The organism is Mesorhizobium monacense, from assembly GCF_056781675.1.
The window spans coordinates 2,039,479-2,094,979 of sequence record NZ_CM165567.1; the positions used below are offsets into that span (position 1 = coordinate 2,039,479).

Here is a 55,501-nt window from a genome sequence, read left to right on the forward strand (position 1 = left end):
GCGGCAATCGCCTTGGCCTTGCCTTTCACTTCCACCGTCACGGTGTCGAAGCGGCTGGCGCCAAGCACAGAAACGCCTGAGGCCTTGAGGCCGGCAGCCAGGCGGCTGGCGAGCTCATGAATGCGTCCGGCAATCGCCTGCAGGCCGGCGGGGCCGTGCCAGACGGCATAGGCCGTCGCCATATTGGCGAGCAGCGCCTGCGCGGTGCAGATGTTGGAGGTGGCCTTGTCGCGGCGGATGTGCTGCTCGCGCGTCTGTAAGGCGAGCCGGTAGCCGGGGCGGCCCTTGCTGTCGGTGGACTGGCCGACGAGGCGGCCCGGCATCAGGCGGGTTAGTTTGTCGGAGACGGCGCAGTAGGCAGCGTGCGGGCCGCCAAAGCCCATCGGCACGCCAAAACGCTGCATCGGACCGACGGCGATGTCGGCGCCAAGCTTCGCCGGCGCGTCGGTCAGCGTCAGGCCGAGCGGGTCGGCGATGAAGATGACCAGCGCACCAAGGGCGCGGGCCTTTTCGATTGCTGCCTTGTGGTCGCCGTAGACGCCAAACGTATCCGGCCAGGAAACGAGCAGCGCGGCGGTGTTGTCGTCGATCGTCTCGCCATCGACCTCGGTGCCAAGCGGCTCGGCGCGGGTGCGCACGACGTCCAGCGTCTGCGAATGCGGCGTGCCGGCGAGCGCCACCTTGGTGCGCTTGTCGCGATGGTGGCGCAGCGCAATGCCGACCGCCTCGGCCACGGCGGTGGCCTCGTCGAGCAGCGAGGCCGACGCCACCGGCAGGCCGGTCAGTTCGGCGACGAGGGTCTGGAAATTGAACAGCATTTCCAGCCGGCCCTGGCTGATCTCGGCCTGGTAGGGCGTGTAGGCCGTGTACCAGGCCGGGTTCTCGAACAAATTGCGCTGGATGACCGGCGGCACGTGGACGCCGTGATAGCCGGCGCCGATGAAGCTCTTCAGCACCGTGTTCTTTGCCATGGTCGCCGACAATTCGGCCAGCGCTTCAGCTTCGCTGGCCGGCGCGGGCAGGGTCAGCGGCAAGTCGAGGCGGATCGATCTCGGCACGGCCTGACTGATCAGCGTCTCGACCGAGGGCACGCCGATCGTGGCGAGCATCGCTCGGACATCGTTGAGGCCGGGACCGATATGGCGGGCCGCGAAGGGGGTGGGTGCTGCGCTCATTGTCTTGATCCTGCCGTCAGCCGATATGGGCCTTGTAGCCCGCCTCATCCAGAAGGCCTTCGAGCTGGCTTTCATTGGCGAGCCTCATCTTCCACAGCCAGCCGTCGCCGGTCGCAGCCGAGTTAACCAGGGACGGGTCCGACGACAACGTACTGTTGGCGTCGGTGATTTCGCCGTCGACTGGCGCGTAAACGTCCGAGGCCGCCTTGACGGACTCGACCACAACCGCCGTATCGCCCTTGCTCAGTTTCTTGCCGATTTCGGGCAGTTCGACGAAAACGAGATCGCCGAGCTGCTCCTGCGCGTAGTCGGTGATGCCGACCGTGGCGATGCCGCTTTCGACGCGGAGCCATTCGTGGTCTTCGGTGAAATAGGTCTTTGCCATCGGGACTTATCCTTTGCGGTAGCGATGAGGTGTGAAGGGCAGGGGATTGATATCGATCGGGATTTTCGTCCCGCGCACATCGGCGAAAAGTTTTGTGCCGGGCTTGGCCAGCGCAGTCTGGACATAGCCCATGGCAACCGGGTGGCCGGCGGAGGGGCCGAAGCCGCCCGAGGTGACGTGGCCGGCCGGATTGCTGTCGGCGTCGAACAGGGCCGCTCCCGCACGCACCGGCTGGCGGCCTTCCGGCTTCAGGCCGACGCGTTTTTGCGCCGCGCCGCGCTCAACGCTTGCGCGCAGCGCGTCGGCGCCGACGAACGAGCCCGAGGCGCGGATATCCTTGGGGATCGCCCACATCAGCCCGGCGCTGGCTGGATCGATCTCGGGCGTGATGTCCTGGCCGTGCAGGCAGAGCCCGGCTTCTAGCCGCAGGCTGTCGCGGGCGGCAAGGCCGATCCAAAGCACACGCTCGTCTTCGAGCAATTTCGCGACCAGATCCCGCGCGTCCGCTTCCGGCAGGCCGATCTCGAAACCGTCTTCGCCGGTATAGCCGGAGCGGCTCATGAACCAGTTTTGCCTGGGTTCGATGCCGTGCATGAACAGCAGCGAGCCGGTCTCGATGCCGGCGCGGGCAAGGGCCGCCCAGGCCTCGAGGCCCTGGATGGCCAGGAAGACGCGGTCGAGGGCGTCGACCTTTGCGTCGAAATCCTCGGCCAATGCCCGCAGGTGCTTCTCGTCGGTGGTGGCGTTGCCGGCATTGGCAACGACCATGAAACGCTCGTCGCTGAGCCGCGTGATGATGAGGTCGTCGATGATGCCGGCGGCCTCATTGAGGAAGAAGGTGTATTTGGACTGGGAGATCTCGATCGCCCCGGCGTCGAGCGGGCAGGCGCGGTTGAGAAGTGCCGCGGCACCGGGACCGCTGACCTCGAACAGCTTCATGTGCGAGATGTCGAACAGGCCGGCATGCTCGCGCGTGTGAAGGTGCTCCTTCATCACGCCGGCCGGATAGGTGAGCGGCATCGACCAGCCGGCGAAGGCGCCAAAGCGTGCTCCGGCAGCCGCGTGCAGGTCTTCGAGGGGTAGGTGCCTGGTGTCTTCGCCCGTCATGTCTTCTCCAGAGTCGCACGCAATCGGCCGCTGATGGCGACCAGTCCGTGCCCCTCTGTCTGAAGCCTGAGAGACTCGCGCCCCGTAACTCTGTCGGCAGCGCTTACACCTTCGGCGCGGGGGCAAGCCCCGACTTTCCAGAGTGTCTTTCCCGTCTACGGTTCTTTTGCCTGAGAGATTTCGGGCGATTTCCCCTTCGGCGGCAGCTCTCGCTGCTCTCTCCCGCAAACAGGTAGGACTCAGACCTTGAGCCCTCGACTCGTCATCCATAGCCCGTGAACGACACCTTGTCACCTGCCAGCGACATCTAAAGCGCGTCGCGTTGAAACGGATTCAGGCGATGCGCTTTAGATCTTTGATTTGATGCATGTCGTTCTCCCAAAACCGCGGCACACTTTTGGGCGACATGCATTGGCTGACAAGTCTTCGCTAACCACGCCGTTTGCCGGATTCTCAAGACACTGCTGATAAGCTCGTCGACATGGTGGCTTGCGACCGGCGGCAGCCGGCGCGGAGGGGACAAGAAAATGGGCGAACTGATCATGAGCGCGCCGGTGGCTGGACTGACCTCGAAGAACCGCATCACGGCCGAGGACGTGACGATGCTGCGCCGCGAGGTGTTCGGCGACGGCGTGGTGAGCCGCGGCGAGGCCGAAGCGCTGTTCGCGCTCGACGCGACGGCTCGCGACAAGTGCCAGGAATGGCCTGAATTCTTCGTCGAGGCGATCACCGACTACATCGTCCACCAGGAAAAGCCGGCGGGCTACATTTCCGAGAGCAATGCCGATTGGCTGGTGCAAACAATCTCGCGTGACGGCATGGTCGACAGCCGCACCGAGCTCGAGCTCCTAGTGCATGTGCTGGAAAAGGCGAAATCGTCGCCGAGCCGGCTTTCCGCCTACGCGCTGGAGCAGGTCGCCCATGCAGTGATCGACGGCAAGGGGCCCCTGATGCTCGGCGGCCATCTGGTGCCCGGCCTGATCGCCAAGGCCGAGGTCGATCTGTTGCGCCGCATCCTCTATGCCTATGGCGGCGACGGCAACATCGCCGTCACCCGCGCCGAGGCCGAGGTGCTGTTCAAGATCAACGAGCGGACCGCGGCGGCCAGCAACGACCCATCCTGGAACGATCTGTTTATCAAGGCGATCGCCAATTTCGTCATGTGCTCGGCCGGTTACGAGGCGCCGACGCGCGAAGTGGCGCTGCGCCGCGACGCCTTCTTCGATCAGGCCGATCCTGAAATCGGCGGCTTCTTCGGCCGCATGGTGGCGGGCGGGCTCGCCAGCATCATGGAAGCCTATCGCTCGCCCGATGATATCGAGGCCGACTGGGAAGCGAAGAACCGGGCAGCGGAAGCGCTGGCCCGCCGCGCCGAGACGATCGACGCTGGCGAGGCGAAGTGGCTGGCCGAGCGCATCGGCGCCAACCGGCCGTTGCTCGATAACGAGCGCGCGCTGCTGACGCTGATCAAGCATGCCTCGCCGGAAATCCATCCGGCGTTGAAGCCGCTGCTCGACAAGGTCGCCTAGGGTCGAGCGATATTCATGTGATGCCGGCTTGCAAGTGGCGGTTTCCTGCGCTCCCGGTGCGTACTTTAGGTACGCTTCGCTCCGGTTCTCGGAATCCGCCCAGGCTGGTCGCTTCGCGCTCGCCTTCGACTCTGGCTCAGCCTGGCCTCAATCTCGACGGCCCTGTATGGTCCATTCACTAGATTCCAGCGTACCAGTCGTAGCCATTGTCTTCCCAATAGCCGCCGCGGCCGCCGCCGATGCTGGCGAAGCTGTCGACCAGTTCGATCTTGTAGAGATACTTCGGCATCTTGTAGCCGAGCTGCCGCTCGACTCGCACGCGCAGCGGCGCACCGTTCTCGACCGGCAATGGCTTGCCGTTCAGACCATAGGCCAGGATCGTCTGCGGATGGCGGGCATCGATCAGGTCGATCGTGCCGTAATATTTGATGTCGCCGGCAAGACTCCGGTCGATCGTGTCCAGGCAATGGAACATGACGTAGCGCGCCTGCGGCTTGACCACCGCCTGGTCGAGAACCAGCGACAGCGGCGTGCCGGTCCATTTGGCGATGCAGCTCCAGCCCTCGACACAGTCGTGGCGGGTGATCTGGGTGCGGCTCGGCATGTTCTGAAGCTGCTCGCGGGTCAGCGAGAGCGGCTTCTCGACGAGGCCTGAGACTTCCAGCCGCCAGTCGGCGAAGTTGTTGGCGAGCAGGCCCTTGTATGTGTCGTCGTCGGGCGCGGTGACGCCGTTCGGCCGTTGCGGCTGGCGGATGTCGGCCTCGGTGAATTCCTGGGCCAGCGCGTCGCGGCCGGCGAGCCAGCGTTGCGCGCGATATGTCAGGCCGTTGGCGCCTTCCATGAAGCTGCGCAGGCCGTCGCCGACGCCAAGCCCACTGTCAAAGGCATCGCAGCCCGATAGCATGATGCCGGAAACGCCAAGGCTGGCCGAGGTCAGGAATTTTCGGCGGCTGATCTCGAACTTTGCCATGTCAGGCGCTCCTCTCGGGCGTGTTGTCGCCATGCGCCGGCGGGTCGGTGCGGTACCAGCCGGTGATGATCGAGCGCAATTCGTTGATCGGGCCGGCGGCAAGGATCATCACCATATGGATGACGAAGAAGCCGACGAGCAGCACCATGACCGCGAAATGGATGGTGCGCGCCGTCTGCCGGCCGCCGAGCAGATCGTTGAGGAACGGCAGCACCGAATTCATGCTCGGCGACATGGCAAGGCCGGTGATGATCATCAGCGGCAGCAGCACGAACAGCACGCCGCCATAGGCCATCTTCTGCAGCGTGTTGTATTCGCGGGTGTGGTGGAACTTCAGTTTGGCGTGGTCGACGATGTCACGCGGCAACCGCTTGAGGTCGTCGATGCGCGGCGCGAGATCGCGGCGCAGATGGCCGTTGATCAGGCTGGCGACGAGCCACACGAGCAAGGTGGTGCTCAAAATCCAGGCGAAGAAGAAATGCACGACGCGGGCGGTGCCGAGATCATAATAGGACGGAATGGTCGCCCAGGACGGGAAGCCGCGCGCCGTTTCCTGGCCGGCCGGTCCTGACCAACCGAGCACACCGGTGGTGTCGAAACGCTTGCCGAAGATCTCGGTGTAGCCGCGCGTTCCGGCATTGGTGTTTTCGGCGCCAATGGCGAAGACGGTGTTGTTGTAATCGAACCCGGACTCCTTGCCGATATAGAGCTGGGGGCGGGCGTTGAAGATCTGTAGGCCGGAGAGCAGCATGAAGAACAGCGAGATCGCCCACAGCCAGTGGGTCAGTCGCGTCCAGCGCGATTGGCGATAGATCAGCGTCGCATCCTTCGGCGCGGCATCCACCTCGGCGGTTGGTTGGCTCCTGGCAACGGTATCCATCGTCTTTTGTACTCCCGGCCGCACGTCCCGTCGCGGCCTCTCAGCTGTTCGTTCTCCTCCCAATACGTCGCCAGCCCAAGCGATGTTTCACACGATCACGTTTTTATTACGGGCTGCCGAGGCTGACTGCGAGGTTGACCGCGGCAGCGACGATGACCGTGTTGAAGAAGAACGCCAGGATCGAATGGACAAGCACCACGCGGCGCATATGCGAGGTCGTGATGCCGGTGTCGGCGGTCTGCGCCGTCATGCCGATGACCGTTGCGAAATAGAGGAAATCCCAGCCTTCCGGCCGTTTGCCGCCGGGGAACTCGAGGCCGCCGACCGGTATCTTCTTCTTGGTGGTGGCGTCGATCTCGTCGCCGTCCATCCAGTAGACATGAGCGTAGTGGAGCGCCGCCATGGCATGGATGGCAAACCAGCCGAGCGGAATGGACATCATTGCGAAGACGAGCTCCAACGGGTGCGCGCTGTCCTTCTGGTTGATGAGCTGAAAAAGCGAGCCGATGGCGATGCCGACGACGAACAGCGTGACGGCAAAGATCACCAGCACCGGCAGGTCGGTGGCGCGCGCGTTCTTGCTGAGATAGTGGCCGGTAAGCCGTGGCATAAGGGCGAGCACGAGAACGACGTAAGTGGCAAAGAACGCGTTGGCGCCGATCGAATAGGGGAGCGGCGCATTGAGCAGCCGTGCAACGACGAGTGCGACGACACCGATGACAGCGGACACGGCGAACTGCTTGTGCCGGGGCATCGGCAACTTGGCGGATGTGTCGTCAACCATGGCCCAGCCTCTGAAGGGCGCCTGAAGTCAATCCGGTGTGGCGGATTTGAGCGCCCGCCGCAAGATGCGGTCGAGCTCGCCGAGAAACCGCGAACGGTCCTGCGGCATGAAGCCGGCATTGTAGCCCTTGCTTTCGCCGGTCTCGCGCAGATGCTGTTTCAAATCGCGCATCGCCACCGCCATGCCGATCGTTTCCGGCGTGAACGGCCGCCCGGTCGGGCCGAGCACATGGGCGCCGAGCGTCACCGCGCGGGCGGCGAGCGGGATGTCGGCGGTTACGACGACATCGTTGGGCTTGGCATTGTCGACGATCCAATCATCTGCGGCATCGGCGCCCTTGGAGACGACGACGTTGCGGACCATCGGGTCGCGCGACGGGCGCAAGCCGCCATTGGAGACGAAGGTGACGACGATGCCGTGGCGCTCCGCGACCTTTTCAACCTCGGCTTTCACCGGACAGGCATCGGCATCGACGAGGATGGCAGGTGCAGGCATTGTCTCTCCAAACGAGCATGGGGCCGGAGACATGCCCGGCCCCATGTCTGAAATCGAACGAATGTCAGGCCGGCAGCGCGCCCGACTTCTTCGCGGTCCAGGTGGCGATATAGTCCATCAGGCCTGGATTGAGGCAGTCATAGGGCTCGATGCCGATTGACTTCAACTGTGCGCGGATGCCGTCCATGCGGCTCGGATCGACACCGGATTCGATGATCGAGGAGACGAAGGCTGTGAAGCCCGGCGGCGACCAGCCGTCCTCCTCGAAGCGCTCGGGATGGATGAAGGAAAGCCCCTTGAACGGATGATCGCGTTCGACCGGGCCGTGCATGTGGACGCCGCAGCCGGTGCAGGCATGGCGCTGGATCAGCGCGCTCGGATCGACCACTTTCAACTTGTCGCCGTTCTCGACGACGGTGACGTCGCCAGTGCCAGCCACGGCAACAACCGAGAAGATCGCGCCATCAGGCTTCCAGCACTTGGTGCAGCCGCAGGCGTGGTTGTGGGCGATCTGGCCCTTGACCTTCACCTTCACCGGCTTGCTGGTGCAGGCACAAACCAGCGTACCGCCGGCAAAGCTTGCGCTTTCCCTGGGCAGGCCATTGTCGATTTTCGGATGCAGTTTTTCCGGCATTTTATTCCTCCCTTGTTGAACCCTGTGCAACGTCAGTCGCTGGCCCTTCGGTCGGCGGCTTTTCTTCTCTCAGTAAATCACCACGCTCCTGATCGACTTGCCCTCATGCATGAGGTCAAAGCCCTTGTTGATGTCTTCGAGCTTCAGCGTGTGGGTGATCATCGGATCGATCTGGATCTTGCCGTCCATGTACCAGTCGACGATCTTCGGCACATCGGTGCGGCCGCGCGCGCCGCCGAAGGCGGTGCCCATCCAGGTGCGCCCGGTGACCAACTGGAACGGCCTGGTCGAGATCTCCTGGCCGGCGCCGGCAACACCGATGACGACCGACTTGCCCCAGCCGCGATGCGAGGCTTCCAGCGCCTGGCGCATCACCTTGGTGCTGCCGGTGCAGTCGAATGTGTAGTCGGCGCCACCGATCTGGTCCGCACCGCGCTTGGTCATGTTGACCAGATGAGGAACGACGTCGCCGTCGATCTCCTTCGGATTGACGAAATGCGTCATGCCGAATTTCTCGCCCCAGGGCTTCTTGTCGTTGTTCAGATCGACGCCGATGATCATGTCGGCGCCGGCAAGCTTCAGGCCCTGGATGACATTCAGGCCGATGCCGCCGAGACCGAAGACGACGGCGGTGGCGCCCTGCTCGACCTTGGCGGTGTTGATCACAGCCCCGATGCCGGTGGTGACGCCGCAGCCGATGTAGCAGATCTTGTCGAAGGGGGCGTCGGGATTGACCTTGGCCAGCGCGATCTCGGGCAGCACGGTGAAGTTCGAGAAGGTCGAGCAGCCCATATAGTGGAAGATCTTGTCCTTGCCGATCGAGAAGCGCGACGAGCCATCGGGCATCAAGCCCTGGCCCTGCGTGGCGCGGATCGCGGTGCACAGATTGGTCTTGCGCGACAGGCAGGACGGGCACTGGCGGCATTCGGGCGTATAGAGCGGGATGACATGGTCGCCCTTCTTGACCGAGGTGACGCCCTTGCCGACATCGACGACGATACCGGCGCCTTCATGGCCGAGGATTGCCGGAAACAGGCCTTCCGGATCGGCGCCCGACAGCGTGAATTCATCGGTGTGGCAGATGCCGGTCGCCTTGATCTCGACCAGCACCTCGCCATCGCGCGGGCCTTCGAGGTCGACCTCCATGATCTCCAGCGGCTTTCCGGCGGCAACAGCGACAGCGGCGCGCGTTTTCATCAGGCAGTTCCTCCCAAGGCAATCGATAAGGTTTTCCGGTTTTGCCAGGACGATGAGCCTGCCCAGCGTATGCCCGCGTGCCCGTCCCAGCTGAACTCACGATCCACCTTATAGGGTTCGGCGGTGCCGGCCAACTTCCCCTTGCGACGTTTTTCGGCGCACCGGCCAGAAGGCGCTGGGTGGACCGCCGGGGCACTTGAGACATGGCCGGAGAGTCCATAGAACTGGTTCCTCCGGAGGACATGAATTCAGTATGTTCAAGAAGATCCTGATCGCCAATCGCGGCGAGATCGCCTGCCGTGTCATCAAGACGGCGCGCAAGATGGGCATCGCCACCGTCGCGGTCTATTCGGACGCCGATCGCGATGCCGTGCATGTCGATATGGCCGACGAGGCCGTGCATATCGGGCCTGCGCCGGCGGCGCAGAGCTATCTGGTGCCCGAAAAGATCATCGCCGCTTGCAAGGAAACCGGGGCTGAAGCCGTGCATCCCGGCTACGGTTTCCTCTCGGAGCGCGCGTCGTTCTGTGAGGCGCTTGAGAAGGAGGGCATCGTCTTCATCGGACCGAAGCCGAAAGCCATCAAGGCGATGGGCGACAAGATCGAATCGAAGAAGTTCGCCAACGCCGCCAAGGTCAGCACCGTGCCCGGCTGGCTCGGCGTGATCGAGAATGCCGATCATGCCGAAACGATCGCCGGCGAGATCGGCTACCCGGTGATGATCAAGGCCTCGGCCGGTGGCGGCGGCAAGGGCATGCGCATCGCCTGGAGCAAGGCCGAAGTGCGCGACGGCTTCGACCGGGCGCGCTCGGAAGCCAAAAGTTCGTTCGGCGACGACCGCGTCTTCATCGAAAAATTCGTGGTCGATCCGCGTCATATCGAAATCCAGGTGCTGGCCGACGCGCATGGCAACGCGCTCTATCTCGGCGAGCGCGAATGCTCGATCCAGCGCCGCAACCAGAAGGTCGCCGAGGAGGCGCCGTCGCCGTTCCTCGACGCCAAGACACGCAAGGCGATGGGCGAGCAGTCGGTGGCGCTGGCCAAGGCGGTCGACTATCAGAGTGCCGGCACAGTCGAGTTCATCGTCGACAAGGACAAGAACTTCTATTTCCTTGAAATGAATACAAGATTGCAGGTCGAGCACCCGGTGACGGAGCTGGTCACCGGCATCGATCTGGTCGAACAGATGATCCGCGTGGCGGCCGGCGAAAAGCTCGCGATCAAGCAGGGGGACGTGAAGCTGAACGGCTGGGCGGTGGAAAGCCGGCTCTATGCCGAGGATCCGTACCGCAATTTCCTGCCGTCGATCGGCCGGCTGACGCGATATCGGCCCCCGGAGGAGGGGACGTTCGGCGATATCCTCATCCGCAACGACACCGGCGTCACCGAAGGCTCCGAGATTTCGATGTTCTACGACCCGATGGTGGCAAAGCTCTGCACCTGGGCACCGACGCGGCTCAAGGCCATCGACGCCATGTCGGAGGCGCTGGACAGTTTTGTCGTCGACGGCATCGAGCACAACATTCCGTTCCTGGCCGCGCTGATGCAGCACCCGCGCTGGCGGGATGGGCGGCTGTCGACCGGCTTCATCGCGGAAGAATATCCCGACGGCTTCGCGCCGATCGTGCCGGACAAGGACGAGAAGGCGGTGCTGGCATCGATCGCGACCGCGATCGAATTGCTGCGCCGAGACCGGCTCGATCGGCTGGGCGGGCGGCTGGCGCCGCATTCGGGCATCCTGAAACGGGACTGGGTGGTCAAGGTCGGCGCCGACTATCTTTCGGCCGCCATCATAGAGGGCATGATCTCGATCCCGATGGAAGTCGACCTGTCGATCGACGGCGGCAAGGCGCTGACCGTGGCCTCAGACTGGCGGCCGGGCGACCTCATCTGGCGCGGTACGGTCGACGGCCGCAGGATCGCCGCACAGGTCCGGCCGGTGCCGAACGGGTTGCGCATCGCCTGGAAGGGCATGTCGGTGATGGCACGCGCCATGCTGCCGCGCATTGCCGAGCTTGAAAGGCTGATGCCGGAAAAAGTGCCACCGGATACTTCGAAAATGCTGCTTTGCCCGATGCCCGGCCTTGTCGTGTCGATTGCCGTCGCCGAGGGGCAGGAGGTCAAGGCCGGCGAGACGCTGGCCGTGGTCGAGGCGATGAAGATGGAAAATGTGCTGCGCGCCGAGCGCGACCTCACAGTGTCGAAGCTCAACGCCAGGCCCGGCGACAGCCTCGCCGTCGACGCGGTGATCATGGAATTCGCCTGATTTCGCAAACGGTCTGAAGGAGGGCAGGCCTGGAAAGCCCGCCTCCCGTGAGGTCACATCAGGCGTGTGCCACCAGCGCGCTCTGATCGGTGACGACATAGACGCAGGCACGGCAGGCATCCGCGCCACGCTGGCTGTACCAGCGGCATGTGCCACGGATGACGCAGCGCGGCAGGTTTTCGGCAGGCTGGATGTTCTGGTCGGCCATGCCTGTCAGCACCTTTTCGATGACGCCGCAGGAATTGCCGGTCCATTGCTTGCATTTGCCTTCGACGCAACGTCCGCCAAAGCGGAAACGCGCTTCGGGCACGCCCGATTTGCTCGCCTGCTCGACGAAGTCCGCGTCGATCTCGAGCCGGGTCGGGATCGGCTGCACAATGCCGTCGGCCCCGACGACGCCGATCAAAAGCGCTCCGGGTTCGGCGCGGGCGCTTGGACACGACTTTTCGCCGTGATCGGCGATCTTCGGGCTCGCCGAGCCGTTTTTGTCGTCTGCCGGAGCGAGCGACATGACGTCAGCGGATCAACCCGCCGATCTCTTTCTCGACGGCGGGCAGCTTGAGCTGGTCGATATGCGCAACCAGGCCGAGCCATTCCTTCGGGAAGCGCAGGACGACGTCCGGCTGTGCGCGGGTTTCGGCAATCGACGCCAGCACCGCCTGCTGGATGGTCTTTGCCAGCTTCTCGTCCATGCTCTTGGAGAGTTTGAGACCGGATAGATCGACGACAAAACGACTAGCCACGGAAATTCTCCTCGTAAAAAACTTCCTCTACATCCGGCAGTTTGTGGGAGCTGTTTCAGATCAACCATGAAGCGCTTCACACGGACCCGGAACGAAAGGGAGCCAGGGCTTTTCCACTCGAAATCGACAAGTTTCAGGGGATCGGGAGATGCCGGGACCGGGAATGCTGGCGGCTCGTTGCGGGGGAGCCTAGATTAGGGCGACGAACCAAGATTCGCGGATCAGATTGAAGGCAGGCCGGGTGGCAGACGAGAAAATGACGCGCGATCCGTTGCTGCGTGAAGCCTATGAGAGGGCGTCGAGGCCGGAAGCGCCGGCGCGGCCCTTCATTCACCTGCGCGTGCATTCGGCCTATTCGCTACTGGAAGGCGCCTTGCAGCTCGGCACCGTCGTCGGCCACGCGGTCAAGGACGAATGTCCGGCCATCGCGGTCACCGACACCAACAATCTGTTCGGGGCTCTGGAGTTCGCGCAAAAGGCGGTCAAGGACGGCATCCAGCCGATCATCGGCTGTCAGATCGATCTCGCCTTTTCCGGTGAAAACAGCGACGGCCAGCGCGACCGCCGGCGGCAGGGACCGGAGATGCGCGCAGTGGTGCTGATTGCCGCGACCGAGGCCGGCTATGCCAATCTGGTCCGCCTCGTCAGCCGGGTTTATCTCCATACGCCGCCTGGCGAGCCTGTACACCTGACGACCGACATGCTGCAGGGGCAGTCCGATGGTTTGATCTGCCTGACCGGCGGGCCGCGCGGCCCGATCGGCAGCGCCTTGAAGGAGGATCGGCGCGATCTCGCCGAGGCACGGCTGCTGACGCTGAAAGCGCTGTTCGGCGACCGGCTCTATGTCGAGCTGGAGCGGGTTTCCGGCTATGACCGGACGGTCGAGAAGTCGACGGTCGATCTTGCCTACACCCACGACCTGCCGCTGGTCGCCACCAATGAGGCGTTCTTCTCCGCGCGCGACGACTACGAGGCGCATGATGCGCTGATTGCGATTGCCGAGGGCTCCGTGGTCGCGGCCGACAACCGCCGCCGGCTGTCGCCGGACAACTTCCTGCGCAGCCAGGCCGATATGGCCAGGCTGTTTTCGGATCTGCCGGAAGCGGTCGACAACACGGTCGAGATCGCGCTGCGCTGCTCCTACTACCCGAAGAACCGCAATCCCATCCTGCCGCGCTTTACCGGTGGCGATGGCGCCGACAATGAAACGGCGCTGAAGGCAGAGGCCGACGAGTTGCGCCGCCAGGCCCATGAAGGGCTGGACGCGCGGCTCGCGGCGCATGGACCCACTGCCGGCTATACGGCCGAACAATATCGCGAGCGGCTGGATTTCGAACTCGGCATCATCGAGAAGATGAAATTCCCCGGCTATTTCCTGATCGTGGCCGACTTCATCAAATGGGCGAAGTCGCAAGGCATCCCGGTGGGGCCCGGCCGCGGTTCGGGCGCCGGTTCGCTGGTCGCCTATTCGACGACTATCACCGACATCGACCCGCTGCGCTTCTCGCTGCTGTTCGAGCGCTTCCTCAACCCCGACCGCGTGTCGATGCCCGACTTCGACATCGACTTCTGCCAGGACCGGCGCGAGGAGGTGATCCGCTACGTCCAGCAGAAGTACGGCCGCGACCAGGTCGGCCAGATCATCACCTTCGGTACGCTGCAGGCACGCGCCGTGCTGCGCGACGTCGGCCGCGTGCTGCAGATGCCTTACGGCCAGGTCGACAAGCTTTCCAAGATGGTACCGCAGAACCCGGCCAATCCGGTCAAGCTCGCCGATGCCATCGCCAACGAGCCGCGCTTTGCCGAGGAGGCGGAAAAGGAGCCGATCGTCCAGACGCTGCTCGACACCGCGCAGAAGCTGGAAGGGCTCTATCGCCACGCCTCGACGCACGCCGCCGGCATCGTCATCGGCGACCGGCCGCTGTCGGAGCTGGTGCCGATGTACCGCGATCCGCGCTCGGACATGCCGGTCACCCAGTTCAACATGAAATATGTCGAGCAGGCCGGGCTGGTGAAGTTCGACTTCCTCGGCCTGAAGACGCTGACGGTGCTGGAGACGGCGGTCAAGCTGATCCGCCGCCGCGGCATCGAGATCGATCTCGCCCGCATTCCGCTCGATGACCCCGATACCTACGCGATGCTGTCACGCGGCGAGGTGGTCGGCGTGTTCCAGGTGGAAAGCGCCGGCATGCGCAAGGCGCTGATCGGCATGCGGCCCGACTGCATCGAGGACATCATCGCCCTGGTCGCGCTATACCGTCCGGGTCCGATGGAGAACATCCCGACCTACAACGCCAGAAAGCATGGTGAGGAGGAGATGGCCTCGATCCATCCCAAGATCGACCATCTGGTGAAGGAGACGCAAGGCGTCATCGTCTACCAGGAACAGGTCATGCAGATCGCGCAGGAGCTGTCCGGCTATTCGCTCGGCGAAGCCGACCTTTTGCGCCGCGCCATGGGCAAGAAGATCCGCGCCGAGATGGACAAGCAGCGCGAGCGTTTCGTCTCGGGTGCCGTCGAGCGCGGCGTCGGCAAGCCGCAAGCCGACTTCATTTTCGATCTGCTGGCAAAGTTTGCCGACTATGGTTTCAACAAGTCGCACGCCGCGGCCTATGCCGTGGTGTCCTATCAGACGGCCTATCTCAAGGCGCACTATCCGGTGGAATTCCTGGCGGCGTCGATGACGCTCGACATGGGCAACACCGACAAGCTCGCGGATTTCCGCCAGGACGCGCTACGCCTCGGCATCCAGGTGCTGGCGCCGTCGGTGATGACCAGCTTTCGCGACTTCGAGGTCGGCGAGAACAAGATCTTCTATTCGCTGGCAGCACTGAAAGGTGTCGGCGATGCGGCGGTCGAGCACATCGTCGCCATGCGCGGCGAAGAGCCGTTCAAGAACCTTGCCGATTTCTGCGAGAGGGTCGATCCGAAGATCGTCGGCAAGCGCGTCTTCGAAAGCCTGATCACCGCCGGCGCGCTCGAATGCTTCGGCCACGATCGCGCCGCCATGATGGCCGGTGTCGAGCGGATGATGGGGCTGGCGTCGCTGGCGCAGCAGAATGCGGTGTCGGGTCAGGCCGACATCTTCGGCGCCTCGCTCGGCGCACAGTCGCAGGCGCTCAACCTGCCGGCGACCGAGCCTTGGCTGGCCGCCGACCGGCTGCACCGCGAATTCCAGGTGGTCGGCTTCTATCTCTCTGCGCACCCGCTCGATGAATACAAGGCGGCGCTGCAGAAGATGCGGGTGCAGAACTGGGGCGAGTTCTCGGCCGCCGTCAAACGCGGTGCCGCAGCCGGCCGGCTTGCCGGCACCGTCACCACCAAGCAGGAGCGCAAGACGCGCACTGGCAACAAGATGGGTGTCGTGCAGTTTTCCGACACGTCGGGCCAATATGAGGCGGTGCTGTTCTCCGAGGGGCTGGCGCAGTATCGCGACCTGTTGGAGCCCGGCCGTTCGGTGGTGATCACCGTTTCGGCCGAAGACAGGCCGGAAGGCGTCAACCTTCGTATCAACTCGGTGCAATCGCTGGAAGACGAGGCCAGCCGCATCCAGAAGGCGTTGCGCGTCTTTGTCCGGGACGATGGGCCAACGTCGATCATTCAATCGCAACTCAAACTGCGTGGCGACAGTCAGGTCAGCATCATTGTCCTCAAGGGAGAGGCGCAGGGCGAGGTCGAGATCGCCTTGCCAGGCGGGTATCGCGTCTCGCCACAAATCGCATCCGCCATGCGCGCGGTGCAGGGCGTGGTGGAAGTGGAGCTTGTTTAAGGTATGCTGATATTCAGGTGATGCCGGCCTGCAAATGGCGGCTTTCTGTGCTTCCGGTGCTCACGTACTTCAAGTACGCTCCGCTCCGGTTCTTTAAAACCACCATTTTTCGGCTCAATCTCAACATACCTTGGAGCCGATTGCTGGCCGGGGGGGCGCCATGGATCCGCGAACAGCCGCTTTCGAACTGATACGGATGGTCAACGAGTACCGGGTGTCGCAGGCGATCTGCGTTGCCGCCACGCTCGGCATCGCCGACCACATCAAGGACGGCAAACGCTCCGCCGCCGAGCTTGCCGAATTGACGGACACGCATCCGCGCGCGCTCTACCGCCTGCTGCGCGCGCTGGCGGCCATCGGCATTTTCCATGAGGGGGAAGACGGCTTGTTTTCGCTGACGCCGCTTGGCGGCGCCTTGCGCCTCGACGCCGAGCATTCGGCCGCCCCATGGGCGACTTTTGTCGGCCAACCCTACTACCGGCAGGCATGGAGCGATCTGTTCTTCAGCATCAAGACCGGCAAGAACGCGTTCCGGCATGCGCACGGCAAGGGCGTGTGGGAATACCGGGCCGAGCACCCTGAGGAATCGCTCATCTTCGACCGCGCGCGATGGGGGCGAATTCGAAGAACGTGGCGGCAGCGTTGCTGGCGAACTACGATTTTTCACCCTTTTCGGTGATCATGGACGTTGGTGGCGGGCGGGGCTCGCTGCTTGCCGAAATCCTCGCCGCTACGCCTGGCAGCCGAGGTATTCTGTTCGACCAGCCGCATGTGGTGGCGACCGCGGCTCAGGTCATGGAGGCGGTGGGCGTCGCCGATCGCTGTGACATCGTCGGCGGCGATTTTCTCGCCGCGCTGCCCGAGGGAGCCGACGCGCTGCTGCTCAAATGGATCCTGCATGACTGGGACGACGAGACCAACATCGCGATCCTGAAGAACTGTCGCCGGGCGATCCGTGCCGATGGCAGGCTGCTGGTGCTCGAGTCCGTGCTTGCGCCGCCCAATCAAGGGGCCAATGCAAAATTCGCCGACCTCAATATGCTGGTCGGGCCGGACGGCCAGGAGCGGACGGCGGCGGAATACAGGTCGCTGCTGGCCAAGGCAGGGTTCGCGGTGACGGATATCATCGCGGCCGGACCGCATATCAGCATCGTCGAAGCCAGGCCGGCGTGACCGGGAGCGATTCAGCCCTGGCGCGGCTTCGCGATGTGCTGCGCAGGCTCTATCACGGGCGCACACCGGCGGCCTTCCGCTTTCAGCTGGTGGCCGTCATCATCGATCTTGCCATCATCGCCTTCTTCATCGCCACGCCGGTCCTTCAGGACAAACCGTCGTTCCTCTGGCTCGACTATTCGGTGGCAGCACTCGTCGCTGCCGACATGATCGTCCGCCTGCTTGCCTCCAACGATATGCTGCGGCTGATCAGGCAGCCGACCTCCTGGGTCGATATCTTCATCCTGCTGACGCTGCTGATGCCCACGGCCTTCGCCAATCTCGCCTTCCTGCGCATCCTCAGGCTGTGGTCGCTGTCGCGCAGCGGTTCGCTCTGGCGGCATTTCGAGATGCGTGGGCTGAAGCCGTGGCGCGAGGCAAGCCAGGCGGTGATCAATCTTTTGACCTTCCTCTTCGTCGTCACCGGCTTTGTCTACACCTTCTTCTTCCGCAGCCAGGCAGGTCTCGAAGGCTATATCGACGCGCTCTATTTCACGGTCGCGACAGTGACCACGACCGGCTTTGGCGACATCGTGCTGCCGGGCATTGCAGGCAAGCTGACGGCGATCGCCACCATGATCATCGGCATATCGCTGTTCGTGAAGCTGGCACAGGCGATCTTCCGTCCAACCAAGGTGTTCTTTCCCTGTCCGCAATGCGGATTGCAGCGGCACGAGCCGGATGCCGTCCACTGCAAGGCCTGCGGTCATCTCCTGAACATACCGGACGAGGGAAACTGATCGAGTTGGCTACGAGGTGGCGACCTCGGCCGGTTGCGGCGCCTTGCGGTGCAGATTGAGCAGATTGCCCAACAGGATCAGCAAGGCGCCGCCGGCGGTGAAAGCGTCGATCTGCTCTTGGTAGAGCAGCCACCCGATCAGCGCCGACAGCGGCACGCGCAGGAAATCCATCGGCGAGATGACGGTGGCATCGGCATGGGCAAGCGCGCGGGCCATGCAGAAATGCGACGACATGCCGGTGAAGGCGACGAGCAGGATCCATGGCCAGAGCTCGATCGGCGGGTTGCGCCACACGTAGAGCGCCGGGATGAGGCCGAGCACCGACTGGATGATCAGCATCCAGAAGATGATGCGCACGACGCTGTCCGTGCGCGTCAGCGACTTGACCATGACCACCGAGATGCCGAAGCAGACCGCCGCGCCCAGCACGACAAGATGTCCGGGGTCGACGGAACCGACGCCCGGGCGAACGATGATCACGACGCCCACCAGGCCCAGCACGATCGCTACGAGCCTCGGCCGCGACAGTTTTTCGCCCAGGAAGCTGACGGCCAGGATCGCCGTCCAGATCGGCGTGGTGAACTCGATCGAGATCAGCACGGCGAGCGGGATCAGCGTCAGCGCATAGAGCCACGCGGCCTGGCCGGCATAGTGGACCACGTTGCGGGCAAAATGGGCCAGCGGCCGCTCGGTGCGCATCGCGGCAAAGCCGCCATTCGTGATCACCAGCGGCAAAAGGATGAAGAAGCCGATCACCGAGCGCAGCTCGAGCACCTGAAAGACATTCAGTTCGGCCGTCGTGGCACGGCCGGCGACCGACATCGCCAAAAACGACGCGATCGACAGCGCCATCCAGAACGCGGCCTTGGGGATCGAGGGAACGGGTGCCATGCGCGCTGTGTCGCAAGCTCCGCCTTTTGCCGCAACCGCTAGTCGACGCATTCGACTGGGCCAGCCGCAAGAATCCGGGCGTTAAAAACAGTCATGTTGGAGGCGGAACCTGCAGTCTTGGCAGGCGTTCCTTGAGTCTGCGTATTGCCAGTTTCGCTGGCTGCACCGCGTTTCCGATACACTTCTCGGGGGAGAGTTCGATGAAATCACTTGCATGCCTTGTCCTTGCCGGCGGCCTGATGGTCGCGGCGGACGCCCGTGCCGACGATGCCGACTTCCTGCGTTCGTTCCAGGGCAGCTTCGCCGGCAAAGGGATCGTCAAGGTGACCACCGATGCACCGACGGTGAATGTTTCCTGCACCTTCAGTTCCGGCGCGACCGCGACTTCGCTGTCGCTCGACGGCAAATGCCGCGGTCTCGTCGTGGTGACGCGTGCCATCAGCGCCGATCTGAAATCGAACGGCGCCGGCTACACGGGCGTTTATGTCGGATCCCGCACCGGACCGGCGCAGCTTGCCGGCAAACGGTCCGGCAATGCGATCAATCTCGGCATTCGCTGGGCGAAGGAGGTCAATGGTGACCGCAAGGCGCGGCTGACGGTCGAGAAAACCGGCGGCGACGGCATGCGGCTAACGGTGACCGACGTCGATCCCAAAACCGGCAAGACCGTGGTGACGAGCCGCATCGATCTGCAGCGTAGCTGAGCGCGACATCGGCCGACCATCGCGAGCCGGTCCTGGAGCGGTTCAGCTCTTGATAGAAGCGCTGCCCCGCTCTAGTTATTGTTTTGCGCAATTCCGGACGGAAAACCGCTGCGCACTTTTCCTGGAATTGCTCTAATCCTCGATCGGTTCGGGCGGGTTGGCGCTGCGGCCCTTGCCGAAGGTGTAGCCGGTTTCCACGGCCTTCTTGCCGAACTTGCCGCGCAGCGTGTCGATGGCGCCTTCTGCGAGCGCGCGCTTGCGCGACTGGATGTCGACGAGATCGGGCGGATCGGCCTTTTCGTCGTCCGAGAGATCGCTGACGCCGATGCCGAGCAGCCGGTACTTCGTCCCGTCCGCTTCCCGGCGCAACAGGTCGAGCCCGGTCTGGAAGATGCGGTCGGCCAGCCGTGTGGGATCGCCGAGTTGGCGGTTGCGGGTGCGGAGCTTGAAATCCTGGCTCTTCAGCTTCAGCACCACGGTGCGTCCGGCAATGCCCGACTTCTTCAGCCGTGCCGAGACTTTTTCCGACAGCGCCCGCAGCACCGGGACAAGCTCGGCCATGGCTGAAATGTCGGTGTCGAACGTGGTTTCCGCCGACACGCTCTTGGCGTCGCTGTCGGGGTGGACGCGGCGGTCGTCCTCGCCGCGCGACAGGTGGTAGAGCCGGTCGCCCATCACGCCGTAGCGGCGCATCAGATCGCCGCGCTCCATGCGCTGCAGCTGGCCGATGGTGCGGATGCCGTCACGCTCCAGGCTTGCGGCGAAGGCTTTTCCGACGCCCCAGATCAGCGTCACCGGCTGTTCGGCCAGGAAGCCGAGCGCCTCGGCCTCGCCGATCACCGACAGGCCGCGCGGCTTGCGGAAATCGGACGCCACCTTGGCCAGGAACTTGCAATAGGAGAGGCCGGCCGAAACCGTGATGCCGAGGTCCTTTTCCACCGTCAGCGCGAAGCGCGCCAAAACGACGGCAGGCGGCATGCCATGCAGGCGCTCGGTGCCGGAAAGGTCGAGAAACGCCTCGTCGATGGAGAGCGGCTCGACCAGCGGCGTCAGCGCCTGCATGAGCGCGCGCACCTCGCGGCCGACGCGAACATATTTTTCCATGTCCGGCGGGATCACCACCGCTTCCGGACAGGCTTCGAGGGCCTTGAACATCGGCATTGCCGAGCGCACGCCGTGGATGCGGGCAATGTAGCAGGCGGTGGAGACGACGCCGCGCTTGCCGCCGCCGACGATCACCGGCCGGTCCTTCAGCGCCGGGTTGTCGCGCTTTTCGATGGCCGCGTAGAACGCATCGCAGTCGATATGGGCAAGATGCAGCCGGTAAAGCTCGGGGTGGCGGGCCAGCCTGGGGCTGCCGCAGCGCTCGCAGCGTCGCGCCTCGCCGCGCTGAAAGGTGAGGCAGTCGCGGCAAAAACCGTGATCGGGATTGTTGACAGGAGCCGCCATCGCTGCGAACATAAAGAGAACAGATGCAATGGTACGTCAGGACGGAAGCCGCCACAAGGGTTAGCCGGGAGAGAGTTCATGAGCACGACCATCGCGCCGCTGGCGCCCGAACTGTGGGCGGATTTCGAGGATCTTTTCGGCAAGCAGGGCGCCTGTTACGGCTGCTGGTGCACGCATTTCCGGCTGGCGCCGGCGGTGCGCCGCGCGAGCGACCGGGAGCGCAACAAGGACCATATCAAGGCACGCATCGAGGCCGGACCGCCGCCCGGGTTGCTGGCTTTCGAGGACGGCAAGGCGGTCGGCTGGATGCAGATCGGTCCGCGCGCCGACGTGCCCGAATGGAACAATCAGGGCAGGGGCTCGGCTCCCGTCGACCCGGTAGACGCCGCCGACCCGGGCGTCTGGGCGATCTCGTGCTTCTTCATCCGCGTCAAGGCGCGCGGCAGGGGCATCAGCCATCGCCTTGTCGAGTGCGGCATCGCGTTCGCCCGGGAGAACGGTGCGCGGCTGGTCGAGGCCTGTCCGATCGACCTGTCGCGCGATTCGCGCTCGATTGGCCTGTTTGTCGGCTCGTCGCGGGTGTTCGAGAAGGCCGGATTCGAGAGGCTGCTGGAACGAAAGCCCGGCCGGCCGCTGATGCGGCTGGTGCTTTAGGAAGGCGATGGAGCTGGCGTGCTGGTCTTCGTCTTGCCGCTGTGATGGTATTTCCCTAACAGAAGCAAGAAGTGATTTTTGCCGCAAAGGCCAAAGGGAGAAGCGACGTGAAGCGTGTTTTGCCATTTGTTTTCGTTCTCGCGCTCAGCGCGCCTGCCTTCGCCCAGACCGTCGACAGCCAGGGCGCGAAGCAGCTTTCCGAAGATCTGTCCCGCTATGTCGGCAAACAGGCGATCGAGAAAGGCGTGCTCAAGGTCTCGGTTGAAGGCGACGCTTACAGGATCACGTTTGATTTGAAGGCGCTGGTCAACGCCTTGCCGGAACAGAAGCTCGTGAAGCTGGACTTTGCGCCCTACGCCATGATGGTGAAGCCGCGCAGTGACGGGTCCTGGGACGTTTCGATGGAGTTCTCGCAGACCGGGTCGTTCGAGGTCAACGGGCTGGAAGGTTTGCAAAGCACCCAGTTCACGATCAAGGACGGCAAAGGCAACGGCGTCTACAATCCGGATCTGGTCGCGTTCACCAGCGGCGCCAGCACGATGGCCGGCATGACGATGACGTCCAAGGATGCCAAGCAGCACATGGACGTCAGCGCCGGCGCCAGCACGGCAAACTTTGCCGCGACCAAGTCCGCGAATGGCGGCGTCGACGTGACAATGACGCAGAAGATGTCGAGCTTCGTGGAAGCGATCAAGTTCGACGATCCTGAGAGTGGGATGAAATTTCCGGTCACCGTGAAGTCGCCGGAACTGTCGGTGGATGCAAACGGCAAGGGAATGCGGACAAAGCCGCTGCTCGACCTTTTGGCATTCGCCGTGGCCAATGAAGACGAGGCCGCGCTGAAAGCAAACCAGGCGCAGCTCAAGTCGCTTCTTCTGGCGGCGCTGCCCTTGTGGGAAAGGCTCGACGGAACTTACGGCTTCAAGGATTTCGCGGTCGAAAGTCCGGTCGGCAATTTCGGCGCAGCGCAGCTGAGCACGGCGTTCGGAATGGACGGCATCGCCCAGGACGGAAAGATCAATTATGCGATCAAGGCATCGGGGCTGACGATCCCGGCGCATCTCCTGCCCAGTTGGAGCGTGGCATTGCTGCCCACCGATATCGATCTGAACTTCGGCGGTGCCAACATCGACCTCGACAGCATGGCGAAGAAGACCATCGAGACCCTTGATCTCAATAAGAATCCACCGCTGCCGGCTGATTTCGGCGATCAGATTTCCGCCGATTTCCTGGCCAAGGCGCCGAAGCTCGTCATCGGGCACAGCACAGTGAAGAACGGCAGTATCGAGGTAGCGCTGGAAGGTGAGATGACCTTCCCCGGCGAGAAGCCCGATGCAAATGTGACGATCGATGTCGCCGGCTATGACAAGATCGTGGCGAGCCTGCAGGAAGCGGCCAAGACCGAGCCTGAGGCGGCGCAGTATTTTCCGATCGCGTTGGCCATCAAGGGATTTGGCAAGACGCTGCCGGACGGGCGCATCGAATGGGCCATCAACGCCAAGCCGGACGGTTCGGTCACCGTCAACGGCGCCATGCTGAAGCAGGCCGATCCTGTCACGGATGACAGCACCGATCAGGATGACGGTTCGGGCGAGGACGGCGGGGCAGGAGCGAAGCTGAAGCCCTGAGCGCCAAGCCCTACAGCCCGAGCGCGCTCGCAATCTTCGGCGCGGCGTCGCGCCAGTCCTCGACGACGGTGACGCCGTCCGGCGCTGGCGGCAGGAAGGCTCGCAGCGAGTTGTCGGCCATCAGATGGAAGAGATGCGCGTCGACAACCGAACTTTGCACCGACGCAAGATTGGACGGCTGGTCGTCGACGAAAACCACCGGCCGGCGCTTCTTACCGCGCAACTTGGCCACAGCCGGCCCCTTGGCCATTTCGGTGGTCAGCAGCGGGTAGGGCAGCCCGAGCGCATCGAGATGGGCGCGGCGCACGGCACGGTGCTTGTGCGGCATGGCCGTCAGCAGGACGATCTCGGCGCGGCCACCGAGCGTGGCAAGGGCTTCCGCGGCGCCGTCAGTGATGCTTTGCCAGTCGGCCTGGGCGTCAAAGAATTCACCCAGAAGGGCCGTCACCTCTTCCTGTTCGATCAGGCGGCCGCTGGCGGTCTCGGCGATGTTGCCGGTGAGGCGGAAGGACGCCAGCGTCAGGCCGAAGCCGCGCGATTTGAGAAAATGCGGGAAGGGCCGGATGAATTCGAGCACGACGTCGTCGACGTCGAGCACCAGCAGCGGCCGGTCGTCCGCGGCAAGCTCTTCGATCTGCCGCGCTGTCTCGGGATCGTCGCTCATATCGAACGCTCATGATCGTCGTCGCCGAGCGGCAGCGCGCGCAAGGCCTTGCCGACGGCAGCCGGAGGGGTTCCGGTCTCCTCGGCGAAGCGCAGCAAGGTCGGCTCGTGGGCGAGGATGAACTGAAGTACGCCGGCCAGGAAACCCGGCTCGCCTGCCGCCCTCCGGATCGACTGCGCCTCGATGCCGGTGATCGCCAGGAAGCGCAGCAGAAGCTCCGGATCGGCCGCGACGAAGCCCAATGCCTTGACGGCAATGCTCTCCGCTTCCTCGCGCATTGACGCTGCGTTTGCCATCATTACCTTCTGGGTGCGGAATGAGTCTTTTTCCGCAGTAATGGCAAGCGTCGCTTCCGGCAAGCCATCACCGTCTCCGCGTTGGAATCCGGACAGCTTTTGCGGCGGCCGGTTTCCGTTTCGTCAATCAAATTGGCGTAGAGTGGCGAAGGGTTGGGTGCGATCCGGCAAGGACGCATGACGGTGGTCTTCACCCAGAAGGCCGTCGGGACGGGAAATCGATGCCTAAGAAGGTCATGATCGTCGAGGACAACGAGCTCAACATGAAGCTCTTTCGGGACCTCATCGAAGCCAGCGGTTACGAGACGGTTCGCACACGCAATGGCCTGGAAGCGCTGGATCTGGCGCGCCAGCACCGGCCGGACCTGATCCTGATGGACATCCAGCTGCCGGAGGTTTCGGGGCTGGAAGTGACCAAATGGCTGAAGGAGGATGACGATCTCCACTCGATTCCGGTCATTGCGGTCACCGCCTTCGCCATGAAGGGCGACGAGGAACGCATCCGCCAGGGCGGCTGCGAGGCCTATATTTCCAAGCCGATCTCGGTGCCGCGCTTCATCGAGACCATCAAATCCTATCTGGGCGATGCCTGATGTCCAGCCAAGCCGGAGCCTTGTGACATGACCGCGCGGATCCTCGTCGTCGACGACATCCCTGCCAATGTGAGGCTGCTCGAGGTTCGGCTGCTGGCCGAATATTTCGAGGTGCTGACTGCCTCCAACGGGCCGGACGCCATCGAGACCTGCGAGAACGGCAAGGTCGATGTCGTGCTGCTCGACGTGATGATGCCCGACATGGACGGGTTCGAGGTCTGCAAGCGGCTGAAGAGCGACCCGGCGACCGCGCATATCCCGGTCGTCATGATCACCGCGCTCGACCAGGTTTCGGACCGGGTGCGCGGCCTCGAGGCTGGCGCCGACGATTTCCTGACCAAGCCGGTCAACGATCTGCAGCTGATGACGCGCGTCAAGAGCCTGGTCAGGCTGAAGTCGCTGACCGACGAGTTGCGGCTGCGCGCCTCGACCACCCGCAACATCGGCATCGAGGAGCTTTTGAGCCGCAACTTCACCGCGGCCGACACCACTCCGAAGGTTCTTTTGATCGACGAGCGCAAATCGTCCTTCGAGCGGATCCGGAAGATGCTGCGCGGCAGGGCCGATCTCGACATCGCCACCGATCCGCATGCCGGTTTCTTCCAGGCCGCGGAGACGCCCTACGAGTGTGTGCTGATCTCGACGGCGTTCGCCGATTTCGATCCGCTGCGGCTGTGCTCGCAATTGCGCTCGCTCGATCGCACGCGCTTCCTGCCGATCATCCTTCTGGCTGACGAGGGCGAGGAGGGGCGCATCATTCGCGGCCTCGAACTCGGAATCAACGATTTCCTGATGCGGCCGATCGACCGGCAGGAACTGACCGCGCGGCTGCGCACGCAGGTGCGCCGCAAGCGCTACAACGACCAGCTCCGCGCCAGCGTCACCCAGACCATCGAGATGGCAGTGACCGACGGACTGACCGGGCTGCACAACCGCCGTTACCTCGACAGCCATCTGCAGACGCTGTTCGACCGCGCGGTGGCGCGGCGGCGGCCGCTTTCGGTGATGATCACCGACCTCGACCGCTTCAAGGCCATCAACGATCTGCACGGCCACGACGGCGGCGACGACGTGCTGCGCGAATTCGCGCGGCGGTTGCGCAAGAACGTGCGCGGCATCGACCTTGCCTGCCGCTTCGGCGGCGAGGAGTTCGTCGTGGTGATGCCGGATACGGACGGCGCGGTGGCCGAAAAGGTCGCCGAACGCATCCGCGCCGAGATTGCCCAGTTGCCCTTTGCCATCGGCCATGAGGGCAAGACGATCGAGGTCACCGTCAGCGTCGGCGTGTCGTCGGTGCTGAAGGGGAACGACACGGTTGCGGCGCTGATGAAGCGCGCCGACCTTGCGCTTTACGAGGCCAAGAGCGGTGGCCGCAACCGCGTCGTCGCCAAGGCTGCATAGAGCCTGTTCCCTTCCGATGGGGCCGGGATGAGGCTCATCTTTTCTGTTCGAGCATGATCTTTTCTGGAACCGGATACCACTTTTGGGGGATCATGCTCTGGCGCCGGCGCCCGATTATCCGGTCAAGCCAACAAGGTTAGGAATTTACCTTAATCCAAGCGATTCGCGAGGCTTGGTTAAGAAACTGTTGATTTTCATAAGGTCTTGCGCAAATGTGAAGCCATAGACCAAGACGACCGGCACGAGGGTAGATTTGCCGGTTCGATCCGAAAAATACCCCATGATGCTCAGGTCCGCCGCATCTCCTGGGTCCGTGGGGTCGGCCGGCCGGCGCTGGCACATAGTGGCCTCCTCGTACCGCTGCCAAACGCCGACCGGCCCCCTTTTTCCCGAAAGACGACATCAGGATTCCGCGCCGAGCGGCGGAAGACCTGTGTTTTTGGCGCGGGCTTGCGATCAGTTCGCCAAACGAAAAACGCCGCCCGGTGGGCGGCGCTTCGGCATACTCGGAGGAAACCGATTACTTGATCTTGGTTTCCTTGAATTCGACGTGCTTCTTGGCGACCGGATCGTACTTGCGGAACGACAGCTTGTCGGTCTTGGTACGGCTGTTCTTGCTGGTCACGTAGAAGAAACCGGTGTCGGCGGTCGACAGAAGCTTGATCTTGATGTTTGCGGCTTTGGCCATGATGTTCGTCCGTTAATGTTCGTGGAGTTTTGGCCGCTGGAGCACGGGGAAACACCCGGACGCGGGAAACTTGGCGCGACACATAAAGAACGCGCCCGGAAAGTCAAGCCCGGCCGGGCCTTTGCCGTGCCCAATGCCCATATTGCCGCCGGTAACTGAGCGTGCCGGCGGTAGCGACGTCGCCAGATTCAGGCGTCTTCCCTGACCGGCGAAGCGGCCTTCTTCCAGTCGCCAGTCGTATTCCACCAGCGGTTGGGGTTGGCGCGGTCGTCGAGGCCTTTCGAGCGGCTGGCGAGTAGTGGCTGGATGCGGATCACCGGCTCCTGGTAGGAGTGCGCCTGGTAGATCGCCTCGACGATTCGGGCGGCCAGCATCTGGTCGTCGGGCAGCTCGAACGACACCTCGACCGTGCCCGGCCGCTCACGCAGGATCGTCTCGGCGCCGGCGGCAGCACCTTCGAGCGGCCGGTAGCGCTCGACGCCGCCAGCCGACTGGAAGGCGTTGCTGTCATAATTGCCCATGCCGAGCGGGTTGATCGCCACCACCGCTTCCATAATGCGGTCGACATCGGCGGGCGGTGCCTGGAAGCTGACAAGCAGCAGCAACTCCATTCGCACCGATCTGGTTTCAAATCCACTGTCGATCATCTGATATCTCCCTGCTTGTGGAGCGCCGATATAGCAGGGGTGCTGCTGACACGGTGATGTCAGTAGCCTCGCGCGCCGAGGCGCTTGATCGAGCCCGGCTACAGGATTTTCCGGACGAGCCTAATGCCGACCAAAGCGATGTAGGCGGCGAAGAAAACACCGAGCGACCAGCCGAAGCCGGAGGGTCCGAAGATGTCCATGCCGATGCCGATCGCCTGCGGCCCGAGCACCATGCCGACGCCATAGCAAAGCACGAAGGCGGCGTTGGCGGAGGCCAGCTCATGGCCGGAGAGCTGGGAGCCGAGATGGGCAAGGCCGATCGTGTAGAGCGCGGCGACCACACCGCCCCAGACGAACAGAAGCGCTGCCATCAGGTGCCAATTCGCGGCGAAGTGCGGCATGAAGATAGTGCCGGCGAGGCCGACGGTGGCGCAGGCCAGAAGCAGATGGCGGCGGTCCGGGACGCGGTCGCTGATCATGCCGATCGGGATCTGCAAAAGCACGTTGCCGAGGCCGATCATGGTCAGCAGCAGGGCGGCGTCGGCTTCGGAGTAGCCGATGCGGCTGCCATAGATCGGGAACAGTGCGAAGCCGCCGGTCTCGACGGCGCCGAACACCAGCACCGCGAAGGTGGCGGTCGGCACCAGCCAGATGTAGCGCAGGAAATTGCTGGTCTCGCCGTCCGCCACGATCGTCGGGCTCTCGTTGCGTGCCGCCAGCACCGGTATTGCGGCGAGTGTCACCAACCCGATGATGACGCCGAAGGGCCTGAAGCCGGAGCTGCCGAGATGGGAAAACAGCCACGGTCCGGCGGCGAAACCGAGCGACAGCACGGTGGCATAGATGCCCAGCACCAGGCCGCGCCGGTGCGGGGGTGCCGAGGTGCTGATCCAGAATTCCGACAGGATGAACAGCACCGTCAGCGCGATATGCAGCACCACGCGCAGCGGAAACCACATCCAGAAGTCCGGCGCGAAATGGAAACCGACGAAGGCGAGCGCGCCGGCGGCAATCATGGCTAGCATGGTCCAGGCGACGCCGAAGCGCATGGCAAGCGGCGTGGCGAGCGGTGCGCCGGCGATCGAGGCCAGGCCGGCGACGGCCGTGTTGAGGCCGATCATCGAGGCCGAGTGGCCGCGGGTCTCCAAAATGACGCTGAGCAGCGGCATGCCGAGGCCGATGGCGATGCCGACGACGCTGATCGAGGAGATCGCGGCGACCATCGGCAGCCAGTGTACGCGTTCGTCGCCCTGTTGCTGGGTATCGACCGTCATGTGATGCCTGAATTACCTATAGAATTTCGCGGATGAAGCGGTTGCGGACAAGCCTGTAGAGTGGCACGGAGCCGCCCGGACGCAGCAGCGGATCGTCGGCGAGCCGCCTTTCCAGCTCCTCCAGGATCATGCGGGTGATGTCGGGTATGTCTGCCTGCCTGGCCTTGGCCAGCGGCAGCCAGACCAGTTCCTCCAATTCGTTGGTCGGACCGCCGCCCGGAAGCTCGACCGCGACGTCGCTGCGCCAGGCGCTGAAGAAGCGGGTGTCGAAACGACGCACCCGGTTTGGCGGCGTGATCGCCCGCGCGATGAAGCGCAGCGGCTCCAGCGATGGCATGACACCGTGTTCGGCAAAGCCCTGCCAGTCGCGCCTCGTCGTCGCGAAGGCGCCTTTGCGGCCGATGAGCAGGCCGGCTTCCTCGTAAGTCTCGCGGATCGCCGACAGCGCAATGGCGCGGGCGCGCGCTACGCTCGTGCGGCCAAGGCCGGCGGTCAAATTGGCTTGTTCCTCCAAGTGGAGTGCTGCGGCTACGGGAATGCGGCTATCGGCCGGATCGGTGCGGCCGCCGGGAAAGACGAATTTCCCCGGCATGAAGGCATGACCGGCGTGGCGCCGGCCCATCAGCACCTGGATGTCATCGCCTTTGCGGTCGAGCAGGATCAGCGTGGCGGCATCGCGCGGACGCAGCGCCCTGGCCCGTGGCGGGATTTCGTTCCGCTCAACCTTGTCGATGTCGGCCTTGGTCATCCCGTCCATACGCTCGACCTGATGCATGTCGTCCAGAAGGTTCGGGGACCAACGACCTGCATGGAAATAAGATCTGAAGCGTGTCGCGTGAACCCGTTCATACGCGACGCGCTTTAGCGGAAACTTGTCTCGTGCGAAAGTGGCGTTCAGCCATCGCCGATTGCACCAGCCGCGACTTCAAGCCTCGGGGTGAGACTCGATGACATCCTTTTCGCCGCCGAAGCCGTGCATATAGAGCGCCCATTGCAGGCCGATGACGGCGCCCTTGACCGGCTGCAGCAGCACCACCGCAAGCAGGATGGTCAACGGCACCCAGATGGCGATGTGCTGCCAGGTCGACAGCGTGGAGGTCGCCTCGACGCCCATGAAGGCGCCAAGCACGATGTGGCCGACGATGACGATCACCAGATAGGCGGGCAGGTCGTCGGCGCGGTGGTGATGCAGTTCCTCGCCGCAGACAGCGCATGCGTCGACGGACTTGGTGAAGCCGCGAAACAGCTTGCCTTCGCCGCAATGCGGGCAGCGCCCGAGCAGGCCGCGCTTCATCGCCGTCCACAGCGGGCGCGCAACGCGGCCCGAATGAAGTTCGCCGCCGAAAACCTGGTCTTCCATCTGCAACTGTCTTGCCATCATCGTCTCCTGCCGCGCGTGCCTGGACGCGATTGCGACGCGCGGGCGCGGCCCTTGGCCTTGTGGAACGACCGTTTGGAGCCGGGCAGCGGCTTCGGGTCGGTCAGCATCTCGAAACGCATCGCGCCGGCCATCGGCGCCACCTCGACCAGGCGAACCTCGACGCGGTCGGCAAGCTGGTAGCCCTTGCCGGTGCGCTCTCCGTACAGCGATCGAGCCGTTTCGTCGTAGATATAGTAATCGCCGTCCAGACTTGACACCGGGATAAAGCCATCCGCGCCGTACTGCGGCAATTGGACAAATAGTCCCGATTTGGTGACACCAGAGATGCGGGCGTCGAAACGGTCATCGATGCGCTCGGCCAGATAGGCTGCGACCAGACGGTCGACCGTGTCGCGCTCGGCCGCCATGGCGCGGCGTTCAGTGCCGGAGATCAGCACGGAAACATCTTCCAGCCGGTCCGCTTCGTTCTGCGTCAGGCCGCCCGCGCCGAGGTCGAGTGCGGCAATCAGCCCGCGATGTACGATCAGGTCGGCATAGCGGCGGATCGGCGAGGTGAAATGCGCGTAGCGTTTCAGATTGAGGCCGAAATGGCCAATATTCTTTGGCGAATATTCGGCCTGACTCTGCGAGCGTAGCACCACTTCGTTGACCAGGCCCTCATTGTCGGCGCCGCTGACGCGCTCGAGGATGCCGTTGAACTGCGCCGGCCGCATCTGGGCGCCGCGCGCCAGCGACAGGCCGAGCGTCTGCAGGAATTCGCGCAGCGATTCCTGCTTGGCCAGCGAAGGCGCATCGTGGATGCGGTAGACCAGCGCCTGGCGCTTGGCCTCGAGCGTTTCGGCGGCCGCGACATTGGCCTGGATCATGAACTCTTCGATGAGCTTGTGGGCGTCGAGCCGCTCCGGCACGACGACGCGGTCGACGGTACCGTCCTGCTTGAGCATGATCTTGCGCTCCGGCAGGTCGAGTTCCAACGGCTGGCGGGAGTCGCGACCGCGCTTGAGGATGGCGTAAGCGTCCCACAGCGGCTTCAGCACCGTGTCGAGGATCGGACCGGTCTTGTCGTCAGGCACGCCGTCGATGGCCGCCTGCGCCTGCGGGTAGGCAAGCTTTGCCGCCGACTTCATCATGACGCGGTGGAAGGAATGCCTGACCTTGCGGCCGTCGGCCGAAAAAATCATGCGCACGGCGAGTGCCGGGCGGTCCTGGCCCTCGCGCAGCGAACACAGATCGTTGGAGATGCGCTCGGGCAGCATCGGCACGACGCGGTCGGGGAAATAGACCGAATTGCCGCGCTTCAGCGCCTCGCGGTCGAGCGCTGAGCCATAGCGGACGTAAGCCGCGACATCGGCGATCGCCACGGTGACGACAACGCCGCCAGGGTTCTTCTCGTCGGTGTCGGGCGTGGCGAACACGGCATCGTCATGGTCCTTGGCGTCGGCCGGATCGATGGTGACCAACGGCAGGTCGCGCCAGTCCTCGCGATGATCAAGCGTCGCCGGCTTGACGGCTTCGGATTCGGCGATGACGTCGGCCGGAAAGATATGTGGGATGTCATGGGCGTGGATGGCGATCATCGAGACCGCCTTCTCGCTGGTCAGCGAGCCCAACACCGCCAGCACTTTTGCGCGCGGCAGCCCATAGCGGGAGGCGCGCGCCGGCTCGACCTCGACCAGATCGCCGTTCTTGGCGCCATTCTGGAATTCCTTGTCGACGACCAGTTCGGGCTGGCGCCGCTCCACCGGCTCGATCCGGAAGGTGCCGTCCTTCAGCACACGAAAAATGCCGAGCACGGCATCGGTGCGCTTCTCGAAGATCTTCATCACCCGGCCGGTATAGGCGGGGCCCGTCGCATCGTCGGTCGGGAAGGTCTTGGCCAGTACGCGGTCGCCGATGCCTGGCGCCGGACCATTGCCGCCGCGCGAGACGCGGATCGAGACGACGGGCGGCTCGCCGCTGCCGACGGTCTCGGCCGGATGCGCCAGCAGCACGCCATCGCCATCGCGGCCAAAGATGTCGAGCACGGCAACATGGGGCAGGCTACCGACGCGGGCGAGCCGCTTGCGCTCCTTGGTCAGGATACCTTCGTCCTGCAGGTCGCGCAGCATGTCCTTCAGCCAGATGCGGTCCTCGCCGCGCAGGGCGAACGCCTTGGCGATGTCGCGCTTGCCGGCGCGGTCCGGGTTCTCGGCGATGTAGCGCAGGATCTCGTCGCGCGAGGGCCGGTAGTCGTCCTTCACCTTGGCGCGGGTATCGGCGGTGCGCGGATCGCCGTGGCTTCGTCCGGAGATCCTGCGCGCCACGGCCTGCTATCCCTTTTTCTTCGCCGCCGGCTTTTTGGCGGCCGCGGGCTTCGCACCGGCTGCCTTGCGGAACGGCTTCTTGCCGCCGCCGCCCTTGGCTTCCTTCTCGGCAATCAGCGCCAGCGCGTCCTCGATGGTCACCGCCTGCGGGTCCTTGCCCTTGGGCAGCGTCGCGTTGACCTTGCCGAAATTGACATAGGGCCCGTATTTGCCGTCGCGCACGACGATCTTGCCGCCGCCATCCGGGTGATCGCCAAGCTCCTTCAGCGCGGCCGGGGTGCCGCCATTGCGGCCGCCCTTGCCCTTCAGCTGCTTCTCGGCGATCACCGACACGGCGCGGTTGAGGCCGATCGAGAACACGTCCTCGATGCTTTCGAGATTGGCGTAGGTGCCGTCATGCAGCACGAACGGCCCGTAGCGGCCGAGCCCGGCCGAAATCATCTTGCCGCTCTCCGGATGCTTGCCGACATCGCGAGGCAGTGCCAGCAAAGCGAGCGCCTTTTCGTGGTCGATGGTGTCGACCGTCCAGCCCTTGGGCAGGCTGGAGCGCTTCGCCTCCTTGCCGTCGCCGCGCTGGATGTAGGGGCCGAAGCGGCCGCTGCGCAGCGTGATCTCCTCAGCCGTGTAGGGATCCTTGCCGAGCACCTTGGTGCCGTCGTCGCCATTGCCGTTCTCGCCATTGGGATTGGCGGCGTCGCCGAGCTGGCGGGTAAACGAGCATTCCGGATAGTTCGAGCAGCCGACGAAGGCGCCGAATTTGCCGAGCTTGAGCGACAGATTGCCGGTGCCGCATTTCGGGCAGATGCGGGGGTTCGAACCGTCTTCCCGCGCGGGGAACACCAGCGGCGCCAGCTCTTCGTTCAGCGCATCGAGAACGTCGCTGACGCGCAGTTCCTTGATGTCGGCGACGGCGCCGGAAAAGTCTTTCCAGAAGTCGCGCAGCACATCTTTCCAGGCGAGCTTGCCGTCGGAGATCTCGTCGAGCTTTTCCTCGAGGGATGCGGTGAAATCATATTCGACATAGCGCTCGAAGAAGCTTTCGAGGAAGGCCGACAACAGCCGGCCCTTGGCCTGCGGCACCAGCTTGCGTTTGTCGATCTCGACGTAATCGCGGTCTTCGAGCGTCTTCAGGATCGCCGTGTAGGTCGAGGGGCGGCCGATGCCGAGCTCTTCCAGCTTCTTGATCAGCGAAGCCTCGGAATAGCGCGGCGGCGGCTCGGTGGTGTGCTGTGTGGCGTTGATCGCCTGGCGCGCAAGCTGTTCGCCGGCGCGGATCTCGGGCAGGCGGCGGCTTTCCTCGTCCTCCGCGTCCTCGTCCTTCTGGTCGGTGTAGGCGGCGATGAAACCGTCGAAGCGAACGACCGAACCGACGGCGCGAAGCTCCGCGGTGCGGGCGCCGTTGACCGCTTCGATCTCGACCGTGGTGCGCTCGATCTCGGCCGGCTGCATCTGGCTGGCGATGGCACGCTTCCAGATCAGTTCGTAGAGCCGCGCCTGGTCGGCATCGAGATATTGCCGGACCGAAGCCGGCGTGCGCATGAAATCGGTCGGGCGGATCGCCTCGTGCGCCTCCTGGGCGTTCTTGGCCTTGGTGGTGTAGAAACGCGGCTTTTCCGGCAGGTATTTGGGGCCGAACTCCTTGGCGATCGCGTCGCGCGCGGCGTCGATCGCCTCTGGCGCCATCTGCACGCCGTCGGTTCGCATATAGGTGATCAGGCCGGCGGTCTCGCCGCCGATGTCCATGCCTTCATAGAGGCGCTGCGCCACCTGCATGGTGCGGCTGGCGGAAAAGCCGAGACCCGACGAGGCCGCCTGCTGCAGCGTCGAGGTGGTGAAGGGCGGACCGGGATTGCGCTTGGTCGGCTTGGCTTCGACAGAAAGCGCCTTGAAGGTGGCACCTTCAAGCATCGACTTGATGTCGTCGGCCTGGGCCTTGTTGGCGATGTCGAGTTTTTGCAGCTTCTTGCGCTCGAAAGCAGTGAGCCGGGCCTCGAAATTCTCGTTGCGCGGCGTGCCGAGGATGGCGGCGACTTGCCAGTATTCCTCGCGGATGAAGCGCTCGATCTCGGATTCACGGTCGCAAACCAGGCGCAGCGCCACCGACTGGACGCGGCCGGCCGAGCGGGCGCCGGGCAGCTTGCGCCACAGCACGGGCGACAGCGTGAAGCCGACGAGATAGTCCAGCGCGCGGCGGGCGAGATAGGCGTCGACCAGCGGCGCGTCGATCTGGCGCGGGTTGGCCATCGCCTCCAGCACCGAGGATTTGGTGATGGCGTTGAAGACGACGCGGCTGACCGGCTTGTCCTTCAGCGCGCGCTTCTGCTTCAGCACTTCCAGCACATGCCAGGAGATCGCTTCACCCTCGCGGTCCGGGTCGGTGGCGAGGATCAGGCCGTCGGCATCCTTGACCGCCTTGGCGATGTCGGCCAGGCGCTTGCCGGAGGCTGTATCGACGGCCCAGGACATGGCAAAATCCTCGTCCGGGCGCACCGAGCCATCCTTGGCCGGCAGATCGCGGACATGGCCGAACGAGGCTAGAACCTTATAGTTCTTGCCGAGGTATTTGTTGATTGTCTTTGCCTTGGCCGGCGATTCGACGACGACGACGTCCATGAGGTCTCATATCAGCTGTGGGGCGGCAGAAGAATTCCGCAGCGCGCGACGCGTTCTTTTCGTCGCTCACATGGCCGCGCTTTTTCAATCGGTCAAGGGCAAGCGCCCAAATTGGCGGGACGTCGGCAGCAATACACTCTTAGAGTGTATGGAGAAAATCACAGAATTTCGGGAAAGGCAGTTCGTGCTTCGCGCGACCGGAAACAACTCGGGGATACGTGGCCGGCGCCCGCGCAAATCCGGCTGAGTGGGCGCAATTGCCTGCATAGTGAAACCGGCCGCCGGCGCATGGAGGGTGCCCGGCGACCAGTCGACTCGACGTCCTGCCAGCAGGCAAGACGATGATTGGGAACTCTAGTCAGCCTTGACGACGTGCCAGACTTCGCCGACGCCGTCGCCGGTCATGTCGCCGGCTTTCTTGTCCTTGATGAAGGTGTAGACCGGCTTGCCCTCATAGGCCCACATCTTGGTGCCGTCGGTGCGGTCGACGACTGTCCATTCACCGTCGGCCTTGGCGTCGGCCTCGGCCTTCAGCGGTGGCCAGTTGGTGGCGCATTTGTCGTAGCAGTTGGTCTTGCCCTTCTCGTCCTTGTCATAGGTGTAGAGCGTCATGCCGTTGGCATCGGTGTAGATCTTGGTGCCGCCGACATCGGCTTCCTTCCACGCTTCGGCGGCGAAGGATGCGGCGGTGCTGAGCAAAAGCGCAGCGAGCCCGGCTGTGATCGTTTTCATGGAAATCTCCCTGGGTATCCGAAGAAGCGCGCGGGAAATCGCGGCCTCTTTTTGATCAACGCGTCCAGCCGTTCGTTTCTTCCCCGGTCTGTCGCTCCAGGGCCGGCGGCTTGCCACAAAATGGTGATTGGTGGACAAGGCGGTGCGTCGCTATATGCGCGCCAGCATTGTTGGAGCTACGGAATGGCATTGGATATCGGCTATGTCAGCGCGGTCGGGGCGGGGGCGATCTCGTTCCTGTCGCCTTGCGTGCTGCCGCTGGTGCCGCCCTATCTCTGCTACATGGCCGGCGTCTCGGTCGACGATTTTCGCGGCGATGCTGGCGCCACGGCAAGGGCCGGCGCGCGTGGCGCGCTGATTGCGTCCTCGATCGCCTTCGTGCTCGGTTTCTCGACCGTCTTCGTCGCGCTCGGCGCAGGCGCCTCGACCATCGGTCATTGGCTGCGCGTCTGGCAGGAGCAACTGGCGATGGCCGCCGGCGTGCTGATCATCCTGATGGGACTGAATTTCCTCGGCATATTGCGCATCCCGCTTCTGTCGCGTGAGGCGCGCTTCCAATCGCAAGGCAAGCCGGCCAGCCTGATCGCCGCCTATGTCATGGGACTGGCCTTCGCCTTCGGCTGGACGCCCTGCATCGGCCCGGTGCTGGGGCCGATCCTGACGCTGGCCGGCGGCCGCGAGACGGTCGGCGAGGGGGCGCTGCTGCTTGCCGCCTATTCGCTCGGGCTGGGCATCCCGTTCCTGATCGCCGCGCTGTTTTCCGGCGCCTTCATGCGCTTCCTCGGCAAATTCCGCGTCCATCTCGGTCGCGTCGAAAAGGCGATCGGCGCGCTGCTTGTGGTCGCCGGCGTGTTTTTCCTCACCGGCGGGGTGCAGAGCGCGTCGTATTGGCTGCTGGAGAATTTCCCGGCGCTGGGGCAGTTGGGGTAAACCCGATCCGCCATCTCACCGGAATTTAACCGCATTGGTGCAGCATGGCGCCAATGCTAGATAGTTTCGATTCCTGATCCCCTTTCATACGGTTGCCCTTTCATGAGCCCGAGATCCTGCCTGTCCGTCATCCTTGCCGCCGGCGAAGGCACGCGCATGAAAAGCGTGCTGCCAAAGGTGCTGCACCAGATCGCCGGCTTGCCGATGGTTGCCCATGTGGTGAAGGCGGCTGAGGCCGCCGGTGCCGGCGACCAGGCGCTGGTGATCGGCCATGGGGCGGAGGAGATGCGCAAGGCGGCACAGAAGTTTGCGCCGAAGGCCGAGACTTTCGTGCAGGAACAGCGGCTCGGCACCGCGCATGCCGTGCTTGCCGCGCGCGATGCGATATCAAGGGGTTACGACGATATTCTCGTCATGTTCGGTGACACACCGCTGATCGATCCGGGCGCGCTGGCCGTGGCGCGGCTGAAGTTGGCGGAAGGTGCTGGCGTCGTGGTCATCGGTTTTCGCACCCCGAACCCTACCGGCTATGGCCGGCTGATCGAGAAGGGCGGCAAGCTGGTCGCCATTCGCGAGGAGAAGGACTGCACCGACGAGGAGAAAAAGATCACCTTCTGCAATGGCGGGCTGATGGCGGTGGCGGGCAAGCAGGCGCTGAAATTGCTCGACCAGGTCGGCAATAAGAACGCCAAGGGCGAGTATTACCTGACCGACATCGTCGAGATTGCCGGTGGCCAAGGCTTGGATGTCATCGCCACCGAGGCCAGTTTCGAGAACGCGCTCGGCATCAACAACCGTGCCGAGCTGGCCGAGGCCGAAGGCATCTGGCAGCGGCGCCGGCGGCGCGAGGCCATGCTGTCCGGCGTGACGCTGATCGCGCCCGAAACCGTGTTCTTCTCGCACGACACCGAGATCGGCGCCGACACCATCGTCGAACCCAACGTCTGGTTCGGGCCGGGCGTGAAGATCGCCACGGGCGCCAAGATCCATGCCTTCAGCCATATCGAAGGCGCCACCGTCGCTTCCAACTGCGATGTAGGGCCGTTCGCCCGGCTGCGACCGGGTGCCGATCTCAAGCAGAAGGCCAAGGTCGGCAATTTCTGCGAGGTCAAGCAGGCTGTCATCGAGGAGGGCGCCAAGGTCAATCATTTGACCTATATCGGCGACGCCCGCGTTGGTGCGGGCGCCAATATCGGCGCCGGCACCATCACCTGCAATTATGATGGCTATTCGAAATTCTTCACCGACATCGGCGAAGGCGCCTTCATCGGCTCGAACTCCTCGCTGGTGGCACCGGTCACGATCGGCAATGGCGGCTACATCGCCTCGGGCAGCGTCATCACCGAAAGCGTACCGGACGATGCGCTTGCCTTCGGCCGTGCTCGCCAGAAGACGATCCCAGGCAAGGGCAAGGAATTGCGCGAGCGCTTTGCTTCGGCGGCGGCGGCGAAGAAAGCTGCCGCCAAATAGGGCAGGGAGTCAGCCGGCTGCATCCTTGCCAAACGCAGCGGTCACTTCGATCTTGCCGACGATTGACCTGTTGAATTCAGGCAGGTCTTCGGCAGGGATCCAGTACTCCAGATGCGCCTTGCTGCCGGCTGCTCAACTCGGTAGCGGTCGAGAAACTCCTTCAAGACGTCAAACCGGGTGACAAAACCCGAGCCGCTGGCGGGTACATTCCAGTCGCGTGCGATCTGCGTCGCATAGGCTTCGGACAGAACCGGATAGAAAATCGGCTGGTCGGGCAGGCGCGGCGGGAACGCCCGCATGCCCGATGCCTCGATCAATTTCAGCTCTTTCGGTCCAACAGGACGCCAGAGTGTCACGGTGGGTTTGGTTTCGCTCATGGCCAGACTTTAGCCAAATATTTCTGAAACGAGAACCAAGTGCCTGAAAAGCCGAACGATTGCAGTAACCGGATTGCAAGAGCGGTCTGTCATGGTGCATTGCGAGCAGGACCGTTCCGCTGACACGGAACGAAACGCAAAGTGACTTTTACGGCAGGCCGGCAATCCCTAGATAGCGCTGGGTTTCTGCAGGGAATCGGGGGCAAGCGCCATGTGCGGTATCGTCGGAATTGTCGGCCAGCAGCAGGTCGCGCCGCTCATCGTCGATGCGCTTAAGCGGCTCGAATACCGCGGCTATGACTCGGCCGGCGTCGCCACAATCGAACATGGCGAGCTTGGCCGCAGGCGCGCCGAAGGCAAGCTGGTCAATCTCGAACGCCTGCTGAAGAACGAACCGCTCGACGGCACGATCGGCATCGGCCACACGCGCTGGGCGACGCATGGCGTGCCGAACGAGACCAACGCGCATCCGCATTTTTCCGACGGCGTCGCCATCGTCCACAATGGCATCATCGAGAATTTCGCCGAATTGCGCGACGAACTGATCCGCGACGGCTATTCCTTCTCGTCGCAGACCGACACCGAGGTCGTTGCGCATCTGGTGGCGCGCGAACTGGCCAAGGGACTGAAGCCGGTCGAGGCCGCGCATCAGGCGCTGAAGCGGCTGGAAGGCGCGTTCGCGCTGGCGATCATGTTCAAGGGTGACGAGGATCTGATCGTCGGCGCCCGCAACGGCCCGCCTTTGGCCGTCGGCCATGGCGACGGCGAGATGTTTTTGGGGTCCGACGCCATTGCGCTGGCGCCCTTCACCAATTCGATCACCTACCTGGAAGACGGCGACTGGGCGGTGGTGCGCCGCAACGATGTCGCCATCTTCGACATGGACGGCAACAAGGTCGACCGCAAGCGCCAGCAGTCGCTGTCGACCAGCTTCATGGTCGACAAGGGCAACCGGCGGCACTTCATGGAAAAGGAAATCCATGAGCAGCCCGAAGTGATCTCGCACACGCTGGCGCATTATGTGGATTTCGTCTCCGGCGTTTCCAAGCCGCTCGAGCTGCCCTTCGATTTCGCCAAGATCGGACGGCTGGCGATCTCGGCCTGCGGCACCGCCTATCTCGCCGGGCTGATCAGCAAATACTGGTTCGAGCGCTATGCGCGGCTGCCGGTCGACATCGATGTCGCTTCGGAATTCCGTTACCGCGAGATGCCGCTTTCGGCGAACGACGCCGCTTTCTTCATCTCGCAGTCAGGTGAGACGGCCGACACACTTGCGTCGCTGCGCTACTGCCGCAAGGCCGGCATGAAGATCGGCGCGGTCGTCAATGTGCGCGAATCGACCATGGCGCGCGAATCCGACGTGGTGCTGCCGACGCTGGCCGGGCCGGAAATCGGCGTCGCCTCGACCAAGGCTTTTACTTGCCAGCTCTCGGTGCTGGCCTCGCTCGCCGTGCGCGCCGGCGTGGCGCGCGGAACGATTTCGCGCGAGCAGGAAAAGACGCTGGTGCGCGAACTGTCGGAAGCGCCGCGCTTCGCCAATCAGGTCCTGAAGCTCGACGGGCAGATCGAGCGCATCTCGCGCGAGCTCTCGCGCTACAAGGACGTGCTCTATCTCGGCCGCGACACCAATTTTCCGCTGGCCATGGAAGGTGCGCTGAAGCTCAAGGAAATCTCCTATATCCACGCCGAAGGCTATGCCGCCGGCGAGCTGAAGCATGGGCCGATCGCGCTGATCGACGAGAACATGCCGGTCATCGTCATCGCGCCGCATGACCGCATCTTCGAAAAGACGGTGTCGAACATGCAGGAAGTGGCGGCGCGCGGCGGCAAGATCATCCTGATCACCGACAGCAAGGGCGCGGCGCAGGCGAGCGTCAAGACGATGGAGACGATCATCCTGCCCGACGTGCCGGAAATCATCTCGCCGATCATCTACGCGCTGCCGATCCAGATGCTCGCTTACTTCACTGCCGTGTTCATGGGCACGGACGTCGACCAGCCGCGCAATCTGGCGAAATCGGTGACGGTGGAATAGGCGGCGTTTAAAAACTTCGCAATTCCAAAGCGCCTTGCGGTTCACTAATGTCGCGTTGCAATCAGCGCGCCGCGGTGAACCCATGTCCGACGCTTCCAAGACCTCAGGCATGACCCGGCTGCGGAATTATTTCCTGACCGGCTTCATCGTCTGCGCACCGCTGGCCATCACCGCCTATATCGCCTGGTCGTTCATCGGCTGGGTCGATTCCTGGGTGAAACCCTATATTCCGGCACGCTACAGCCCCGACACCTATCTTCCGGTCCCGGTTCCGGGCTTTGGCCTGATCGTTGCCTTGATCCTGATCACGCTGATCGGTTTCATGACGGCCAACATCGTCGGCCGCGCCATCGTCAACTTCGGCGAACGCTTGCTCGGTCGCATGCCCTTGGTGCGCGGCATCTACGGTTCGCTGAAGCAGATTTTCCAAACGGTGCTGTCGAACAAGGGCGACATGTTCCACCAGGTCGGGCTGGTCGAATATCCGCGCAAGGGCGTCTGGTCGCTGGTTTTCGTCGCCAGCGAGAAGGAAACCGAGATCAACCAGAAGCTCGACCAGGAAGGCGATCCGCTGATCGCGGTGTTCATGCCGTGCACGCCCAACCCGACCACCGGCTTCCTGATGTATGTGCAGAAATCCGATATCGTCCTGCTCGACATGACGATCGAGGACGGCGCCAAGCTGATCGTGTCGGCCGGGCTGGTGGCGCCGGAGGTGAAGGCCAAGATCGTGACCGTCAACGGCGAGCGTATCGAAGGTCCGCTTGCCAATCCGCCGCTCGGCGTCGGGCCTCAGCCGGCGCGCAGCAAGCGAACCGCCTCGTCGCGGCCGAACAGATAAAGCAACAGCCGCAGGGCCGAGCCGCGCTCGGACTGCAATTCCGGATCGCGCGACAGGATCAGCCTTGCGTCATCGCGGGCGGCTTCGAGCAGGTCGGCATGCGCCTCGATGCGCGCTACCTGGAAGCCCGGCGTGCCGGACTGGCGGGTGCCGAGTAATTCGCCTTCGCCGCGCAGCTTCAGGTCCTCCTCGGCGATAAGGAAGCCGTCCTCGGTCTCGCGCATCACCGACAGCCGGCGCTTTGCCGTCTCGCCGAGCGGGTCCTTGTAGAGCAGCACGCAGGAGGACGGCTTGTCGCCACGCCCGACCCGCCCGCGCAGCTGGTGCAACTGGGCAAGGCCGAAGCGCTCGGCGTGCTCGATGACCATGATGGTCGCGTCCGGCACGTCGACACCGACCTCGATGACCGTGGTGGCGATCAGGATGCGCGTCTCGCCCTGTTTGAAGGCGCGCATGGCCTCGTCCTTTTCCGTACCCTTCATGCGACCATGCACCAGCCCGATCCGGTCGCCGAACAAGGTCTTCAGCGAGGCAAAGCGGTCCTCCGCCGACATCAGTTTGATTTCTTCGGATTCCTCGACCAGCGGACAGATCCAGTAGATTTTTTGGCCGTCGGCGACGGCGTCGAGCATGCGGCCGACCAGTTCGTCCAGCCGTTCGAGCGGCAGGGTGACGGTGCGGATCGGCTGGCGGCCGACCGGCTTTTCGGTCAGCTTTGAGACGTCCATGTCGCCAAAGGCGGTCAGCACCAAAGTGCGCGGGATCGGCGTCGCCGTCATCACCAGCATGTCGGGCGCGTCGCCCTTGGCGGTGATAGCGAGCCGCTGGTGGACGCCGAAACGGTGCTGTTCGTCGACGACGGCGAAGACGAGGTCGTGAAACGTCACCGTTTCCTGGAACAGCGCATGGGTGCCGACGACGATGTCGATCTCGCCGCTCGCCAGACCGGCGAGCGTGTCGGTGCGCTCGCGGCCTTTTTCGCGGCCGGTGAGGATGGCGACGCGCAGCCCGGCCCTTTCCGCCAAAGGCGTGATCGTTGCCAGGTGCTGGCGCGCCAGGATTTCCGTTGGCGCCATCAGCGCCGCCTGGCCTCCGGCCTCGACGGCGCGCGCCATGGCGAGCAGCGCGACCACCGTCTTGCCGGAGCCGACGTCGCCCTGCAGCAGGCGCAGCATGCGCTCGGGATCGGCGAGATCGGCGTTGATTTCGGCGAGCGCGAATTCCTGGCTGGCGGTCAGCGAATAGGGCAGGGCCGCGCGCAGTTTTTCGACGATCAGGCCATCGCCGATCAGCGGCCGGCCGGACAGGCGGCGGACCTTCGCCCGCACCAGCGCCAGCGACACCTGGCCGGCCAGCAACTCGTCATAGGCAAGCCGCCGCCATGCCGATCCTTCGATGGCGACATCGATCGGGTCGGCCGGGTTGTGGATGCGGGCAAGCGCCTCGCCAAAGGCGGGAAAGGTCTGGCGGCGCATGAAGGCGTCGTCCTGCCATTCCGGCAGCTCCGGCAGCCGGCCGAGCGCCTGGCCGATCGCCCGGCGCAGCACTTTTCCCGACAGGCCGGCGGTCAGCGGATAGACCGGCTCGACCAGCGGCAGGGCTTCGGCGTCATTGGCGAGTGCGATATGATCGGGATGGACCATGGTCGGGCGGCCGTTGAACCATTCCATGCGGCCGGAGACGACGACATGCTCGCCCACGGGCATGGCCTTTTCGAGATAGGCGGCATGGGCATGGAAGAAGGTCAGCCCGATCTCGCCGGTATCGTCATGGGCATAGACCCGATACGGCACCGACCGGTTGCCGCGCGGCGGCGGCTGGTGGCGGTCGATGCGCACGTCGAGGGTGACGATGGCGCCTGACGGCGCGAGCGCAATGCCCGGCCGGTTGCGGCGGTCGATCACGGTGTGGGGCAAGACGAACAAGAGGTCGCCGGCGCGCGCCGCGCGGTCGCTGAGATCGGCAGCCACCACCTTCTCGATCAGCAAGCCGACCTTCGGCCCGACGCCGGCAAGCGAGGTGATCGGGACGAACAGCGGATCGAGGAGGGAAGGACGCATGATGTCAGCTTATGTCGCAACGGCCATTGCGCAAGGCTGACACCGCCCTCTATCCACGCTATATGCGCCGCTTCAGACAGGGATGCGGCACGATGACCGGAACGAAACGATCAAGCGAGGGGCTCGATGCCCGCCGCCGCAAGCTTCTGTTCCGTTCCTGGCATCGCGGCATGCGCGAGATGGATCTCATCCTCGGCAGCTTCGCCGATACCGAGATTGGCGCCTTGACCGGCGACGAGATCGACCAATATGAGAGGCTCCTCGACATTCCCGACACCGAATTCCTGCCTCTGATTACCGGCGAACGTGCGGTTCCGCCCGATATCGATTGTGCCGTGCTGCAAAAGATTCTGGCGTCGCGCCGGACCATGACATTCTGAACGACGTGATTTCATGAGTCTCATTCCCACCATCGGCCTGCCGAAAGGCCGCGCCGGCCAGTTCATCGTCGATGGCGTCGCCGACGGCTACGAAGCCTTCGCGCTGGTGCAGGCAGCGCACGAGATCGCTCCCGACAAGCCGGTGCTGTTCGTGGCGCGCGACGGCCAGCGCCTGCCGGCGATCATAGAGGCGCTGGCCTTTGCCGCGCCCGGCCTGCCGGTGCTGGAATTGCCGGCCTGGGATTGCTTGCCTTACGACCGCGTCTCTCCAGGCTCGGACGCCGCCGCCAAGCGGCTCGACGCGCTGACCGCAATGATCGCGCTGGCGAGGAAGCCGCACCGCGCGGTCATCCTCACCACGGCCAATGCGCTGTTGCAGCGTATTCCGCCGGCCGATCTGGTCGAGGCGCAGACCTTCCATGCCAAGCCTGGCAACCAGATCGACATGAACGCGCTGGTGTCGCGGCTGGAGACCTCGGGTTTCGAGCGGGTGCCGACGGTGCGCGGCGTCGGCGAGTTCGCGGTGCGCGGCGGCATTCTGGACCTGTTCGCGCCCGGCTGGACGGAAGCGCTGCGGCTCGATTTCTTCGGCGACACGCTGGAATCGATCCGCGTCTTCGACGCCGCAACGCAGCGCACCACCGGCCAGCGCAAGTCGATGGCGCTGCAGGCGATGAGTGAAGTGGCGCTGACGCCCGAGACCATCAGCCGCTTCCGCCGCGCCTATATCGAGGCCTTTGGCGCGCCGCAGCGCGATGACGGACTCTATGCGGCGGTCAGCGAAGGGCGGCGCTTTGCCGGCATGGAACATTGGCTGCCGTTGTTCTACGAACGGCTGGAGACGGTGTTCGACTATCTGCCGGATACTCCCGTCGTCTTCGACCACCTGGCGCATGAGGCGCTGGCCGAACGGCATACACTGATCCTCGACCATTACGAGGCGCGCCGGAAACAGGCCGACGGCGCGCTGAAGGACGCCGTGCCCTACAAGCCGGTGGCACCGGACCTGCTTTATCTCTCGCCGGAGAACCTCGTTGCGTCGCTGGGGCCGCGCGAAGCCATTGACTTCACTGCCTTCGACGCGCCGGATGCAGGCGGCAAAAAGGTCTTCCACGCCGGCTCGCGTCACGGCCGCGCCTTCGTCGAGGAACGCGCCGACCCCAACGTCAATGTCTTCGACGTCGTCGTGAAGCACATCGCCGACGAGCGCGCCGCGCGCCGTCGCGTCGTCATTGCCGGCTGGACGGAAGGCTCGCTCGACCAACTCGGCCAGATCCTGGCCGAACATCATCTCGGCAATCTCGTGCCAGTGGCGACGCTTGCCGAAGCGGACAAGCTCGAGCCGGGGCAGGCAGCACTTGCGGTGTTGCCGCTGGAATCCGGCTTCGAGACCGAAAAACTGGTCGTCGTCGCCGAGCAGGACATTCTGGGCGATCGGCTGATCCGGCGTTCGAAGCGCAAGAAGCGTGCTTCCGACTTCATCGCCGAAGCCTCGTCATTGTCGGCCGGCGACATCGTCGTCCACACGGACCACGGCATTGGCCGCTTCATCGGCTTGCGCACCATCGAGGCGATCGGCGCGCCGCATGACTGCCTCGAAATCCACTATGCCGGCGACGACCGACTGTTCCTGCCGGTGGAGAATATCGAGCTTCTGTCGCGCTACGGCTCGGATTCGGCCGAAGCGGCGCTCGACAAGCTCGGCGGCGGCGCCTGGCAGTCGCGCAAAGCGCGGCTGAAGCGCCGCCTGCTCGACATGGCCGGGCAGTTGATTCGGATTGCCGCCGAGCGGCAGATGCGCTCGGCGCCGTCGTTGGTACCGGCCGATGGCCTCTATGGCGAGTTCGCCGCGCGCTTTCCCTATGAGGAGACCGACGACCAGCAGACGGCGATCGATTCCGTCATGGACGACCTGGGTGCCGGCAAGCCGATGGACCGGCTGATCTGCGGCGATGTCGGCTTCGGCAAGACGGAAGTGGCGCTTCGCGCCGCCTTTATCGCTGCCATGGAAGGTTTCCAGGTTGCGATTGTCGTGCCGACGACATTGTTGTCGCGCCAGCATTTCAAGACCTTTTCGCAGCGTTTCTCCGGCCTGCCGATCCGCGTCGCCCAGGCCTCGCGGCTGGTCGGCGCCAAGGAACTTGCCGAGACCAAGAAAGGCATCGCCGAGGGCACGGTCGATATCGTCGTCGGCACGCATGCGTTGCTCGGGTCCGCGATCTCATTCAAGAATCTCAGCCTGTTGATCATCGACGAGGAGCAGCACTTTGGCGTCAAGCACAAGGAACGGCTGAAGGATCTCAAGACCGATGTGCATGTGCTGACGCTGTCGGCGACGCCGATCCCCCGCACCTTGCAGCTTGCCTTGACCGGCGTGCGCGAACTGTCGCTGATCGCGACACCGCCGGTCGACCGCATGGCGGTGCGCACCTTCATCTCGCCCTTCGATCCGCTGGTCATCCGCGAGACGCTGCTGCGCGAGCGCTATCGCGGCGGACACTCCTTTTATGTCGTGCCGCGTATCAGCGATCTCGCCGAAATCCATGATTTCCTGCGTGAATCCGTGCCCGAGCTGAAAATCGCGGTGGCCCATGGCCAGATGCCGCCCGGCGAGCTCGACGACATCATGAATGCCTTCTACGACGGCCAGTACGACGTGCTGTTGTCGACCACCATCGTCGAATCCGGCCTGGATATCCCGACCGCCAACACGCTGATCATCCATCGCGCCGACATGTTCGGCCTGTCGCAGCTCTACCAGCTGCGCGGCCGCGTCGGCCGCTCGAAGGTGCGCGCCTATGCGCTGTTCACGCTGCCGGCCAACCGCAAGCTGACCGATACGGCCGAGCGGCGGCTGAAGGTGCTGCAGTCGCTTGACACGCTCGGCGCCGGCTTCCAGCTCGCCAGCCACGACCTCGACATCCGAGGCGCCGGCAACCTGCTCGGCGAAGAGCAGTCCGGCCACATCAAGGAGGTCGGCTTCGAGCTCTACCAGCAGATGCTGGAGGAGGCTGTCGCCGAGGTGAAGGATTCCGGCGAGGTGCAGGATGGCGGCTGGTCGCCGCAGATCGCGGTCGGCACGGCGGTGATGATACCGGAGGGCTATGTTCCGGACCTGCAGCTCCGGCTGACGCTCTACCGCCGCCTCGGCGATCTCGAAAACACCGAGGAGATCGATGCCTTCGGCGCTGAATTGATAGACCGCTTCGGGCCGCTGCCGGAGGAGGTGAAGCATCTCCTGAAGATTGTCTTCATCAAAGCGCTCTGCCGCAGGGCCAATGTCGAGAAGCTCGATGCCGGGCCGAAGGGCGTTGTCATTCATTTCCGCAAGCGCGAGTTCCCCAACCCGGTCGGGCTGGTCAAGTTCATCGGCGAGCAGGGCTCGCTGGCCAAGATCCGGCCGGATCACAGCGTCGTCTTCATCCGCGACTGGCCGAACGCAGAAAAGCGGCTGGCCGGCTCGGCGGTGGTGATGACGCAGTTGGCGCGGCTGGTGGCCGCGTAGCAAGGCACCGGGCGCTTCGCTGCGCCGGCCTCCATTCGCCAGCGCTGAAATTCCGGTCTAGAATAGGAAATCGGCTTCGTGTATGGAGCCGCCACCCCATATAGGGGCGGAATGGCGGGCGATGGCGTTCGCTTGTTTGTTTGACGCAATTCCGGACGGAAAACCGTTTCACACTTTTCCTGGAATTGCTCTGAAAGGGCGTTTGGGTGCAACGATGACGAAATGGTCGCCGAATTCCTGGAGGGCAAAGCCGATCAAGCAGGTTCCTGCTTATCCGGACCTTGCCACGCTGAAGAACACGGAAGCCCAGATCGCCACCTTTCCGCCGCTGGTTTTTGCAGGTGAGGCGCGCAAGCTGAAGAAGCAGCTTGCGGCTGTCGCAGCCGGTGACGCATTCCTCCTCCAGGGCGGCGATTGCGCCGAGAGTTTTGCCGAGCACGGCGCGGACAATATCCGCGACTTCTTCCGTGTCTTCCTGCAGATGTCGGTGGTGCTGACCTTCGCCGGCGCACAGCCGGTGGTGAAGGTTGGCCGTGTCGCCGGCCAGTTCGCAAAGCCGCGCTCGTCCGACAACGAGACCAAGGGCGAGGTGACGCTGCCGAGCTACCGCGGCGACATCATCAACGGTATCGAGTTCGACGCCAAGTCGCGCATTCCCGATCCGGCCCGGCAGGAGATGGCGTACCGCCAGTCGGCGGCGACGCTCAACCTTTTGCGCGCCTTCGCGCAGGGCGGCTATGCCAGCCTGGAGAACGTACATAGCTGGATGCTGGGCTTCGTCTCCGACAGCCCGCAAGGCGAGAAATACGAATCGCTGGCGAACCGCATCACTGAGACGATGGATTTCATGCGCGCGGTCGGCATCACGTCCGAAACCAATTTCGCGCTGCGCGAGACGGATTTCTACACCAGCCACGAGGCGCTGCTGCTCGGCTACGAGGAGGCGCTGACCCGCGTCGATTCGACCTCGGGCGATTGGTACGCCACGTCGGGCCACATGATCTGGATCGGCGACCGCACGCGCCAGCCCGACCATGCGCATGTCGAATATTGCCGCGGCATCAAGAACCCGCTCGGCCTGAAATGCGGTCCGTCACTGACGTCGGACGGTCTGCTGGAGCTGATCGACCTGCTCAATCCGGAAAACGAACCGGGGCGGCTGACGCTGATCGCGCGCTTTGGTTCCGACAAGGTCGCCGACCATCTGCCGAAGCTGGTGCGGGCGGTGCAGAAGGAAGGCCGCAGCGTGGTGTGGTCATCCGACCCGATGCACGGCAACACGATCGAGGCTGCCGGCTACAAGACGCGGCCGTTCGACCGCATCCTGAAGGAGGTGCAGACCTTCTTCGAGGTGCACCGCGCCGAAGGCACGCATCCGGGCGGCATCCATGTCGAGATGACCGGCAAGAACGTCACCGAATGCACCGGTGGCGCCCGTGCCATCACCGCCGAGGAATTGCAGGATCGCTACCACACGCATTGCGATCCGCGCCTCAATGCCGACCAGGCGATCGAGCTGGCCTTCCTGGTCTCGGACCTGCTCAAGAAGAGCCATCCGGTCCAGCAGAAGCAGGCCGCCAACGGCTGAGTTTGCCTGCAAGCAGAATGGATTGAAGAAGAAGCGCTGGAGAAATCCGGCGCTTTTTTCGTTTTCGCCGCGATGCATGACGGGCCGCGATCACATCAGTGCTTACGAAAATGTGTTCTCACACGACCATCGCAAAGCCAGGATTGAGGCGGAACGCACGGCGAACTCCGAGCCCTCTCGATGCGATCGCCAGCACCATGCGCCACGAGCATGCCATCATTCACCACCGCGCGCTTGATTTCTGGTCGGCGCGCGCCGCGATCCTCGTCATCATCTGTCTGCAGCTTCTCGTCATCAACGATCTTTCGTTCGGCCCACGCTGGCTGGCTCCCTCGATCGAAGCGACGCTGCTCATCCCTCTCTCGATCGCAACGGCCTGGACGCAAATGGCAACCCAGAGGGCCGTCGAGCACGATCACTGGTACACGATCGGCCGGTTTCGCGTGTTCATCCGTCGGATGGCGCTGGTGATGACCGGCGTCATCAGCATCATGAATTGCGGTGCGCTGGCCTTCCTGGTGCGCGCGCTGCTGGAGGGCCACGCCGGCGCCGGAACGACGCTTCTTGTCGACGCGCTGAATATCTGGGTCACCAATGTCATCGTCTTTGCGCTCTGGTTCTGGAGCACCGACCGGGGCGGACCGCCGACCTGTGGCCTCGTCAAGCGTGCGCAGGCCGACTTCCTGTTCCCGCAAATGACGCTGCCAGATCGCGAAATCCGCGACTGGCTGCCCGGTTTCGTCGACTATGTGTTCCTGGCGTTCACCAATGCGACGGCATTCTCGCCCACCGACACCTTGCCGCTGTCCAAGCGCGCCAAGTTGTTGATGATGGCGGAGGCGATGATCTCGCTGCTGACGATTGCGCTGGTGGCCGCGCGAGCCGTCAACATACTAGCTTAAAGCCGCCCGCGGTCCCAGCGTAGGCCGGCGAGCCTCGGGTCGGAAAAAGCCGTCCTGGAGAACTCGATGCGCTTTTCGGGGAATTCGCAGATCGCCTGCACGCCGAAGGCGCCGAGGCGGATGCGCCAGGTTTGCGGCTCCAGCGGCTTTGCCTTGGCAAAACCCTTGCAGGTCAGCAGCGCGATGTTGGCGCCTTTCGGGTCGCGCGCCGAGCGGTAGCGGATCGCCTGCAGCCCGGCCTCGCGCGCGACGTCGGCGATCGCCTGGCAAGCACTGTAGTCGGTCGGATGCGTCCATGCGACCTGGTCGCGATCGAGCGGCGGTCGTGTCAGGTCGATGGCGTTGGCACATTTGATGGCGGCGGCGAAGGCGGTGTAGTCGGCGGCGTCGCGCGGCCAGGGCGTGTCAGGCGATTCCGCGAAGAACAGCAAACGGTAGAAGGCCATTTCGGCGACCGCCGTCAGCATCGTTTCGGCGGCATAATAGACGCCCAAGGTCCTGCCGGCGCGGCGGAAGCGCGATCCGTGCGGGTAGACCGAACCGTAGCGGAAAGGCGTCGCCAACAGATAATGGAGATGCCGGCATTCGAGCGGGATTTGCGGCTTGGTCTCCTCGATCAGATCCTCGAGCAGGGCCTGTTCGTCGAGCGTATCGACGACCTTCAAGGTCGAGACGCGGTGCTGCGCCTCGACCACGCGCCAGTACTTGCCGTCGAGTGGAACGGCCTCAGACGAGAGCGCGGCGGGAGTCCAGATAGGCGATGACATCGACGAGCCCTGATATTGTCTGGATTTTCTCGACGGGCGCGCCATCGAAGGCCGTGTTGGCATTCTTCAGCCATGCCCGGGCGATCGTCTCGTCGCCGCCGACAATGGCGTCGAGCGAACGGAACAGGCGGACGAACAACACCGCAAGCTCGAATGGCTTGGTGCCGCGCTCCAGCAGGAATTCCTGCCTGCGCATGCGCGAAACCGTGGCTTCCGAAACCCCGATGATCGAAGCCAGTACCCTGGCGGTGACGTCGAGCAGTTCAGCGGCGCGCAGCGTTGCCTTGGTGAGAACCGCGTTCTCGGCTGCGGTTGCAGCGATTTGAGGCTGTATCATAAGCGTGGTTTTCCATTTCCATGGAAAATATAGGACACAAAAATTTACATGGAAAGGTGGCGGCAACAATTTTTCTGAATTCTGGCGGGCAATCCCCGTCGCAGAAGGGGCCGCGCGATGCCTCAGTCCTTCTTGTAGAGCAGCCAGCTCTTGCCGGCGCGGCTGGCCATCGCCGAATGCCGGGTGACGCGGTTGCGCCCGCTGACCTTCGAACGATAGAGCGCCCGGTCGGCCTTGGTGTAGAGATCCTCGGGGCTTTCGGCCTCCGATGCCATGCAGATGCCCATCGACACAGTCACCGTGCCGTAATTGGTGCCGGTCTGGCTGCTGGTGAACGGCGTCTGCTCGATCAGCATGCGGATGCGCTCGGCGATCTCGTAGGTGGTGTCCTCGCTGGCGCCTTCGACGATCAGCGCGAACTCCTCGCCGCCGGTGCGGGCCACGAACATGCCGCCGCGGATGCTGGTCTGGAGGATCTCGGCGATGATCTGGATGATCCTGTCGCCGACCGGGTGGCCGTAGCGGTCGTTGATGTCCTTGAAGCGGTCGATATCGGCAAGGATCAGGGCGTTGAACAGGATGCCCTTGTTGCTGTTGTAGATCTTGGTGATTTCCTTGTCGAAGGCGCGCCGGTTCCAGATATGAGTCAGGGGATCGGTGTCGGCGAGGCGCTTGTATTCCTCGAGCTTCGACTTGACGCTCTCGAGTTCGGCCGTCTTGTCGCTGAGCGTGCTCGCCACCTGCTTGCCGTGGTCGATCGTCGAATTGGTGGCGGCCGACATGGCGCCGACGATCTTCTGCAGCAGGTCCTGCGACAGCAGGCTGCGGTTGCTCAATCCGCTCGATGTCTCGTCGAGGATCCTGCCGTATTTCTCGATATGGGTGCGTTCGCTTCGCAGCAGCGAGGCGATGTCCTCGAGTTCCTTGGCGATGACGTCCCGGGCGTGCTCGACGATGCCCGGACCGTGATGCTGGGCAAAGAAGGTGCGCCCGATGCGGTCAAGGTCTTCCTGCGTCGGCCGGTTGCTCAACGAGACGACGGCGAGGCTGAGCTCATGGTTGCTGCCGCTCAGCGCCTCGTAGAAGATCTCGTAGTTGCGCGGCAGGCCCAGCACGCCGAGCTGGCGCATGGTTGCCACGACAGTGCTTGCAATGTCCGTGTTCCTGTCGGTCGGGGCGGCTGCCGGCTGCATGTTCTGTTCACTCTACCCCTAAGAGCCACCGCGGACCTGCGAGTGCCGGACGTCGACGATGCGGGGAGTGCGACCGAAATTCCAGACGGACGAAGAGACGCGTCCCCAAATCACGACCTCCGCTTGCAGGAACAATAGATGCGAGCGCGCTAAAGTTTCCTTAATGCGCTGCATTGCAACGCATTTTCCTCTACCTCAGGATGCAAGAGGTTTTTTTGTGACCAGGCGGCCAGGATTTCGGAACGCGTCCTTGCGGTGTCGCTTTTGTCTGTGCCTGGCCGGTGCAAAACTGGAATCCTGCCGGCGAAACTGACTCTGGCAGCGAAATCAAACGGAGGCCGAGATGAGCGACGATCACAGCGGATCATGCCTGTGCGGGGCGGTGCGCTTCAGGACGCGGGGAGCCTTGCGCGGCGTGATCTACTGCCATTGTTCGCAGTGCCGCAAGCAGAGTGGGCACTACTATGCCGCAACCAACGTCCCCGATGAAAACATCACGATAGCAGGCGCCGAGAACATCAGCTGGTACGAAGCGTCGTCGTTCGCCAAACGAGGCTTCTGCAAGACATGCGGCTCGGTGTTGTTCTGGAAGCCTCACCAGGACGCCTATGTTTCGGTCATGGCCGGATTGTTCGATGCGCCGACCGGGCTTCAAGGTGAGAGTCACATCTTCGTTGGCGACAAGGGCGACTACTACACGATCGACGACGGACTGCCGCAATTCGAGAAATCGACGCCGACGCTCAGGGTAGCGGACGAATGATTTTTGCGGGGTCTGCCTTATTCCCTTGATCCAGCGGTTGCGATATCCCCTGCCGGTGACTCGGAAAGGGACGTTGGGTATGCAGCGGCTGATCGATGCTTTCTATAATTCGGTGCGGGCGTTTCGCAAGCTGGCCGCCAGCGAAAAGGCCTTCCAGCAGGAACTGATGCTGCTGGTGCTGGCCTTGCCGCTCGGCTGGTTCGTGTCGGTGTCGTGGCGCGGCTATGCGCTGCTGATCGGCGCGGTGCTGCTTCTGATCATGGTTGAAGTGCTCAACACCGGCATCGAGGCGGCGTGCGATGCCTTCAGCCGCGAATTCAACGTCGACATCCAGCTGGCGAAGGATTGCGGCTCCTTGGCGGTGCTGATTTCGGTGGTGATCGTCGCCGGCGTCTGGGGCATCGCCATCATCGAGCGCATCACTGGACTACCGATCTAGTCTTTCGGTCCCTACATGTCGGTTACCAAAGGAGACCGACATGGCTGAAGCCGCCAATTTTCTCTTGCTCGAACGAGGCAGCCTGCCAGACGATTTGCGCTGGCTGGTCGAAAAATATCCGCGCGAGATCTGGCAGGGCCACGCCAACATCCACGGCATGGCCACTATGTGGCTGCAGCGGCACGACATGTTCCGCGAACTCGGCGGCATGCTCACTAAGGGCATCGGCGACTATCGCGAGGGCAAGCTGACAGCGCCGGATTTCGCGCGCTGGTTCGCGCCGCGCCTCAACCATTTCCTCGGCAATCTCGACGGCCACCACAATGTCGAGGACCACCACTATTTCCCGGTCTTTGCCAAGGCCGAGACGCGGCTGAAACGCGGCTTCGAGATCCTCGACGCTGACCATCACACGATCCATGAAGGGCTGGAGCGCAATGCCGAGGCGGCGAACGCCTTCATCCGGACACTGCAGGAGAGCGAGGACAGGCAGCGCTTTGCCGCCGATGCCTATGCCGACGAGAACAGCCGGCTGATCGCCATGCTGACAAGGCATCTGGCCGATGAGGAAGACCTGATCATCCCGTTGATCCTCGACCGGGGCGATCGCGCGCTGGACCCCGACTGACGGTTACGTTTCCCCGGCATCCTTGGCGCGTTCCTTGCCTGCAACATGGTGGGCGAGGAACCAGGCAAGACCGGCCACGGCAAGACCGATAGCCAGGGCGATGAGCAACCGCTCGTGGCGATGCAGTGCCTGGCCGACGATGCGCTCGGCACCCAGCCCGAAGACGTAACCGACAGTGCCGAACAGCGCGGCCCAGACCAGCGACGAGATGGCATTGAGGATGACGAAGCGCGTTGCTGTGATGCTGGCGAAGCCGGCGGCGATGCCGCCGACCAGGCGCATGCCGTATATGTAGCGGTTCGACAGCACGAAGATGTTGGGGTGCGAGGAGGCGAGACGAAAGGCGTGGCTGAATCCCGGCCTTGCCTTCAGCTTGAGGACATAGGGATGATCGGCAAAGCTGCGGCCGAGGATGAAGAAGAAGGTGTCGCCGACAAAGGCGCCGAAGGCGGCCACCAGGAAGGCTTGCCAAAGGACGAAAACGTGCTGATGGGCGAAGAAGCCGCCGAGGATGGCGGCACTTTCGCCTTCGGCCACGCAGCCGAGGAAAACCGCGATCAGCCCATACTGCTCGATGAGATGATGGATCGCCTCGGTCATCAGGAGGGTTGCCGTGCCGACAGCTTCTCGTCGATCCGTTTGACCTGTTCGGCCAGACGCAAGATCTCGTCGCGCAGGCCGATGATCTCGCTGTGGCGCAGTTCATCCAGCTTCTCGTGCAGCGCCATGATCTCGATCTCGGCCTTAAGATTGACCTCGTAGTCGTGGGCGGCGTCGATGCGGTCGCGCTCGGTCTGGCGGTTCTGCGACATCATGATGACCGGCGCCTGCAGCGCCGCGACCATGGAGAGGATCAGGTTGAGGAAGATGAAGGGGTAGGGGTCGAAGGCATTACGCGTCAGCAGCCAGACATTGCCTGCGGTCCACAGGATCAGAAAGGCGATGAAGCCCAGGATGAAGGACCACGAGCCGCCGATCCGGGCGATGGTGTCGGCCACGCGGTCGCCGAGCGTCTGATGGAAGGCGACGGCCTTGTTGGTGTCCTTCGATATGGTGGTGCGTTCGAGCGTCGATTGCAGCACCCGGCTTTCGAGCTTGCTCAAGGCATCCGGCCTTCGCTTCAGCCAGCGGTTTGCCAGATCTTCGACGGTCTTGTTCATGTTTCGCCTCCGTCAGCGTCTGCGATAGACGTAGAGGCTGCCGGTTCGAACGGGAAGTGGTAGATTGACGCGACCTGCGAGGACCAAATGGCCAATTTTCAGAAGATCCGCGCCCGTGCGGCAAAACGCAAAGGCGGGGAGGCGGCGTTGGCGTCGCTGCTCGGGCCCATGCCTGACAACGCTGCGGTGGCGAAGGTGACGGACGATCGCATCCTGTCGACCATGGCCGAGCGTGTCTTTGCGGCCGGCTTCGTCTGGCGCGTCATCGAGCAGAAATGGCCTGGTTTCGAGGAAGCTTTCCTCGGCTTCGAGCCGAAGCGGC

General features: G+C 63.7%; 52 protein-coding genes, 1 pseudogene and 1 riboswitch (2 of these 54 running past the window's edge). Of the genes and pseudogenes, 23 read left to right on the forward strand and 30 right to left on the reverse strand.

Annotated features, from left to right (window positions below):
* The 3 genes in view from gcvP to gcvT are tightly spaced (at most 16 nt apart) and all read right to left on the reverse strand, a layout consistent with a single transcriptional unit that may run on beyond the window.
* Positions 1-1,175, reverse strand: partial view of an aminomethyl-transferring glycine dehydrogenase gene (gene gcvP / locus AC1RUK_RS09610; RefSeq protein ID WP_481835803.1) — the 5' end (the start) only. Its footprint begins 1,636 nt before the window's first position; 1,175 of the gene's 2,811 nt are visible here — the first part of the coding sequence; it begins with the start codon at positions 1,173-1,175; its stop codon lies beyond the left edge, outside the window.
* Positions 1,176-1,191: 16 nt separating this feature from the next.
* Positions 1,192-1,560: a glycine cleavage system protein GcvH gene (gcvH, locus tag AC1RUK_RS09615; protein WP_481835802.1), complete on the reverse strand. Its 369-nt coding sequence runs from the start codon at positions 1,558-1,560 to the stop codon at positions 1,192-1,194.
* Between the two features lie 6 nt (positions 1,561-1,566).
* Positions 1,567-2,667, reverse strand: coding sequence for a glycine cleavage system aminomethyltransferase GcvT (gene gcvT / locus AC1RUK_RS09620; protein WP_481835801.1), 1,101 nt, complete (start codon positions 2,665-2,667; stop codon positions 1,567-1,569).
* A gap of 148 nt (positions 2,668-2,815) precedes the next feature.
* Positions 2,816-2,902: riboswitch (glycine riboswitch) on the reverse strand.
* Positions 2,903-3,194: 292 nt separating this feature from the next.
* Here gcvT and AC1RUK_RS09625 point away from each other — a divergent pair.
* Positions 3,195-4,196, forward strand: a complete 1,002-nt coding sequence (locus tag AC1RUK_RS09625) for a hypothetical protein (RefSeq protein WP_481835800.1) — start codon at positions 3,195-3,197, stop codon at positions 4,194-4,196.
* A gap of 178 nt (positions 4,197-4,374) precedes the next feature.
* Here the strand turns inward: AC1RUK_RS09625 and AC1RUK_RS09630 are convergent, their stop codons facing one another.
* From AC1RUK_RS09630 to AC1RUK_RS09655, 6 genes are all read right to left on the reverse strand, one after another.
* Positions 4,375-5,166, reverse strand: coding sequence for a molybdopterin-binding protein (locus tag AC1RUK_RS09630; RefSeq protein ID WP_481835799.1), 792 nt, complete (start codon positions 5,164-5,166; stop codon positions 4,375-4,377).
* A 1-nt stretch (position 5,167) separates the two neighbouring features.
* Complete coding sequence (locus AC1RUK_RS09635; protein WP_481835798.1) at positions 5,168-6,046, reverse strand: cytochrome b/b6 domain-containing protein; 879 nt, start codon at positions 6,044-6,046, stop codon at positions 5,168-5,170.
* A gap of 106 nt (positions 6,047-6,152) precedes the next feature.
* Positions 6,153-6,830 carry a DUF1345 domain-containing protein gene (locus AC1RUK_RS09640; protein ID WP_481835797.1) on the reverse strand — a complete coding sequence of 226 codons (678 nt, stop codon included), beginning with the start codon at positions 6,828-6,830 and terminating at the stop codon, positions 6,153-6,155.
* Between the two features lie 27 nt (positions 6,831-6,857).
* The gene (locus AC1RUK_RS09645) at positions 6,858-7,325 is read right to left on the reverse strand and encodes a YaiI/YqxD family protein (RefSeq protein WP_481835796.1); all 468 of its coding nucleotides are present in this window, start codon (positions 7,323-7,325) and stop codon (positions 6,858-6,860) included.
* A 64-nt stretch (positions 7,326-7,389) separates the two neighbouring features.
* A complete protein-coding gene (gfa, locus tag AC1RUK_RS09650) occupies positions 7,390-7,959 on the reverse strand; it encodes an S-(hydroxymethyl)glutathione synthase (RefSeq protein WP_436171976.1) in 570 nt (189 codons plus the stop codon).
* 69 nt (positions 7,960-8,028) lie between these two features.
* Complete coding sequence (locus AC1RUK_RS09655; protein ID WP_481835795.1) at positions 8,029-9,156, reverse strand: S-(hydroxymethyl)glutathione dehydrogenase/class III alcohol dehydrogenase; 1,128 nt, start codon at positions 9,154-9,156, stop codon at positions 8,029-8,031.
* A 253-nt stretch (positions 9,157-9,409) separates the two neighbouring features.
* Between AC1RUK_RS09655 and AC1RUK_RS09660 the strand changes: the two genes are divergently transcribed.
* A complete protein-coding gene (locus AC1RUK_RS09660) occupies positions 9,410-11,422 on the forward strand; it encodes an acetyl-CoA carboxylase biotin carboxylase subunit (RefSeq protein ID WP_481835794.1) in 2,013 nt (670 codons plus the stop codon).
* A 58-nt stretch (positions 11,423-11,480) separates the two neighbouring features.
* Here AC1RUK_RS09660 and AC1RUK_RS09665 read toward each other — a convergent pair whose 3' ends face one another.
* The gene (locus AC1RUK_RS09665) at positions 11,481-11,933 is read right to left on the reverse strand and encodes a hypothetical protein (RefSeq protein ID WP_481835793.1); all 453 of its coding nucleotides are present in this window, start codon (positions 11,931-11,933) and stop codon (positions 11,481-11,483) included.
* 4 nt (positions 11,934-11,937) lie between these two features.
* Entirely contained in the window at positions 11,938-12,165 is a 228-nt protein-coding gene (locus tag AC1RUK_RS09670; RefSeq protein ID WP_404279077.1) for a hypothetical protein, read from the reverse strand.
* A gap of 241 nt (positions 12,166-12,406) precedes the next feature.
* Here AC1RUK_RS09670 and dnaE point away from each other — a divergent pair, with 241 nt between their 5' ends.
* The 4 genes from dnaE to AC1RUK_RS09690 all read left to right on the forward strand — a co-directional run bounded on the left by dnaE (position 12,407) and on the right by AC1RUK_RS09690 (position 17,886).
* On the forward strand, positions 12,407-15,934 hold the full coding sequence (dnaE, locus tag AC1RUK_RS09675) for a DNA polymerase III subunit alpha (RefSeq protein ID WP_481835792.1): 3,528 nt from the start codon (positions 12,407-12,409) through the stop codon (positions 15,932-15,934).
* A gap of 160 nt (positions 15,935-16,094) precedes the next feature.
* Positions 16,095-16,613, forward strand: coding sequence for a methyltransferase family protein (locus AC1RUK_RS09680; RefSeq protein ID WP_481835791.1), 519 nt, complete (start codon positions 16,095-16,097; stop codon positions 16,611-16,613).
* The gene (locus AC1RUK_RS09685; protein ID WP_481835790.1) at positions 16,544-17,107 is read left to right on the forward strand and encodes a methyltransferase; all 564 of its coding nucleotides are present in this window, start codon (positions 16,544-16,546) and stop codon (positions 17,105-17,107) included. The genes AC1RUK_RS09680 and AC1RUK_RS09685 overlap by 70 nt, the downstream gene beginning before the upstream one ends.
* Entirely contained in the window at positions 17,104-17,886 is a 783-nt protein-coding gene (locus AC1RUK_RS09690; RefSeq protein WP_481835789.1) for a potassium channel family protein, read from the forward strand. Before AC1RUK_RS09685 ends, AC1RUK_RS09690 begins: the two co-directional genes overlap by 4 nt.
* Positions 17,887-17,895: 9 nt before the next feature.
* Here AC1RUK_RS09690 and AC1RUK_RS09695 read toward each other — a convergent pair whose 3' ends face one another.
* A complete protein-coding gene (locus AC1RUK_RS09695) occupies positions 17,896-18,777 on the reverse strand; it encodes a DMT family transporter (protein ID WP_481835788.1) in 882 nt (293 codons plus the stop codon).
* A 200-nt stretch (positions 18,778-18,977) separates the two neighbouring features.
* Here AC1RUK_RS09695 and AC1RUK_RS09700 point away from each other — a divergent pair, with 200 nt between their 5' ends.
* Positions 18,978-19,481 carry a hypothetical protein gene (locus AC1RUK_RS09700; RefSeq protein ID WP_481835787.1) on the forward strand — a complete coding sequence of 168 codons (504 nt, stop codon included), beginning with the start codon at positions 18,978-18,980 and terminating at the stop codon, positions 19,479-19,481.
* 132 nt (positions 19,482-19,613) lie between these two features.
* Here AC1RUK_RS09700 and AC1RUK_RS09705 read toward each other — a convergent pair whose 3' ends face one another.
* Positions 19,614-20,942 (reverse strand): DNA polymerase IV, encoded by a 1,329-nt coding sequence (locus AC1RUK_RS09705; RefSeq protein WP_481835786.1) that lies wholly within the window; start codon positions 20,940-20,942, stop codon positions 19,614-19,616.
* Between the two features lie 66 nt (positions 20,943-21,008).
* Between AC1RUK_RS09705 and AC1RUK_RS09710 the strand changes: the two genes are divergently transcribed.
* Both AC1RUK_RS09710 and AC1RUK_RS09715 read left to right on the forward strand, forming a co-directional pair.
* Positions 21,009-21,584, forward strand: coding sequence for a GNAT family N-acetyltransferase (locus tag AC1RUK_RS09710; RefSeq protein ID WP_481835785.1), 576 nt, complete (start codon positions 21,009-21,011; stop codon positions 21,582-21,584).
* A gap of 107 nt (positions 21,585-21,691) precedes the next feature.
* Positions 21,692-23,212 (forward strand): hypothetical protein, encoded by a 1,521-nt coding sequence (locus AC1RUK_RS09715; RefSeq protein ID WP_481835784.1) that lies wholly within the window; start codon positions 21,692-21,694, stop codon positions 23,210-23,212.
* Between the two features lie 10 nt (positions 23,213-23,222).
* Here the strand turns inward: AC1RUK_RS09715 and AC1RUK_RS09720 are convergent, their stop codons facing one another.
* Together AC1RUK_RS09720 and AC1RUK_RS09725 are read right to left on the reverse strand one after the other, a co-directional pair.
* Positions 23,223-23,876 (reverse strand): hypothetical protein, encoded by a 654-nt coding sequence (locus tag AC1RUK_RS09720; protein WP_481835783.1) that lies wholly within the window; start codon positions 23,874-23,876, stop codon positions 23,223-23,225.
* Positions 23,873-24,172, reverse strand: a complete 300-nt coding sequence (locus tag AC1RUK_RS09725; protein WP_481839535.1) for a DUF3572 domain-containing protein — start codon at positions 24,170-24,172, stop codon at positions 23,873-23,875. The genes AC1RUK_RS09720 and AC1RUK_RS09725 overlap by 4 nt, the downstream gene beginning before the upstream one ends.
* A 221-nt stretch (positions 24,173-24,393) precedes the next feature.
* Between AC1RUK_RS09725 and AC1RUK_RS09730 the strand changes: the two genes are divergently transcribed.
* Entirely contained in the window at positions 24,394-24,765 is a 372-nt protein-coding gene (locus AC1RUK_RS09730; RefSeq protein ID WP_023667574.1) for a response regulator, read from the forward strand.
* 27 nt (positions 24,766-24,792) lie between these two features.
* On the forward strand, positions 24,793-26,166 hold the full coding sequence (locus AC1RUK_RS09735) for a PleD family two-component system response regulator (RefSeq protein WP_436171963.1): 1,374 nt from the start codon (positions 24,793-24,795) through the stop codon (positions 26,164-26,166).
* A 520-nt stretch (positions 26,167-26,686) separates the two neighbouring features.
* Here AC1RUK_RS09735 and rpmG read toward each other — a convergent pair.
* From rpmG to AC1RUK_RS09775, 8 genes are all read right to left on the reverse strand, one after another.
* Positions 26,687-26,854 carry a 50S ribosomal protein L33 gene (gene rpmG, locus AC1RUK_RS09740; RefSeq protein WP_006201775.1) on the reverse strand — a complete coding sequence of 56 codons (168 nt, stop codon included), beginning with the start codon at positions 26,852-26,854 and terminating at the stop codon, positions 26,687-26,689.
* 188 nt (positions 26,855-27,042) lie between these two features.
* Positions 27,043-27,501: a YqfO family protein gene (locus tag AC1RUK_RS09745; RefSeq protein WP_481835782.1), complete on the reverse strand. Its 459-nt coding sequence runs from the start codon at positions 27,499-27,501 to the stop codon at positions 27,043-27,045.
* Positions 27,502-27,599: 98 nt separating this feature from the next.
* On the reverse strand, positions 27,600-28,775 hold the full coding sequence (locus tag AC1RUK_RS09750) for an MFS transporter (protein ID WP_436171962.1): 1,176 nt from the start codon (positions 28,773-28,775) through the stop codon (positions 27,600-27,602).
* Positions 28,776-28,791: 16 nt separating this feature from the next.
* Positions 28,792-29,532 carry an NUDIX hydrolase gene (locus AC1RUK_RS09755; RefSeq protein WP_436173905.1) on the reverse strand — a complete coding sequence of 247 codons (741 nt, stop codon included), beginning with the start codon at positions 29,530-29,532 and terminating at the stop codon, positions 28,792-28,794.
* Between the two features lie 168 nt (positions 29,533-29,700).
* Positions 29,701-30,135: a DUF983 domain-containing protein gene (locus AC1RUK_RS09760; RefSeq protein ID WP_481839534.1), complete on the reverse strand. Its 435-nt coding sequence runs from the start codon at positions 30,133-30,135 to the stop codon at positions 29,701-29,703.
* Positions 30,136-30,152: 17 nt separating this feature from the next.
* Positions 30,153-32,459 (reverse strand): ribonuclease R, encoded by a 2,307-nt coding sequence (gene rnr / locus AC1RUK_RS09765; RefSeq protein WP_481835781.1) that lies wholly within the window; start codon positions 32,457-32,459, stop codon positions 30,153-30,155.
* 6 nt (positions 32,460-32,465) lie between these two features.
* The gene (gene topA / locus AC1RUK_RS09770; protein ID WP_481835780.1) at positions 32,466-35,072 is read right to left on the reverse strand and encodes a type I DNA topoisomerase; all 2,607 of its coding nucleotides are present in this window, start codon (positions 35,070-35,072) and stop codon (positions 32,466-32,468) included.
* 354 nt (positions 35,073-35,426) lie between these two features.
* On the reverse strand, positions 35,427-35,804 hold the full coding sequence (locus tag AC1RUK_RS09775) for a COG4315 family predicted lipoprotein (RefSeq protein ID WP_040582653.1): 378 nt from the start codon (positions 35,802-35,804) through the stop codon (positions 35,427-35,429).
* Between the two features lie 183 nt (positions 35,805-35,987).
* On the opposite strand from AC1RUK_RS09775, the gene AC1RUK_RS09780 reads away from it, so the two are divergent.
* On the forward strand, positions 35,988-36,734 hold the full coding sequence (locus AC1RUK_RS09780; protein ID WP_436171959.1) for a cytochrome c biogenesis CcdA family protein: 747 nt from the start codon (positions 35,988-35,990) through the stop codon (positions 36,732-36,734).
* A gap of 102 nt (positions 36,735-36,836) precedes the next feature.
* Positions 36,837-38,204, forward strand: a complete 1,368-nt coding sequence (gene glmU, locus AC1RUK_RS09785; RefSeq protein ID WP_481835779.1) for a bifunctional UDP-N-acetylglucosamine diphosphorylase/glucosamine-1-phosphate N-acetyltransferase GlmU — start codon at positions 36,837-36,839, stop codon at positions 38,202-38,204.
* A gap of 9 nt (positions 38,205-38,213) precedes the next feature.
* Here the strand turns inward: glmU and AC1RUK_RS09790 are convergent.
* Positions 38,214-38,581, reverse strand: a pseudogene (locus AC1RUK_RS09790) (ADP-ribosylation/crystallin J1).
* Positions 38,582-38,792: 211 nt separating this feature from the next.
* Here AC1RUK_RS09790 and glmS point away from each other — a divergent pair.
* Complete coding sequence (gene glmS / locus AC1RUK_RS09795; RefSeq protein ID WP_481835778.1) at positions 38,793-40,616, forward strand: glutamine--fructose-6-phosphate transaminase (isomerizing); 1,824 nt, start codon at positions 38,793-38,795, stop codon at positions 40,614-40,616.
* 82 nt (positions 40,617-40,698) lie between these two features.
* Positions 40,699-41,457 (forward strand): DUF502 domain-containing protein, encoded by a 759-nt coding sequence (locus AC1RUK_RS09800; protein WP_481835777.1) that lies wholly within the window; start codon positions 40,699-40,701, stop codon positions 41,455-41,457.
* Here the strand turns inward: AC1RUK_RS09800 and recG are convergent.
* On the reverse strand, positions 41,409-43,517 hold the full coding sequence (gene recG, locus AC1RUK_RS09805) for an ATP-dependent DNA helicase RecG (RefSeq protein ID WP_481835776.1): 2,109 nt from the start codon (positions 43,515-43,517) through the stop codon (positions 41,409-41,411). The two genes, AC1RUK_RS09800 and recG, sit on opposite strands and share 49 nt — an antisense overlap.
* 92 nt (positions 43,518-43,609) lie before the next feature.
* Here recG and AC1RUK_RS09810 point away from each other — a divergent pair, with 92 nt between their 5' ends.
* The 4 genes from AC1RUK_RS09810 (at position 43,610) to AC1RUK_RS09825 (ending at position 49,892) form a co-directional block, all read left to right on the forward strand.
* The gene (locus tag AC1RUK_RS09810) at positions 43,610-43,897 is read left to right on the forward strand and encodes an FAD assembly factor SdhE (protein ID WP_481835775.1); all 288 of its coding nucleotides are present in this window, start codon (positions 43,610-43,612) and stop codon (positions 43,895-43,897) included.
* Positions 43,898-43,910: 13 nt separating this feature from the next.
* On the forward strand, positions 43,911-47,402 hold the full coding sequence (mfd, locus tag AC1RUK_RS09815; protein WP_481840228.1) for a transcription-repair coupling factor: 3,492 nt from the start codon (positions 43,911-43,913) through the stop codon (positions 47,400-47,402).
* 214 nt (positions 47,403-47,616) lie between these two features.
* Positions 47,617-48,990: a class II 3-deoxy-7-phosphoheptulonate synthase gene (locus tag AC1RUK_RS09820; protein WP_481835773.1), complete on the forward strand. Its 1,374-nt coding sequence runs from the start codon at positions 47,617-47,619 to the stop codon at positions 48,988-48,990.
* Positions 48,991-49,187: 197 nt separating this feature from the next.
* Complete coding sequence (locus AC1RUK_RS09825) at positions 49,188-49,892, forward strand: hypothetical protein (protein ID WP_481835772.1); 705 nt, start codon at positions 49,188-49,190, stop codon at positions 49,890-49,892.
* On the opposite strand, the gene AC1RUK_RS09830 is transcribed toward AC1RUK_RS09825, so the two are convergent.
* From AC1RUK_RS09830 to AC1RUK_RS09840, 3 genes are all read right to left on the reverse strand, one after another.
* Complete coding sequence (locus AC1RUK_RS09830; RefSeq protein ID WP_481835771.1) at positions 49,889-50,659, reverse strand: RES family NAD+ phosphorylase; 771 nt, start codon at positions 50,657-50,659, stop codon at positions 49,889-49,891. The two genes, AC1RUK_RS09825 and AC1RUK_RS09830, sit on opposite strands and share 4 nt — an antisense overlap.
* Entirely contained in the window at positions 50,619-50,996 is a 378-nt protein-coding gene (locus tag AC1RUK_RS09835) for an antitoxin Xre/MbcA/ParS toxin-binding domain-containing protein (RefSeq protein ID WP_481835770.1), read from the reverse strand. Before AC1RUK_RS09835 ends, AC1RUK_RS09830 begins: the two co-directional genes overlap by 41 nt.
* A 122-nt stretch (positions 50,997-51,118) precedes the next feature.
* A complete protein-coding gene (locus tag AC1RUK_RS09840; protein WP_481835769.1) occupies positions 51,119-52,189 on the reverse strand; it encodes a GGDEF domain-containing protein in 1,071 nt (356 codons plus the stop codon).
* Positions 52,190-52,532: 343 nt separating this feature from the next.
* Here AC1RUK_RS09840 and AC1RUK_RS09845 point away from each other — a divergent pair, with 343 nt between their 5' ends.
* The 3 genes from AC1RUK_RS09845 (at position 52,533) to AC1RUK_RS09855 (ending at position 54,019) form a co-directional block, all read left to right on the forward strand.
* Positions 52,533-52,952, forward strand: a complete 420-nt coding sequence (locus tag AC1RUK_RS09845) for a GFA family protein (RefSeq protein WP_436171946.1) — start codon at positions 52,533-52,535, stop codon at positions 52,950-52,952.
* 79 nt (positions 52,953-53,031) lie between these two features.
* Positions 53,032-53,391 carry a diacylglycerol kinase gene (locus AC1RUK_RS09850; RefSeq protein ID WP_258601477.1) on the forward strand — a complete coding sequence of 120 codons (360 nt, stop codon included), beginning with the start codon at positions 53,032-53,034 and terminating at the stop codon, positions 53,389-53,391.
* Between the two features lie 40 nt (positions 53,392-53,431).
* The gene (locus AC1RUK_RS09855; RefSeq protein ID WP_481835768.1) at positions 53,432-54,019 is read left to right on the forward strand and encodes a hemerythrin domain-containing protein; all 588 of its coding nucleotides are present in this window, start codon (positions 53,432-53,434) and stop codon (positions 54,017-54,019) included.
* 3 nt (positions 54,020-54,022) lie between these two features.
* On the opposite strand, the gene AC1RUK_RS09860 is transcribed toward AC1RUK_RS09855, so the two are convergent.
* Positions 54,023-54,619, reverse strand: coding sequence for a DedA family protein (locus tag AC1RUK_RS09860; protein WP_481835767.1), 597 nt, complete (start codon positions 54,617-54,619; stop codon positions 54,023-54,025).
* Positions 54,619-55,179, reverse strand: a complete 561-nt coding sequence (locus AC1RUK_RS09865) for a DUF1003 domain-containing protein (protein WP_481835766.1) — start codon at positions 55,177-55,179, stop codon at positions 54,619-54,621. The genes AC1RUK_RS09860 and AC1RUK_RS09865 overlap by 1 nt, the downstream gene beginning before the upstream one ends.
* Positions 55,180-55,266: 87 nt before the next feature.
* Between AC1RUK_RS09865 and AC1RUK_RS09870 the strand changes: the two genes are divergently transcribed.
* On the forward strand, positions 55,267-55,501 hold the start of the coding sequence (locus AC1RUK_RS09870; protein ID WP_481835765.1) for a DNA-3-methyladenine glycosylase I. Its footprint extends 479 nt past the window's final position; 235 of the gene's 714 nt are visible here — the first part of the coding sequence; the start codon lies at positions 55,267-55,269; its stop codon lies beyond the right edge, outside the window.

Bases quoted from the DNA above. Each gene is read 5' to 3' on its own strand.
- AC1RUK_RS09635 (WP_481835798.1), bottom strand. From the start codon at position 6,046: ATGGATACCGTTGCCAGGAGCCAACCAACCGCCGAGGTGGATGCCGCG.
- AC1RUK_RS09640 (WP_481835797.1), bottom strand. From the start codon at position 6,830: ATGGTTGACGACACATCCGCCAAGTTGCCGATGCCCCGGCACAAGCAG.
- AC1RUK_RS09655 (WP_481835795.1), bottom strand. From the start codon at position 9,156: ATGAAAACGCGCGCCGCTGTCGCTGTTGCCGCCGGAAAGCCGCTGGAG.
- AC1RUK_RS09825 (WP_481835772.1), top strand. From the start codon at position 49,188: ATGCGCCACGAGCATGCCATCATTCACCACCGCGCGCTTGATTTCTGG.
- AC1RUK_RS09710 (WP_481835785.1), top strand. From the start codon at position 21,009: ATGAGCACGACCATCGCGCCGCTGGCGCCCGAACTGTGGGCGGATTTC.
- AC1RUK_RS09775 (WP_040582653.1), bottom strand. From the start codon at position 35,804: ATGAAAACGATCACAGCCGGGCTCGCTGCGCTTTTGCTCAGCACCGCC.
- gfa (WP_436171976.1), bottom strand. From the start codon at position 7,959: ATGCCGGAAAAACTGCATCCGAAAATCGACAATGGCCTGCCCAGGGAA.
- AC1RUK_RS09750 (WP_436171962.1), bottom strand. From the start codon at position 28,775: ATGACGGTCGATACCCAGCAACAGGGCGACGAACGCGTACACTGGCTG.
- AC1RUK_RS09665 (WP_481835793.1), bottom strand. From the start codon at position 11,933: ATGTCGCTCGCTCCGGCAGACGACAAAAACGGCTCGGCGAGCCCGAAG.
- AC1RUK_RS09695 (WP_481835788.1), bottom strand. From the start codon at position 18,777: ATGGCACCCGTTCCCTCGATCCCCAAGGCCGCGTTCTGGATGGCGCTG.
- AC1RUK_RS09860 (WP_481835767.1), bottom strand. From the start codon at position 54,619: ATGACCGAGGCGATCCATCATCTCATCGAGCAGTATGGGCTGATCGCG.
- AC1RUK_RS09840 (WP_481835769.1), bottom strand. From the start codon at position 52,189: ATGCAGCCGGCAGCCGCCCCGACCGACAGGAACACGGACATTGCAAGC.
- mfd (WP_481840228.1), top strand. From the start codon at position 43,911: ATGAGTCTCATTCCCACCATCGGCCTGCCGAAAGGCCGCGCCGGCCAG.
- AC1RUK_RS09660 (WP_481835794.1), top strand. From the start codon at position 9,410: ATGTTCAAGAAGATCCTGATCGCCAATCGCGGCGAGATCGCCTGCCGT.
- AC1RUK_RS09705 (WP_481835786.1), bottom strand. From the start codon at position 20,942: ATGTTCGCAGCGATGGCGGCTCCTGTCAACAATCCCGATCACGGTTTT.
- glmU (WP_481835779.1), top strand. From the start codon at position 36,837: ATGAGCCCGAGATCCTGCCTGTCCGTCATCCTTGCCGCCGGCGAAGGC.
- AC1RUK_RS09700 (WP_481835787.1), top strand. From the start codon at position 18,978: ATGAAATCACTTGCATGCCTTGTCCTTGCCGGCGGCCTGATGGTCGCG.
- gcvT (WP_481835801.1), bottom strand. From the start codon at position 2,667: ATGACGGGCGAAGACACCAGGCACCTACCCCTCGAAGACCTGCACGCG.
- AC1RUK_RS09835 (WP_481835770.1), bottom strand. From the start codon at position 50,996: ATGATACAGCCTCAAATCGCTGCAACCGCAGCCGAGAACGCGGTTCTC.
- AC1RUK_RS09745 (WP_481835782.1), bottom strand. From the start codon at position 27,501: ATGATCGACAGTGGATTTGAAACCAGATCGGTGCGAATGGAGTTGCTG.
- gcvH (WP_481835802.1), bottom strand. From the start codon at position 1,560: ATGGCAAAGACCTATTTCACCGAAGACCACGAATGGCTCCGCGTCGAA.
- topA (WP_481835780.1), bottom strand. From the start codon at position 35,072: ATGGACGTCGTCGTCGTCGAATCGCCGGCCAAGGCAAAGACAATCAAC.
- AC1RUK_RS09735 (WP_436171963.1), top strand. From the start codon at position 24,793: ATGACCGCGCGGATCCTCGTCGTCGACGACATCCCTGCCAATGTGAGG.
- recG (WP_481835776.1), bottom strand. From the start codon at position 43,517: ATGCGTCCTTCCCTCCTCGATCCGCTGTTCGTCCCGATCACCTCGCTT.
- AC1RUK_RS09625 (WP_481835800.1), top strand. From the start codon at position 3,195: ATGGGCGAACTGATCATGAGCGCGCCGGTGGCTGGACTGACCTCGAAG.
- AC1RUK_RS09755 (WP_436173905.1), bottom strand. From the start codon at position 29,532: ATGGACGGGATGACCAAGGCCGACATCGACAAGGTTGAGCGGAACGAA.
- AC1RUK_RS09855 (WP_481835768.1), top strand. From the start codon at position 53,432: ATGGCTGAAGCCGCCAATTTTCTCTTGCTCGAACGAGGCAGCCTGCCA.
- AC1RUK_RS09810 (WP_481835775.1), top strand. From the start codon at position 43,610: ATGACCGGAACGAAACGATCAAGCGAGGGGCTCGATGCCCGCCGCCGC.
- AC1RUK_RS09820 (WP_481835773.1), top strand. From the start codon at position 47,617: ATGACGAAATGGTCGCCGAATTCCTGGAGGGCAAAGCCGATCAAGCAG.
- glmS (WP_481835778.1), top strand. From the start codon at position 38,793: ATGTGCGGTATCGTCGGAATTGTCGGCCAGCAGCAGGTCGCGCCGCTC.
- AC1RUK_RS09845 (WP_436171946.1), top strand. From the start codon at position 52,533: ATGAGCGACGATCACAGCGGATCATGCCTGTGCGGGGCGGTGCGCTTC.
- rpmG (WP_006201775.1), bottom strand. From the start codon at position 26,854: ATGGCCAAAGCCGCAAACATCAAGATCAAGCTTCTGTCGACCGCCGAC.
- AC1RUK_RS09865 (WP_481835766.1), bottom strand. From the start codon at position 55,179: ATGAACAAGACCGTCGAAGATCTGGCAAACCGCTGGCTGAAGCGAAGG.
- AC1RUK_RS09725 (WP_481839535.1), bottom strand. From the start codon at position 24,172: ATGGCAAACGCAGCGTCAATGCGCGAGGAAGCGGAGAGCATTGCCGTC.
- AC1RUK_RS09800 (WP_481835777.1), top strand. From the start codon at position 40,699: ATGTCCGACGCTTCCAAGACCTCAGGCATGACCCGGCTGCGGAATTAT.
- AC1RUK_RS09780 (WP_436171959.1), top strand. From the start codon at position 35,988: ATGGCATTGGATATCGGCTATGTCAGCGCGGTCGGGGCGGGGGCGATC.
- AC1RUK_RS09760 (WP_481839534.1), bottom strand. From the start codon at position 30,135: ATGGAAGACCAGGTTTTCGGCGGCGAACTTCATTCGGGCCGCGTTGCG.
- AC1RUK_RS09830 (WP_481835771.1), bottom strand. From the start codon at position 50,659: ATGTCATCGCCTATCTGGACTCCCGCCGCGCTCTCGTCTGAGGCCGTT.
- AC1RUK_RS09630 (WP_481835799.1), bottom strand. From the start codon at position 5,166: ATGGCAAAGTTCGAGATCAGCCGCCGAAAATTCCTGACCTCGGCCAGC.
- AC1RUK_RS09720 (WP_481835783.1), bottom strand. From the start codon at position 23,876: ATGAGCGACGATCCCGAGACAGCGCGGCAGATCGAAGAGCTTGCCGCG.
- AC1RUK_RS09850 (WP_258601477.1), top strand. From the start codon at position 53,032: ATGCAGCGGCTGATCGATGCTTTCTATAATTCGGTGCGGGCGTTTCGC.
- AC1RUK_RS09645 (WP_481835796.1), bottom strand. From the start codon at position 7,325: ATGCCTGCACCTGCCATCCTCGTCGATGCCGATGCCTGTCCGGTGAAA.
- AC1RUK_RS09685 (WP_481835790.1), top strand. From the start codon at position 16,544: ATGGGGGCGAATTCGAAGAACGTGGCGGCAGCGTTGCTGGCGAACTAC.
- AC1RUK_RS09730 (WP_023667574.1), top strand. From the start codon at position 24,394: ATGCCTAAGAAGGTCATGATCGTCGAGGACAACGAGCTCAACATGAAG.
- AC1RUK_RS09680 (WP_481835791.1), top strand. From the start codon at position 16,095: ATGGATCCGCGAACAGCCGCTTTCGAACTGATACGGATGGTCAACGAG.